The sequence below is a fragment of the Photobacterium obscurum genome, assembly GCF_026191635.1.
In the GTDB taxonomy this organism is placed as follows: domain Bacteria; phylum Pseudomonadota; class Gammaproteobacteria; order Enterobacterales; family Vibrionaceae; genus Photobacterium; species Photobacterium obscurum.
This window is the reverse complement of record NZ_JAKRRW010000016.1, coordinates 1-57,671: the sequence shown is the minus strand read 5'-3', so window position 1 is coordinate 57,671 and position 57,671 is coordinate 1. Positions and strand designations below refer to the sequence as shown.

The following is a 57,671-nucleotide window of genomic DNA, read 5'->3' as shown; positions in this document are numbered from 1 at the left end:
CGGCACTCACTCCCAAGGCTTCTAGGTATTCACATCGGCGCTGTGCATGCTCTCCGAGTTGCTGCATTAGCTGCTGGAGCTGGGCGTTATGAGACAGCAGTGCCTGGCTATCGCGGTTGACCAAGAGAGACTCCTGGTGCTGCAGCTGTCGTTCTAACTGTTGATAGCTCTTCACATCCTGGGCCAGTTCACTAAACAGGTTTTTAATCAGCTGGGCTTGAGAGGCCATCAGTTCTGTCCCTGATAGAAGTCGAGCATGCTGTCTGCCAGCGAATCCAGGTTGACCGAAACCTTGCCTGATTTCAGCATTGCCTTCATCTCAGCGACTTTATCCATATCGACATCGCTGGTTGTCTCCATAGCTTGCTTGGCAGATTGCAGCGATTTCATCTCATGGCTGAGTTCAACTTGTGCCACAGAGGCGGTTTTTGGCTCTGCAGTTTTGCTTGCGGCCTCAGTCGGTAATGCGACGGGCTGCGAGTGAGATATTTTTCCAATCATAGTCTTCACATAAAAACAGATGTGCGGTTACTGATCTAAAGCGACCGATCAGCGGAATGCTTAAATCATTTTATCATTAAAAGGTGGTTTGCACCCGTTGCCGCCCGGTAACCGTCGCGAAAATCTCTTTGTTGGACGACAGATTCCGGACTCTGATTGAATCCCCCATCGCGCCTGATTCAAGCGCAACCCCTTTCATTTTTGCGGTCATACTGCCCATCCGGGCTTCGATGATCACTTCTTCATTGCGCTGCACCAGTTGCGGCGCCTCGACCATTCGCGGGCTGATCACTTTGCCGGCGGTGATTTTTCGGCGGCTTTTCAGGCCGGCTACGGCATTGATATCGGTGAAATAACCATGACGTAGATAGGCCAAATTACTGCGCTTGAGGCTGAGATCGGCCTGGGTGATAGTTTGCTTCCGGCTTAGCGGATGCTTGGCAACAACAAGCGGAAGAAAAATGGCCACCTCGGCCTTGACCCGGGCTTTCCAGTAGTTGGGCTGATGACATTCAAGCGTGACGGAAAGTCGACCGACAGGTTGCGTCGGTTCACTCAGCGCCTGGTGAAGCGGTTGATCACAACGGGGAAGTTTTGCAAGTGGCTGCAGGCTGATCTGATAGTCTTGGCTGCCGATGCTAGTGGCGTAGCGTCGGACTTGCTGCTCCAGGTAGCGGGAGACTTCCTGTTGGGCGGAAGCCTTGCCAGGTGAGGCTGTCGGTACATTTTTCGCCAGGCTGGTATTTGGGAGGACGCCCATAAGTAAGCTGGTGATTAAGATAATTTCCGCTCGGAAGTGGCACTTCCGCATTTGCTTGAAACACACGTTGATACAACCGTAACTAATTGAGTCTAAAGGGGTATAACTATTGGCACGCTTCATGCTTGTTGTCGGTTTGGTTTGACCATCACAACGGTGTGCATCTAGGCACGATTGCGACAACAACGGCGACGAACAATGGCAATTAACTTTGAACAAGCTCTGGGGGTACACCCTAATACATTGGCGTTTCGAACACAACGCGCAAAAGTATTGGCCGGTAACTTGGCCAATGTCGATACCCCGAATTTCAAGGCGCGCGATATCAGTTTCGAAGATGCGATGAGTCAGGTAGCCAATGAGGCAAGAGCCCGGCACCAGGCCCGCCGTCGGCCTCAGAACTACGAGCTGCTCTATCGTAACCCGCAGCAGCCAGCCCAGGATGGTAATACCGTTGAACTGGGGGTTGAGCAGGCTAAGTTTGCCTCCAATGCGATGGCCTTTCAGACCAGCACGACTTTTTTGAATATGAAACTCAGCGGCTTGAAAAAAGCCATTAACGGACAGTAACAGCTATGGCTTTTTCTACGATTTATGACATTGCCGGTTCCGCAATGTCGGCACAGACGGTACGTCTGAACACGGTGGCCAGTAACCTGGCCAATGCGGACGTGGTCTCTGGTTCTGAGCAGGACGGGTACCGCGCCAAGCGACCGGTGTTTTCCACGGTAATGATTGATCTTGATAGCCCGGCGGCGGGAGCCAAAGTGCAGATTGACGATGTGATTGAAAGTGACGAGCCGCTGCGTCGACGTTATGAACCTAACCACCCGAAGGCGAATAAAGACGGTTATGTATTTCATTCAACGGTGAACGCGGTGGAAGAAATGGCAGACATGATGGCGGCATCCCGAAGTTTTGAAACCAGTGTTGATGTTATGAGCCGGGCTCGCAGCATGCAGCAAAGTATTTTGCGTTTGGGTAAGACAAGTTAGGAGCCTTAAGTGAGTTTGCCACAAATTACGACCACCAGTCAGTACAGCCCAAAGGCGGCATCCCAGGAGCCTCAGGTATCCGGTAACGGAATGAGCCCGTCCAGCAATGATTTCCTGACCATGATGGTGGCTCAGATCCAGAATCAGGATCCGCTCAATCCGACCGATGGTACCGAGTACCTGACCCAGCTGGGCATGATGTCAGCTGTCGAAAGCCTGGAAGGGGTCAAGAGCGGCATGATGAACATGAACATCGGCATCACCAACCTTGAAATGCTTCAGTCCACTAACTTGGTCGGCAAGAAAGTATTGATGGAAGTTAACCAGGGGCTGGATGTATCTGAAGGTCAGATGATCGATGGTCGAGTTCAGTTCGATCAGCCCGTCGATAGTGCCAAGGTAATGGTCTATGACGAAGAAGGCAAAGTGGTTGATGAAATCAAGATTGGCCCGCAAGGCGCCGGTATGGCTGAGTTTGAAATCAACGGCGATGAGCTGGGCACTGGTACCTATACCTTTGAGGTGGTAGCTGAGCACGGTAACGATGCCTGGAGCCAAAAGATGATGATCGCGGCAGAGGTTGAGTCGGTCAACATTCCGTCCGATGGCGGAACGACCCTGCTAAGCCTCAAAGGGCTGGGCAAGATGTCTATGTACGATATGCGTGAAATTACGGCGTAAGCCAGCGAACAAGAATTAGAGTAGGAAAGGTAATGTCAATTAACATTGGTATGAGTGGCCTGAAGTCCACCACTGAACAAATGAACACCATCAGCCACAATATCGCTAACGTCGGCACTATTGGCTACAAGTCATCGCGTACCGAATTTCAGGATATCTATGCACCTGAGTTTGGCGGTGGTCAGATGAACGGTGTTGAGGTGGCGGCAACCCGCCAGAGCTTCACGGGCGGTACAACCACGCCAACGGGTCGCAACAGCGATTTGGCGATCAATGGTGAAGGCTTCTTCATGGTACAGAGCAATGGCCAGCAGATGTTTACCCGTAACGGGGTAATGAACCTGGATGCCGAAGGCTACCTGGTGACTGCAGATGGTTATCGCCTGCAAGGCTATGATGCGACAGATACTGGCCAGATCCAGAACGGTACGATGAAGGACTTGACTGTTGAAACCGGTGATATGCCAGCGAAGACTTCGACCAAAGTGGACCTCGGCCTGAACCTGGATGCTAATTCTTCAGCGATTGATCCGGTAGCTAAGCCGTTTGATAAAGAAGACCCAACCACGTTTACCTCAAGTGCCACGACCACCGTGTTTGATTCTATTGGTGGTGAGCACGAAGTGACCCAGTATTTCGTCAAAACTGGCGATAACCAATGGAAAGTGCATTACATGCTGGATGATGCGACGGCACCGACAAAATCTGTTGATGTCGCGTTTGATGCTGCCGGTAAGCTTGCTGCTATTGATGGTAACTCTAACGCGAATAGTGTTGATTTAAATCTTCAGCTGACTAATGGCGCGAATGACCTGAACTTGGCCTTTAATATTTCTGAAGTCAGCCAGTACGGCAGCGAGTTCTCGATCAATAAAAATGCTCAGGATGGTTATGCGCCAGGCAAGCTGGCCGGTTGGTATTTTGAAACCGACGGTACGGTGTATGCGCGTTACTCCAACGGCCAGACCAAGGCTCAAGGACAGATTGTATTGGCTCGCTTCCCTAACCAGGAAGGCCTGCAGCAGGCTGGCGGTACCCGCTGGACCCAGAGCTTTGCATCCGGCGCCCCTCTGACTGGTGTTGCTGGTACTGGCCAGTTAGGCGCACTGCGTACCGGAATGTACGAGGGTTCGAACGTGGATCTGACCAGTGAGATGGTCGGTCTGATGTCGGCGCAGAGCAACTACCAGGCCAACGCAAAGACAATTCAGACTGCTCAGGAAATGACCCAGATCCTGTTCCAGAATCTGTAATAGGAGCAGGTCATGGATAAGTTGTTATATACCGCAATGTCTGGTGCCAGCCGCGTCATGATGGCACAGCAGGTACACGCTAATAACCTGGCCAACGTCAATACGACAGGTTTTCGTGCCGATATCGAGCAGGCGGAAAGCATCGCGGTAAAAGGCGAGGGCTATGACAGCCGGACCCTGGTTGCGGCGCGGGCAGGTGGAACCGACTTTTCCAGTGGCGCCCTGCAAAATACCGACAATCCGTTTGATATTGCCATCCGTGGCGAGGGCTTTTTCGCGGTTGAGGCCGGGGATAATGACGAAGCCTATACCCGCGCTGGCAACTTTCACCTTGATGCCGATGGCGGTCTGATGCTTGGTGACAGACCGGTGATGGGCGAGGGTGGCCCAGTGGTGATCCCACAATATCAGCAGCTAGATGTTGGCACTGACGGCACGATTTCGATTGTGCCGCAGGGCGGTGGTCTGGTGCAGGAAGTGGGGCGACTGAAACTGGTGAAGCCGGACTTGGCCACCCTGCACAAGAGTGAAGATGGACTGTTCCGTGTCAAGGGAGGCGCTGGACAGGCCGAGATGGATGAAACCGTTTCGGTGGCGTCGGGTTACCTTGAAAGCAGCAACGTCAGCGCCATCGACTCGCTGATCAATAACATGTCACTGTCCCGGAATTTTGAGTTTCAGGTCAAGATGATGAAAACCGCAGAAGACCTGGCCACCGCCGGCAACCGAATTGTACGCGGTTCTTAAACCAGCTTATCAGAACAATAGTCGCTCCTGTTGAATAGGGGTCGCATATTACTTAGGAGCAACGCAACATGCACGCAGCACTTTGGGTCAGTAAAACCGGTCTGGCGGCTCAAGATACCCAGATGCAGGTTATTTCGAACAACCTTGCTAACGTCAACACGGTCGGTTTTAAGCAAGACCGCGCGGTATTTGAAGATCTGTTTTACCAGATGAAAAAACAGCCGGGTTCCATGGCTGATCAGCAAAATGAAACCCCGGGCGGTTTGCAGCTGGGTAACGGTGTCCGCACTATCGGAACCCAAAAGTTGATGAAAACTGGTGCCTACCAGAATACTGAGCAGGCAACGGATTTGGCGATCCTCGGTTCGGGCTTTTTCCAGGTTGAACTGGCCGATGGTAATACCGCGTATACCCGTAACGGTCAGTTTCATCGTAATTCGGAAGGGGCACTGGTAACCGCGTCGGGCCTACCGTTGATGCCGAATATCGAGATCCCTGAAAATGCGACCAACTTCAGTGTAGGCTCTGATGGCGTGGTAACAATTTCGACTGCGGATGATCCACAGCCGCAGGAAATTGGTCAGCTCACCCTGGCAAACTTTACCAACCCGGCTGGCCTTGAGGCGCTGGGTGGCAACCTGTTTAAAGAGTCGGGTGCATCCGGTGCACCGATCGAAGGGGTGGGCGGTGAAGATGGCTTAGGCCAGATCAGTCAGTTCAGTCTCGAAGGCTCTAACGTCAACGTGGTAGAAGAGATGGTGAATATGATCACCACCCAGCGCGCTTACGAAATGAATGCCAAGGTAGTATCGAGCGCCGATCAGATGCTGAAATTCGTTAGCCAGTCAATGTGAGTCTTTAGGCATGTTACGCATTATTTATTTACTCGGTGCTCTGTTGCTGACTGGATGCGCGCCCGTGTCGAGCATTGTCGATGTGCAGCCTCAGGAAAATGTGCCCAATATGGAATTTCCGGAGTATAGCGTTGATCCTGATGGCAGCTTGTTCAGTGCCAACTATGGGATGGCGCTGTTCCAGGACCGCCGGGCGTTTCGTATCGGTGATATCTTGACGGTGGAGCTCGACGAGCAGACCCGTTCTAGCAAAAAAGCCGGCACCAGTTATGGTAAAGACAGTAATGTCGGTATTGCCGCTCCAATGATAGCCGGGAAACTACAGCCGAAAGGGCAGTTTACCCTTGAGGGCGAGCGCGACTTTAAAGGCTCGTCGTCGAGCTCGCAGCAAAACTCGCTGTCGGGCAATATTACCGTGATGGTGGCCGAGGTGCTGCCGAATGGGGTGCTGCGGATCCGAGGGGAAAAGTGGCTCAAGCTCAACCAGGGCGATGAATATATTCGCCTGTCCGGTTTGGTGCGGGTGGATGACATCGACGGCTCCAACCGGGTTTCTTCGCAACGCCTGGGTGATGCCCGTATCACCTATTCCGGCCGTGGTGCACTGGCGGATGCCAATGAAGCCGGCTGGCTATCCCGATTCTTTAACAGCTCCTGGTTCCCAATCTGATGGCGATGAAAAAATTACTTGTGGGCCTGCTTTTGCTGGCCACCCCTTTGCTAGTTCAAGCCCGTCCGTTGTTAAGCCTGGTGGATATCCAGGGCGTGCGTGACAACCAATTGGTTGGTTATGGTCTGGTGGTTGGCCTGAGTGGTACCGGTGACAAAAGTCAGACCAAGTTTACCTCCCAGTCAGTCAAGAACATGTTGAGCCAGTTTGGGGTTCAGTTGCCCGCCAATGCCGATCCTAAGCTTAAGAATGTCGCGGCGGTGGCTATTCACGCCACCATTCCTCCGCTGGCCAGTAAGGGACAGTTGCTGGATATTACGGTTTCATCCATTGGTGATGCCAAAAGCCTGCGTGGCGGTACGCTGTTGATGACACCGCTGAAAGGGCTCGATGGCCAGATTTATGCGGTGGCCCAGGGTAACCTTGTTGTGGGTGGTGTTCAGGCCGCGGGCAGCAGCGGCAGCGGGATCACCATCAATATACCGACGGCCGGTTTGATCCCCAACGGCGGGATCATCGAGCGTGAAATTCCGTCTTCGTTCCTGACTGCGACCGATGTGGTACTGAATCTAAAACGGCCGGGGTTTAATACCGCCCGTAATATCGAGAAGGCGATTAACCAGGTGTTTGGTCCGGAAGTTGCGGTGGCTCAGAGCCATGCCCGAATCACCGTGCGCGCCCCGCATGAGCAAAGCCAGCGGGTGACCTTCCTTGCTATGTTGGAAAACCTTGAGGTTGAGCCCGGCCCGCGCAAGGCCAAAGTGGTCTTCAATGCCCGCACCGGTACTATCGTGGTTGGCAAAGACGTTAGGGTACATACCGCGGCCGTCAGCCACGGCAACCTCACGGTCAGCGTGGTGGAAAACTTCAACGTCAGCCAGCCGAATGCGTTTGGCCGCGGCAATACAACTGTTACGCCGGAGTCTGACGTGTCGATTGACCAAGAGCGCGGCAAGGTCTTTATCTGGCCGGAAAGCGAAGAGGGAACCTCGCTGCAAACCATCGTGGATGCGGTGAACAGTTTGGGGGCTTCCCCCAATGATCTGATGGCAATTTTGATCGCGCTGGATGAAGCTGGTGCCTTAGATGGTGAACTGGTGGTGCTGTAATGAAAATCCTCGACAACGACACTAATCCGGCGATGTATAACGACCTGACCAGCCTGCAGAATATCAAGGCTAACGGCGATAAGACCGAGGCTCTCAAGCAGGCTGCGGGTCAGTTTGAAGCGGTATTTTTACAGAGTGTGCTCAAGCATATGCGTCAGGCCTCTGATGCATTGAATGATGAGGAAGACTCGTTGTTTAACAGCCGTCAGCAGAAGTTTTACCGCTCGATGCATGACAGCCAGATCGCGATGGAAATGAGTCAGCAGCAAAGTTTGGGTATTGCCGATATGCTGGTAAGGCAACTTGGACAGCATGAAGCATTTAAGCCGCAGCACCAAGTGGTCGCTGTTAATCAACAGGAGCTGAAAAATGCACCTGTGGCAGCCAGTCCGCTGATCAGTGATGTCGAACTGACTTATAGCAAAGTTCAACGGCCCCACTGGTGGGGAAATACCACACCCTTGTCGCAGCAACTGAATATCCATCTTGATGACGAAGAATTATGAGCATAATTAATATCGGTTTATCCGGCATGAGTGCCGCTAATGCTGGGCTGTCAGTCACAGCACACAATACATCCAATGCGATGACACCCGGCTATAGCCGTCAGCGTGTTGGTTTTGGTGCCCAGACCGATGGTCAGGGTGGCGCGGGTGTCGGGGTAAGCAGTGTCGAGCGGATGGCCGATAATTACCTCAACCAGCAAATCTACAAGCAGAAAGGCTCTTGGGGTTATAACGCGATTCGCTCTCAGTACATGGCGAAAACCGAAACCTTGCTCAATAATGACAGCACCAGTATCAACACTGGGCTGGATCGTTTTAATGCCGCGCTCAGCGAGGCATCAACCAACCCGCAGGATATTGCTTACCGCCAGACGATTATCAGCCAGAGCCAGTCGATGGTGCAGCGTTTCAATAACCTGAATGCTCAGCTCGACAGTCAGGCTAAACAAGTCGGCGGGCAGCTTGATGCGGCTGTGTCTGAAGCCAACGCTCTGGTGGCCAGCATTGCCAGTATGAACGACAGCCTGCGCGATAGCGGGGGGAGCGGAAAGGAAATGACCGACCTGCTCGATGCCCGTGATGAAGCGATCCGTCAGTTGTCATCGCAGATGGACATCAATACTACCTACAACGATGACGGTACAGTGACGATCACTCTTGACCAGGGACAGCCCCTGGTGAGTGGTTCCCAGGCCAGCGCCCTGAAGCAAACTCAGGACGGCGGGCTGGAACTGCAGCGCGGTAATGGCCGTTTTGTCCTGGATGACAAAGTGGGTGGAACCATTGGCGGCCTGATTAACTACCGTGATGTCGAGCTGAAAGATCTGCAGAAAGAGCTTGATGTGATGGCTTACAGCTTTGCCACTCAGTTTAACGACACTCATAGTCAGGGCTTTGATCTGAATGGCGACCCTGGTCAGGCAGTATTTGGTGGAGTCGATCAGATTGACGGCGCGGCTAAGAACCTGACGCTGATGATCGATGATCCTAAGCAGCTGGCATTTGCCTCCAAGCCAGGAGAGCCGGGCAATAGCGAGAACTTGCAGCAGCTAATTGACCTGAAAAATGCCCCGGTAGCGATTGATACCACCAAGCTGACTCCCTCAGAGGCGGAACAATTTAAAAACGCGATTGCGACCCTCGACGGTAAAACTATCTACAGCAGCTATACCGGTATGACGGGCGACTGGGCGATCAAAACCGCCCAGCTTGAGGCTGATACCAGCGCAGCAAAATCGCTGGTTGAGCAGGCCGAGGGCGAACGTGGCAGTGTCAGCGGGGTTAACCTCGATGAAGAAGCGGCCAATATCATGACCTATACCCAGATGTATCAGGCCAATGCCCAGGTTATTTCAACGGCGCAGCAGCTGTTTGATATTACCTTGTCGATGTTTCGCTAATTGGTCATAAACAAGAGGAAAGTGACATGCGTTTAAGTACGGCTCAGCTCAATAGTGTCATGCTCACCAGCATGCAAACCTCGACCACCGGGGTCAACAAATCGTTTATGCAGCTGAGCTCGGGTGAGCGAATGCTCAAGCCGTCGGATGATCCGCTAGGCTCGGTTCAGCTGATGATGCTCGATCGCGAGCAGGCCAACATTAACCAGTTTCAGAAAAATATTTCTAACCTGGAAGCGCAGCTGGGCCAGACCGAATCCCACCTGGATTCGTCGAACAATGCCGTGTTGCGGGCGCAGGAGCTGGTGACCAGCGTAATGAATGCCAGCAACAGCACTACAGCGGGCCGTGAGGCCATTGCAACAGAATTAGATTCGATTCTGGAGCAGCTGGCCGATACCGCTAACAGCAAGAACCCTAACGGCGACTATATTTTTGCCGGTACCAAAACCGATACCCAGCCAGTGGTAAAAGACCCTACGACAGGTAAGTACACTTATATGGGCAATGGTGACCAGCGGATGGTACAGGTGGCCGAATCGATGACAATTCCTGCCAATCAGACCGCAGATTCGATTTTTTTCAGCGGCGGAAGTGATATATTCAACACCCTGGATCAGCTAGTGACGGATTTGCGTGATCCGTCGATTGAGCAAGGCACGCTAACCGCCAGTGTAACCAATGCTCAAAGTGATCTCGATGCCACGATGAGCACTATTAACAAGGTGTGGACGGACGTTGGCGGACAGCGTAATGCACTGACCATGGTCGACGGTTCTCATGAAGACAATAAATTGCTCAATGATAAGCTGATCGGCGAAGTGAAGGATCTGGATTACAGTGAGGCGATTCTAGAGATGAACTCTCAGATGGCGGCACTGCAGGCAACCCAGATGACTTACAGTAAAATCCAGAATTTATCCCTGTTTAAATTGATGTAATCGGGGCAACCCGAGTGGGGTCGGTAACAGTTTATCGGCCCTGTCTGACTGATAGATGAGGCCACATTGGTTAATCAAATTACCTCCAGCCACAGTACTCTGCGTAGCAGTGACAGTACACAACCTGATCGTATAGCGAAGCAGCAGCCTGTTGTCGCGGTGGCAAAGGTTAGTGAGAAACAACCGAAACAGCAGCAACAGCATTCGAGCCTGGGTGGCAAGAATCGCAGCCTGCTGGTAAAGACTAGCGAGGCGCATCGTCAGGCCGCCCAGGCGCAAAGTGCGCAGAAAGCGTTGCAAGAAGCGGGCGAGCTACTGGGACAGCTACGCCAGATGGCACGCCGTTCGCTCAATACCCAGGAAAATAAGAAAGACCAGTTGCAGCAGTCATTGCATCAGATGAAAAACAAGCTGGTTAAGTTAACCCGTGAAGCCAAGTATGAAGGCGAGCCGGTGCTGCATCATGATCTGACTCCGCGCATTAGCGAGCAGCCGCAGCAGGAAGGCTTTTCGATGAAGGGCCTGCGCCTGAATACCCTGCGCCAACAAGATGAGATTTTGCGTTTCCAGTTTGACTCCGGAGCGCCGAACTCGGTGCGGGCGAGGATTGATAACGATGAAAGTATTGATGAAATCGCCGACAAGCTGAATCAGGCGTTTGCCCCGCGCAATATTCAGGTTGAGGTCGACAAGTATGGCGATCTGGCGTTTTCGGTGCCGAAAGAACAGTGGCCGGAAATTAAAAAAGGGATCTGGATGTCGGGTGGCGGACAGATCCTACCGGCGGGCAATCCGGTAAAAGCCAAGCTGGAGCCGAAAGACAAGAATGCGGTTGAGCCGCAGGAACTGGAGTTCGGCAAACCGCAGTCTACCCGCAAGGCATTGGCTGATATTGAACGCATGATGCAGAAAATTCAGCAGGCCCTGACCCAGATGAATAAAGTGCAGCGTCAGGTGAGCCTGGATCTGGAGCAATTGATGAGCACCAATATGATGAAGTCCGGCGTGGTTAGTAGCGACGGAGTGATTGAAGCCAGCTGGTTGGAGGCCCCTGGTAACGTATCGCTGCAGCTGATTGATAATGCAGTACCGACCCTGCTGGCCCAGGCGAATGCCTCGCGCCATAACGTGGTGGCGTTACTTGAGCCATAATCATTCTTTTGATTTAGATAGTTAAAAATAGAGCGAGCTTCGGCTCGCTTTTTTATTGCCTGTTGTTTGGCTCTTTTCTTATTGCCGCTTGTTCCCTTTTCTGACAACAAGTCATCACAAAACACGGCCACTAGCATTGGAAGCGGTATCACGCTATATCAGAATTATTCGTAAAAAAGTCCTAAAAAAGGTTTAAGCATTCCTCAGCCAGGTCGCATTAAAAAAGTAACAAGACAAGAAGCACTGTCATTCGAACCTCGACCCAAGCAATTCGACGCTGGTTTTGACATCCGTTATGACATTGACCGTTTAATACTGAACTGAGGAATTTTCCCATGGCAATGAGCCTAAACACCAACTTCGCATCAATGAATGCACAGCGTAACATGATGGGTACGCAAACTTCGCTAAACAACTCTCTGAACCGTCTGTCTACCGGTCTTCGTATCAATAGCGCGAAAGATGATGCTGCGGGCCTACAAATTGCTAACCGCATGGATTCTCAGATCAACGGTCTGGGTGTGGCTCAGCGTAATGCTAACGACGGCATCTCAATGTCTCAGACGGCAGAAGGCTCACTGCAAGAATTTACCAACATCCTACAACGTCAGCGTGACCTGGCGGTTCAGTCTAAAAACGGCACTAACTCAGATTCTGACCGTGCAGCACTGAACAAAGAATTCCAGGCGCTGAGCAAAGAGCTGGATCGTATCGTAGAAACAACGACGTTCGGTAAGGGCGAGAAACTGTTTGACAAACTATCTACCGGTGTTGATTTCCAGGTAGGTGCTGATGTTGAGCCAAAAGATGCAACGGTTACCTCTAAGGCTGATGGTACCAAAGCATTGGCAGATGTTCAGAGTGCCCTTGGTGGTATCAGTGATGCTGACTTAGCCACTTTCAAAACGCTTGAGGCAAAGGTAGGTGCAGGTTCTGGTACAGCAAAAACTCTAACGGCTGGTGAAGCGACTCTATTGAACAACACTCTTGGTACCGATCGATTCACCACTGGTTTAGATGTTGATGCTGCTGGTGAAGCTTTCACTGCTGAAGAGCAAAAGCTGGTAGACCTAGCTAATGCTGTAACTGTGAACTTTGACGGTAGCACTTTGACTGCAGATGCAGCTGATGGTACTGGTACAAACGACTTGAGTGCGCTTAAAACGGCAATGGATACGGCAGGCGTAACCTCGACTGCATTTGCTGATCCAAACGTAATCAACGTAAAAGTAGACAGTGCATCACTAGATACAGCTTCACTAGGTAAAGTTGATACGATTGCTGATTCTGAAACAGCGATCCAAGAAATCGATGCAATGATTGATAACGTAGGTTCTATCCGTGCTGACCTGGGTGCGACGCAGAACCGTTTCCAGTCAACTATCAACAACCTGGGCAACATCAAAGAGAACATGTCTGTGGCGAAAGGCCGCATCATGGATGCAGACATCGCGGCAGAATCTGCCAACATGACTAAGCAGAACACAATGATGCAAGCGGGTATCACCGTACTTTCTCAAGCAAACCAGATGCCAAGCATGGTTTCTCAGCTACTACGTTAATTGTTGTAGTTGCATAACTGTAGGCGGCTATTTTATGTCGCCATATTTATTCAGAGCGGAAGTTTTACTTCCGCTTTCTTTTTATCTGGCCCTTTAAAATCACCATTTTAAAAATGGTATGGATTTTGCTTTTAGTGTCATTTCGGGTTGTTTCAGATCGTTTTAAGTTGCTCTGGGACGTGTTGCTTGGCTGAACCTGAGTAAAGGCACTCTTGGCGGAGATTAGAATATGTTAATGACAGGATTAGGCTCAGGCATTGATTATGAAAGCATGATCAGTGCAATCGTTGCTGCCGAACGCGCGCCAAAAGATAACCAGCTCGATCGCACCGAGGGCATGAATAGTGCCGAGATGGATGCGCTGAAAGAGATTCAGAGCACCATCAACAGCTTCCGCGACAAAGTTGAGGATTTGAACTCCAGCAGCGATCTCGAAAAACTAAAATCGGTGTTAAGCAACGAAGACGTATTGTCGGCAACCGTCGATAGCAATGCGGTCGCCGGGGAATACAGTTTTGAAGTAACCCAGCTGGCACAGGCCCAGCGCGATCAGCTTTTCAAGGTCTCGGAAGGCAGTACGTTCACCAAAGGCAGCATCAGTTTTGACTCGGTTAACATTGATATTGCAACCGTACAAACGGATCTGATCACCGAGCAAAACGACAAGAAACAAGCCCATACCGATCAGGTTTACCAGGATATTGCTGACAAGCATGGCCTGGATGTCACCACCGATCAGGCTGCAATCAAAGATATTCTGGAAAACTCAGCTAACCCGGATTTTGACCAGAGTCGGTTGGACAGTTACAACACCCGTCAGCAAGCTTACGACGATGAAGTTACCCGTTTGACCAATGACGGGGTGACGATTGAAGAGCTGCAGTCGGCGATCAATAACCATCCTGACAATGACGGGGTGAAAGCGACACTGGTTCGTTCCGGTGACGGGATCAGCATGGTACTGAACGGTAAAGATACCGGGGTAGCGAATGCCGTCAGTGCCATCAGCGTAACGATCAATCCTGCAGATATTAAAGGCAACACGCTGGATATCACTCAGCCTGAAAATAGCCAGAAGAACCTGCAGACAGCCGAAGATGCCATTGTGAAATATGGCTCGATGGAGCTGACTTCGGCCACCAACAAGATGGAAAACGTGATCGACGGTATCAGCCTGAACCTGAAAGATACCGGCACGGTTAACGTCAAGGTCGAGCGTGACGAGGCGGCGGTCAACACCAATATTAAGGCGTTTGTCGAAGCCTATAACTCAGTCATCGAGACGGTCAATACCTACACCAAATCGAGCGAAGACGGCGCCGCGGCACTATCTGGCGATTCGGCTACGCGTAGCATGATCAGCCGAATGCGTGGGGTGATTGGTGACGAGTACACCGCATCTACCTATCAGACGCTGTCTCAACTGGGTATTACCACCACCCGTGAAGGGACGCTGGAAATCGACCAGAAGAAGCTCGACAAGGCGCTGGAAGATGACTTTGAAGCGGTCTCGACCCTGTTTTTGGGCGATGGTACCCAAACCGGCATGATGGATGAGATGCTGGTTATTATGGATGATTACCATAAAAATGGCGGTACCTATGATCGCCGGATTGACCAGCTGGAATACAGCAATAAGCAGATTGCGGAAGACCGCGAAAAGCTGGACGAGCGAATGGAAGCCAAGACTATCTACCTGCGTAACTACTACGCCAAGATGGACAGCCAGATTGCCCAAATGAACCAAACTCAGAGCATGTTGTATAGCATGTTGATGTAATTAGAGCGAAAAGTGATGAATAACGAAGGTCTAGGTGCTTACCAACATTCACAGAACCATGCCCAGGCGGCGTCGGCCAGTCCGCACCGCCTGATCCAGATGTTGCTGGAAGGGCTACTGGAAAACCTCGGGCGTGCCCGCGGCTTTATGGAGCGCGGTCAGATTGCCGACAAGGGCATGATGATTTCCAAGTGTCTCGATATCTTGAACGGTTTGAGCACCGTATTGGATGAAGAGAAAGGCGGCGAAGTGACTCAGGAGCTGTTTCGCCTTTACGACTACTGCGGTCGCCGTTTGTTCGAGGCCAACATTGGCAACGATGTGGCAGCCATTGATGAGGTGAGCCACCTGATCAGCGAAATTCTCGAAGGCTGGGTTGTGCTGAAACCAAATCGCGTGCAGGTCGGCAGTGAAGATTGAGCTGCAGTTGAAGAGACTGCACGACAGTTTTGAGCAGGCTCTGGCGGCTCAGGACTGGGATGCGCTCGCGCAGCTGGATGGCAAACTTCAACGAGCTATCCCGACAATCAGGCAGCAGCGATTGACCGTAGCCGAGAAGCAACAGCTTCAGCGACTTAACGGGTTTTATAGCACCATGATTGCTGAGGGCGAGCGAGAAAAAGCGCGCACCCAGCAGCAAATCCAGCAGCAGGCGTGTAATCAAGAAGGAATGCACGCCTACCTGCAACATCAAGAATAAAGAGTGACATGCAAGTTTCAGCCAATGTAGCCGTAAAAAACGCTACTCAAACAAGCTCCTCATCTGTGGGCTCCCCAAGCATTCAACCTAACGGCTCCAATAACAGTGAGCCGGTAAGTTTTGCTGAGTTCGAGCAGAAGCTGGATCAATCAGCGGTCTCGGAAGAAGAACACGCTGAAGTTGCAGAGAACGGTGACCAACCGTTGCAGTCTGCCGAATCTTCACAACAGCCATCGCAACCGCAGTCGCAACAGCTATCGGCCGAAGCGCTGAGGTTACAGGGCGGAACACCGGAATCTGCAGCAATGAGTCTGGCGCAGCAGAATGCTTTGGCTGGTTCGGCGGCTGCTTTGCCGGTTTCCTCGTCGGCAGCCACAGTGACACCGCAGCTTCAAGGCTTGCAGGCAGGCAATCCGCTTTCCGGGTTGGAAGCTGGGCAGCAGGAGCAGTTGCTAGCGCAGCTAGCCGGACAGGTTACTGGACAGCAAGCAGGGCAGAGCAAGGGCCAGGATGCGGTTCAGCAGATGAACCAGTTTTTGGCTCGGTTAACCGGACAGGCGGCGCAAACCGACCCGGCCAACGCCGAGTTGCTTGAACAAGTGCAACAGTTGGTCAAACAGCAAAAGGCGGTTGCAGGTGATGCGTTGCCACTTGCCAAGGAGATGATGATACCTGTCGATGGCGGCACCCTGATGGATAAGCTGGCGGCGACCTCGCTATCGGTACCGGCAATGAATATGCACAGCAATATCAGTAGCCAGATCAACAGTGGTACCAATATGACTATGCCATCATCGTCTGCAACGACCAGTGCTACGCAGCAGTTTCATGCCAGTGTGGATGTGACTGAGCCGGAATGGGGCCGTGATCTGGTTGAGCAGTTACGCTCGCGTATGCAGCTGAGTAAAACCGATCAGATCCAGCAGGCCCATGTACGGTTGGACCCGCCTGAATTGGGAAGACTGGAAGTGAACCTGCGCCTGGAGGGAGACAAGGTTTCAGTGCACTTTACCGCTGCTCATCCGCAGCTGCGTGAGGCACTCGCGGCCAATGCCGAGCGGCTAAGGTTTGATCTCGATGGCAGCCAGATGCAGCTGGCAGACGTTTCTGTTTCTAGCGGGCAGTATCAGCAGTCGCACCAGCAGTCAGGGGCGGAAGATGAAACTGGCATCATGGCAAACCAAGTGATGATGCAGCCTGAAGATACTTCGGCGACGGCGCTATCGGGCCTGGAAGGTCGTTACGAAGCCATGGTTTGATGGCGCGGTTTGACGATGCGGTTTGATGATAAGTAAGAAATTGATATGACAGATGAAACAACAGAAAAGAAAAGCAAACTCCCGCTGATCATTGCGGCGGTTGTGCTGGTTGTTGCCCTGGCCGGAGGCGGGGGCTGGTGGTATTTCCAGCAGCAGGCTAAACAGCAGGTTGTGGCTGAAGTGGCAGAAAGTGTGCCCGTGGCTGCGTTGGTAAAGAAACCGGTTTTTTTGCCGCTGACCAAATTTGTGGTAAGCGTGCCTGGCGATGATCGCCTGCATTACCTGATGTTGGAAGCATCCTTAATGAGTTACGACCAGGACCAGCTCGACACGGTACAGGAATACATGCCGGTCGTGCGTAATGCGGTGATTACGCTATTAAGTGAACTGCATTATAGCGACCTGACTCAGTCAGGTGTGATGAAGCCACTGCAGGCGGCGCTACGCGATGCGATTCAAAGTGTTATGAATGACATGGCGAGCAGCAAAGGGATCGATCAGGTACTGATCACCAAGATGGTGATCCAGTAAGGAGTCTGATGTGCACAGTGCAGCAATGTCTTATGAATCTCAGGGGCTTCATGCCTACCAGCAGAACCGCCAACCGGTCCAGAAGGCGCGGGAAACGCGTTTGGTTAATCATTTTGCCGGTCTTGTAAAGCGTGTGGTGAGGCACCTGGCTGGCCAGGTGACGACTGTGATGTCGTCGGAAGATATGGAGCAAATTGGCCTGGTGGCCCTGCTTGATATTATTCGCCGTTACCCGGATGAAGATGATGCAGCACTTGAACGTCTGGCTGCGCAGCGTGTTCGTGGCGCCATTCTTGATGAACTGCGTCGGATGGACTGGCGTTCTCGCCGCTCTCGCCAAAACGGCCATGAGCTCAGAGATACTGAGCGTCAGCTTAGCCGCCAGTTGGGGCGGGTGCCGACGGATCAGGAGCTGGCAGTAGAGATGGGGATCGATCTGGGGGATGTACAACGTCGCCGGCTTGATTCCCAGGCTGAAAACCTTGGTAGCCTGGAAGCCTTGCAGGACGATGGTGAGCAATTTTTTGGCCTGAGCTTCCAATGCAATACCTATGAACGTGCGCAATTAAAACAAGCAATGGCCAAGGCTTTGTCTCGTTTGCCCGAGCGGGAGCAGGTCATTTTGAGTTTTTACTATGAGCATGAAATGAATCTTAAAGAAATCGCCTTGGTATTTGAGCTGACCGAAGCCCGTGTTAGCCAGATCCATAAAAAGGCTCTGAAAAGCCTGAACAGTATGTTAACTGACTGGCGTGCGTCAGTGTAACGGAGTAACAAGATGCAAATTATTATCGGCTTTGTCATTGTTTTCGGGTGCATTGTATATGGTTACACCCATGCCTCGGGGCGCTTGTTGGCGCTTTGGCAACCAGCTGAATTTATTATTATTCTCGGGGCCGGTTTTGGTGCAATGGTGATTTCGAATCCGACCTATGTGCTGAAAAATACCCTGACTCGCCTCAAAATGGCGTTTGGCAAGGGCTATGGTGCCGATTTTTATAAATCGACGTTAGAGTTGATGTTTGAGCTGCTGGAAACCATCCGTAAGGACGGGATCAAGAAGCTTGATGACCACATTGAAAATCCGCAAAGCAGTGCGATTTTTAATAAATATCCGGCAGTGGCTAAATCCAATGTGCTGGTGAGTTTCATTACCGACAACCTGCGTATGATGGCGATGGGCAAAATGAACCACCATGACCTGGAGGCAGTGCTGGAACTCGAGCTGCATACCCTGGAAGAAGACTTGATGCGACCGTCGAAAGCGTTGGGCAAAGTCGGTGAAGCGATGCCGGGCTTTGGTATCGTGGCTGCGGTACTGGGGATTGTGGTGACGATGCAGAGCATTGGCGGCGACCTGGCTCTGATCGGGGTAAAAGTTGCCGCAGCTTTGGTGGGTACCTTCTTCGGGATCCTGATGTGTTATGCGGTGTTTGAACCGTTGGCGGCGACAATTGCCAATCAGGTGAAAAAAGAGATGATGGCACTGCATATGATCTCGGCCATTCTGGTCTCCCAGGCTCAGGGGAAACCGACCTTGCTGGCGCTGGATGCCGGTCGAAAAGTTTTGCATACCGAGTACAAGCCGACCTTTGCCGCAATGGAAAACTGGATGACAGGGCAGTAGTAAACCATGAGCAAAGATCACCATATTATTATTGTTAAGAAAAAAGCCCGCGGTCATCACGACGAGCATCATGGTGGTGCCTGGAAAGTCGCGTTTGCCGATTTTGCGGTGGCGATGATGGCTTTTTTCATGGTGCTGTGGCTGATGGGGATCACCACCCAGGAAGAGCGGATCGAAATTGAAAAGCGTCTACAGACGGCGACAGTATTCGATAATATTTTTGAAATTACTAACAGTCCTTTTCCGATTGATTTTGATGGCAATATGTCGCCATTTGAGAAACCAATGAGTGAAGTCAATCCGGGAACTGAGCGTTTTGGTTCGTCGATGTCTGCTCCGTCATCGGACAGTCAGAAAAAAGGCGGACGAGATCGCAAGCTGAACTCGGCCCTGGCTGGTAAGAACCTGTCGATCCCGGAGCTCGGGGTGTTGGCCAAGGCTCTGAATCAAATCGCAGAAGAACTTTCGGCATCAAACAATATTGTGCTGGAAATTGTCCCGCAAGGTTTGCGGATCCTGATCCAGGATGATGACGATCATTATATGTACGAGCGTGGCAGTATTCAGATCACGCCGTTTTTTGAAGATATGCTGTTTAATATCGCCCCTGTCTTGGGACAGATCAAAAACCGTATCGTGATCAGTGGTCACACCGATAGTACTCAGTTCCAGCGTCGTGATTACAGCAACTGGGATTTGTCCGGCTCTCGTGCGTTGAAGGCCCGTCAGGTGCTGGTCGATTCCGGCTTGCCCGGTGGTAACGTGTTGCAGGTGGCTGCGATGGCAGAGCGGATGCCGGTAAACGAACAGAATACCCGAAGCGGTAAAAACCGCCGGATTGAAATGATGGTACTCACCAAGCAAGCCGACGAACAATTGGCATTGCTGTTTGGTAAGGGGCAGCCGGAAAGCAATGAAGGTAAGGCTGTTAATAAGGCGAGAAACTATGCCGAAGCCAACCGTCCGGTTTCACGGCTTGATATGTTAGTGAATTAATATCTTCGCTGATTTTTGAAAATATTGGCGGCTATTGTGAATTTTGTTTTGGATTAAAAGTTGCGACGGATTTTGTTCCGAAAAATTTAAATAGCCACCCACTATTGGTAACCAATTCTTATTGTTGTGATTTTTGAAATTCATAATATTTGGTGAGAATTTCAGTCATGAGTGGGTGGGTGTTTTAATCGAAACTTATAGCAGGTAGCGCGTAGATAACCATTGTTTCTCGGTGCTAGCTGCAAGATAATGCTGCGCTCTGGCGTACTCTCAGCGGTCCTTTGGGAAAGCGCTAAAGGGAACTGAGTTATACATAGTGATGTATATTTGCTGCAGTTAAAAATGAAAGATATTTATATCTTATGGCTGGCTTGCGACGTTTTATAATATTTGTTTTGTTTTTCAGTAAATAAAACAGGTTGCATTGCTTTTTAGTTGGTTGTTTTTATTTGATTGTTTTAGTTCGATATTTTTTGAGGCTACTTTAATAAATATCGTTGCTAATTCTTAATAGTTATTGTGAGTGAAAGTTATGACGGTATCTGCGTTTAAAATTGCGGTTGATGATGGTTCAACGAATGTAAAGGTTAGCTGGATTGAGAACAACCAGTTGAAAACGATTGTATCACCGAACTCTTTCCGTAAAGACTGGAAGAGTGCTGCACTACGACGCGATAAGAAGGTATATAACTACACCATTGGTACCACCAAGTACACGTACGATGCGACATCGGATAAAGCACTGGAAACGACGCATGTCGATTATCAGTATGATGATCTGAACTTGTTGGCTGTTCACCATGCACTGCTACAGACTGGGCTGAAACCATGTCCGGTTACCCTAGTGGTTACTCTGCCAATTACTGAGTTCTATAACTCTGAAGACTGTCAGCGCAACGAAGAGAAAATTGCCAAAAAGCGTCAGAACCTAATGCGCGAAATCAGCCTGAACAAAGGTGAAGTGTTCGAGATTGCTGATGTTGAAGTGATGCCTGAAAGTCTGCCGGCCGTGATGTCGACGCTAATCAATTCAAACTGCAATGAATTCACCCGCTCGCTGGTGGTTGACTGTGGCGGTACGACCCTGGATATGGGGATCGTGGTTGGTGAGTTTGATGACGTGTCAGCGATCTATGGTAACAATGAAATCGGCGTGTCAATGGTGACGGATGCCGCGCGCAAGGCACTGGCTTCTGCCGACAGTGACTCTAGCTACCTGGTTGCCAACGAGCTGATCAAACGTCGTAATGATCTGGAGTTCGTTAAAGATGTTGTCAATGATGAATCTAAGCTCGACAGCATCTTGGAAAAGATTGATATCAAGATTGAAGAGCTGGGTAATGCGGTTGCCTATGAAGCGAAGAAATTTGCCAAAAACCCGAACCGTGTTTACCTGGTCGGTGGCGGCGCTCCGTTAGTCTATCCGGCAATCATGGCGGCCTATGAAACGTTGGGTGATCGCGTGGTGCTGATCAAGGATGCCCAGTCGGCGCTGGCACGTGAATTGTGCCTGTACAATACCGAAGAAGACGATGTTCATATCGAGCGCGAAACTCTCATTGAGGTAGAAGATGAGTAGTAGCCAGTTAAAGCGAGTTAACTACTCGATTTATCTAAATCCTGTCAACTCATTGTCCGACCGCTATGCGGTCGGCATTATGCAGAAATGGGTTAACGAGCGAAAAGATATGCTCGATAACCCGGATGCAGGGCTCGACCTGCATAACAGCCTGCACATGCATAAAAACATCTACCTGTCAGGGATGTTCCTGCATTTGCTTAGTCCGGCACTGAGTGCCGGGCTGGCAACGTCTCTTGGTGATGACTCCATCAAAATGGCGACGCTGAAACAGCATTTTGATGCGTGTGGCCTAGCGATCCCGATGGCTTCTGGTCAGGCGCCGGATATTTCCCGCCAGGATATTGATGCGATCAAGGCCGCGGTTGATATGACGCCGCTATTTAATGAGATCCAGTCGTTGCGTGATGATTTGCGCCAAGCGAGCGAGGATAATTTGCGTCATGTCAGTCAATCATCTCAGCGTGAAAACGAGCTGCTACTAAGCCAGCAGAAAACCCAGCAGGAGCTGGCTGAAACACGACAGACATTGGTGAATTTATGCACCGAGTCATCAGAGCGTGAAAATGAGTTGCTACAGAGACAGCAGAATATTCAGCAGGAGCTGGTCGAAACCCGCCAAACACTGATTAGTCTTTGCTCTGAACTGGCCGAATCAGTATCGGCTAATGCAGTTCAGCCTGCCGAGGTCACCGCTTCTGAAGGTACAACTCCTGAGGTTACCGCTCCCGAGGTGACAGAGCCTAGCAGTGAGCCAGTAATTCCTGATATGACCGAGCTGCAGCAGACCCTGACCGAAGAGATTCGAGCCAATAATCACAAGCGCGAGATTGCGGAACTAAAAGCCCTGATCAAGGCGCAAAGCCAGCTTATCAAAAACCTGTCGCTGACTTCCGCAGCCGATTCGACGGGTTCGACTCCTGTTGAGGAGGTGCCAGATCTGACGACGACCATTGCCAATATGCAGAAGGTCAAAAAGAAAGGTTTATGGTAATACCAAACCGAACAAGAAAAACGGAGCATGATGCTCCGTTTTTGTTTTCTAGCCACTGACTTTTCAGGCAGTATTAGTGATCGTGTGCGGCACCGGCGCCTTTTGGATAACGGATAGATTCAACCATATCCTGTACTTCTGTCGGTACTTCGGCGGTGAACTTGTTCACAACAATCGAGACAACAAAGTTCAGACACATACCCAGCGTACCGATCCCTTCAGGGCTGATACCGAAGAACCAGTTGTCAGGCGTACTTGCCGCCGGGTTGATGAACTTGAAGTAGATGATGTAAGACGCGGTAAATACGATACCTGCCAGCATCCCTGCAATGGCTCCTTCCTTGTTCATCTTCTTGTAGAAGATACCCAGGATAATGGCCGGGAAGAAGGAGGCCGCTGCCAGTCCGAAGGCAAAGGCAACAACCTGGGCGACAAAGCCTGGAGGGTTGATACCCAGGTAACCGGCACCGACAATCGCCACAGCAGCACCCACTCGGGCGGCAAGCAGTTCTTGTTTGTCGGTCATATTCGGCTTGAAGCCTTTCTTCAGCAAGTCATGGGAAATCGAAGTCGAGATCACTAGTAGCAGACCTGCTGCGGTTGATAGTGCGGCAGCCAATCCACCAGCAGCCAGCAGGGCAACCACCCAGTTCGGTAGTTTCGCCAGCTCAGGACTTGCCAGTACAATGATGTCACGGTTGATCTTCATCTCGTTGCGGTCATCGCCCGAGTAGAACATCTTGCCATCGCCGTTCTTGTCTTCCCACTTAACCAGACCAGTTTTTTCCCAGTTGGTAACCCAGCTTGGTGCTTCTGCAGCCGCGACACCTTGGTTTTCCGGACCATTGATGGTTTCAATCATGTTGACACGGGCAAAGGCGGCAACGGCAGGTGCTGTAGTGTATAGCATAGAAATGAACAGTAGCGCCCAACCCGCAGAGATACGTGCATCTTTAACACGCGGTACGGTGAAGAAGCGGATGATTACGTGTGGCAGACCAGCCGTGCCCACCATGAGTGCGGCACAGATGAAGAATACGTCAACCATACTCTTCGAACCGTCGGTGTAGGCGGTAAAGCCTAATTCTGTGGTTAACCCGTCGAGTTTATCCAGCACATAGGTTTCCGAACCTGTTAGCGTCGAGCCCATACCGATTTGCGGCAGCGGGTTGCCCGTCATCATGATAGAGGTAAAGATAGCCGGTACCAGGAAGGCGAAGATCAGGACGCAGAACTGGGCAACCTGAGTGTAGGTGATCCCCTTCATACCGCCTAAGACCGCATAGAAGAACACAATTCCCATACCAATGATGATACCCATATTGATATCAACTTCGAGGAAGCGGGCGAAGACGACGCCAACCCCACGCATCTGACCTGCAACGTAGGTAAACGAAACGAAGATGGCACAAAAGACGGCAACCATACGTGCAGTTTTGGAGTAGTAACGCTCACCGATGAAATCCGGCACGGTGAACTGGCCAAATTTACGCAGGTAAGGAGCAAGACAGAGGGCAAGCAGGACATAGCCGCCGGTCCAGCCCATCAGGTAAACCCCGCCGTCATAACCGACGAACGAGATAATACCGGCCATGGAGATGAAAGATGCAGCTGACATCCAGTCAGCGGCGGTTGCCATACCATTTGCTACCGGGTGGACACCGCCGCCAGCTACATAGAATTCACTGGTTGAGCCGGCACGGGCCCAGATTGCGATGCCGATATAAACCGCAAAGGTTATACCTACTAAAATAAACGTCCAGGTTTGGATATCCATGAATAACCTCTTAGTCTTCTTGTACGTTGAACTTACGGTCGAGCGCGTTCATACGCACTACATAGACAAAAATCAGGGCAACAAAGGTATAAATTGAGCCCTGTTGCGAGAACCAGAATCCCAATTTAAAGCCGCCCAGTTGGAAGCTGTTGAGGGCATCGACAAATAATATGCCAGCGCCATAAGATACGAGGAACCAGATGGCCAGTAGGGAGCCCATCGTTGCAAGGTTCTCTTTCCAGTACGCCTGAGCGTGCTCCTTGGATTCAAACGCCATTATCATCTCCTTTCACGTCGTTATAATTCGCGTTAATGAAATGTTACGTAATGACAATAGCAACGTTCTGGCAAGGAAACAGTGCAACTTTAGTCGAGACAGAAACGACAAAATCGCCGCTAAAACGGCGATTTTGTGAGCTGGGCTGAGAATTGAGTGTGTTACACAAGTGTTAAGTTAGCCGAAAGTCTAACTTGATGTTCCAACTTTTTTGGAAGGTTGGGAAACGGTTACGGAGTAAGATCCATTTGCTGTAGCAGGATCACAGCCTGGGTACGGTTTTTGACGCCAAGCTTGCGGAAAATCGCGGTCATATGGGCTTTGATAGTGGCTTCCGACACATTGAGCTCATAGGCAATCTGTTTGTTGAGCAACCCATCTGACAGCATACACAGAACCTTGTATTGCTGTGGGGTAAGGGTGGCAATACGTTCGGCCAGTTCGTTGATTTCGTCGTCATCGTCACCGAGCCCTTCGGGAAAGAACGGTTCGCCGTCGAGTACCTGGTTAAGGGCACTGATCAGCGCCCGCATGTCACTGGATTTTGGGATAAAACCAAATGCGCCGTGACTACGGACCTGACGAATGATATTGGGTTCTTCACTGGCTGAAATCACCACCACCGGGAGGTCGGGATATTGGTTGCGCAGCTGGATCAGACCGGACATGCCATTGGCTCCGGGCATCTTCAGATCCAGCAGTAGCAGGTCAACATCCGGCTCTTTTTCCAGCAGGGCGAGTAGGGTATCTAGCGAATCTGCTTCCAGCAAATTGGCACCGCTAATTGCCATATGCACCGACTGAAACAGGGCATTGCGGAATAGCGGGTGATCATCGGCAATAACAATAGTGTACTGAGCGTCCATGGCAGCCATTTCTGATTGTTTTTAATAACGCTATCACTGCTTATAGAGTAGATCAATTTGTTAACACTCAAGATCTGAACTGGATCGGCTCTTGTGATACAAGTCGGACAATGGCAGATCGTTTATTAAGGGATTGATTAACATGGTCGCTTTTAGGCTATGGAATATATCAATGATGGGATAGGGAATGATTCGGCGCATCGAGACATGGGCTACTGGGCAAGACTATTTTGAACTGCAGCAATTTATGCGTCAGGAGCAAGGCTGGAAGCTGATCATTGTAACCTCTGTGTTGCTGTTGGGCTTGGTTATCGCTGAGCTGTTCTGGTTAGAGCCTACGGTGTCCAGTTATGTGAAATCCCTTTTTAGTGGAGGGATTGCGGTACTGGGGCTTGTGGCATTCGTCTTGTGGCTGGTGGTGCAAGTTATACCAATTAAAGTCAGATGGCAGACAGCCTCTTTGGTACTGGCCGGTTTGCTGGGAAGTTGCTGGGCGGTCTTGTTTCCGCTACTCATTCATTACTCTCACTTTTCCTCTTTTTACGTTTACAGCGATCTGTTTATTTTTCTCTCGGTAGTGGCATTTTTCAGCTATCGTCCCGCGATGTATCTGGCGATCGGACCAGTGTTCTGCTCGTTCTTATTCTCCGGCATGTATTTGGATCTCACTCATGAGGCGATCACTGTGTTGAGTGTCGCAAGTCGATTAGTGATTGTGATTGTGGTTCGTGAATGTCTATATCATTGGTTTCATGCTTCGGTATGTCATGAGTTTGAAGAGCAGCGTTTGCGCCTTGAACTTGCCTCTGTGGCCTTGGTGGATCCGGTTACCGGACTGCAAAACAACAAGCATTTTGAGTTGATGCTCGATCGGGAGATCATGGCGGCTCGTCGTCATCACAGCGAGCTAACTTTGGTAATCGTGAGCGTCGAACCATTACGCTTATACACCATGACATGTGGTCATCAAGCATATGAACTGTTGTTAAATCGTGTGACCAAGGGACTTCGGCGTAGTGTGTATCGTCCCCGTGACTTTATTGCCCGGGTAGGCAGTGAAGAGTTTGCTATTTTGCTACCTGATACCGACTTGAGTGGTGCTGACGTTGTGGCGAAGCGGGTGCAAAGGCATGTGCACCGTTGCTGTGACAATCTGGTGAAGGCCGATCTTGATCAGCCGATCAGTGTGATGATTTCAGTCATGGAGTGGGCGCCGAACTATAGTGTCAATAAAATGCGTAAGTGCATGCACGATGCTATTAATGAATTACGACAAGAGTATGAGCAGGACGAGGATTGCGAACAGGCCGATGTTATTGCCCGCTATGAGCCGCAAAATAGCCATCGATAATGGCCTGGTTGCTATCGGTCGGAATGAAAAAGAGCACCCTTGGGTGCTCTTTTTCATAGGGAATAATCAATTATCTGAGTAGCTGGTGGTTATCCAGATGATTGAGAAAAGGCGTCGCCTCCATAAAGCCTGTCAGTCGCGCACTGTTGTTGCGGTTGCCCTGACTATCCCAGAAGTCCAGGGTCGGCAATCCGAGCACATCCATTTCCTTCAGCAATTCGATGTCTGCCGGTGAGCTTTTGGTGACATCAGCTTGCAGCAGGACGAACTGCTGTAGCTTCGGTGCTACCGCCGGATCGTGGAAGGTGTATTTTTCAAACTCCTTACAGGCCACACACCAGTCGGCATAGAAATCCAGCATGACCGGCTTGCCCTGGGCTTTGGCTTCAGCCAGTGCCAGGTTTAGATCATCAATGGTGCTTACGCGCTCAAACTCTACCGTGACTTGTTCCTGGACTTTTGCCGGTGAACTGCCACTCAGAGACTGGTACAGCGGCTGAGCGGAGACAAACAGGCCGATAATCGCAATGACAGCCAGCGTACTGCTGCGCCACGATACGACGAGGGTGTTTTTTACGTGGTACAACCAACCAAATGCGGCGAGCCCCAGTAGCGACCATAGGTATGGAATCAGGTCGTGCGGCAGGATACGTTCAAGCAGGAACACCGGCACGGCCAGCAGGATAAAGCCAAAGAAGACTTTGACATGGTTCATCCAGTTACCGGCTTTAGGCAGCAGCTTATTACCGAACATTGCCGCCAGGATAAGCGGGATCCCCATACCAATCGCCAGCGCATACAAGGCAACGGCTCCGGTTAGCAAGTCACCGCTCTGCGCCACATAGATCAGGGCACCGGAGAGCGGTGCGGTGGTGCAAGGAGAGCAAACCAGACCGGAAATAGCCCCCATCGCAAATACACCGCCGGTATTGCCGCCCTCCTGTTTGTTGCTCAGTTTACTGAGCCAGGTCTGGGCACTACTTGGTAGTTGCAGGGTATAGGCACCAAACATCGACAGTGCCAACAGCGCAAACATGACGCTGAGGCCGATCAACACATACGGGTGCTGCAAGGCGGCCTGAAACTGCATTCCGGCGGAAGCCACAATCAGCCCCAGTAGGGTATAGGTCAGTGCCATCCCCTGTACATAGGTAAACGACAGGCGGAATGTTCGGCCATGGCTGAGTTGGCCGTTGCCCAGCACAATCCCGGTAAGGATAGGGTACATCGGCAGTACGCACGGAGTGAATGCCAGTCCGATACCGAGTGCCAGGAAGACCAGTGGCGTCCACCATTGGTCGGCGAGATCACTGGCCAGCTGATCCTGCTGAGAAGCCGGCGAGGTGCTAGTCAGTGAGGTTTGTATGTTAGTGCTTACTTGCGAGTTTTCACCGTTTATTTCTTGGCTATTACTACTCTCAGTCGCAGCTGGTGGCGTTGTGCTCGAGGCTGCAACAACGGCTGATAGCGGTACCTGACGGATTTCCGGCGGATAACAGAACCCGGCTTTGGCACAGCCCTGGTAACGGACGGTTAGCATCGAGTTCTCTGTGGCCTCGACCACCGGTACACTGACGGTCAGCGGATCGGTATAGATATAGACGTCACCGAAGAATTCATCCTTGTAAGGCTGGCCCGCGGGAATATTGATCGGCCCTAAACTGGCATTGTCGGAGGTAACAGACAGTTGGTGCTGATAGAGGTAGTAGCCGGGTTTGACTTGCCAGTCGAGGTAAACCACATCACCCTGCTGGCTGAAGTTAAACGGGAAGGCTTCATCGACGGTGACAAATTGGTTGGTGCTGTTGCTGGAAAATCCCGGTAGGGAGAACTCGGCCCGGACAGGCTGGCTGACTATGCTGGTCAGTAACATACCGCTTAGCGCAACAAGGGCGAGAAAACGGGAAATCCCGTGGCTTAGTTGTAATTTTATCATTCTGATCTGGCTCGTCCGCAGGGAATCCCTGTAAATGCAGAAAGGGTTTAGCCCAAACGGAAGATTGTCTGCTCCTTGGAACCACCAAAAAGCCAGATAGCTATTCCGTTTGGAATGATTACTATACTCCCTCAGACCGTGTTATTCAGCGTTTGGTTTCATTTGCTACCCAATCTCCCTTCATTACTGAGAAGAGTATCAAAACGAATGATAGCTTTTGGTGTTCTATCGGTTTGAATTATAAGTCGAAGTTTGAAATGTTAGCACGCGCTCGCGAGGGCGTTACGCATAAAATCAGTGAAACAGTGGATATGGGCCGGGACATAGCCAAGGCGCTGATACAACATGTAGATTGGTCGTGGCGGCGAGTACCAGTTGTCCATCATGGTAGTAAGCTGCCCCTGCTGGCAGGCATCGGCCACGACATAGTTGGGCAGGCTGGCAATACCCAGTCCGTTGATAGCCGCTTGCTTGATACTGTTGAGATCGGCGATCGCCATTCTGACCGGTGAGTTGATCCAGATAGTCTCCGGCTGTGTAGGGCAGCATTTGTCGGTAAGTGCCCACTCAAACTCTGGTACGCTGGCCAGGCGGGCATGATGATTCAGATCTTGCGGGTGTTCCGGGGTGCCGTGGCTGGCCAGATAGTGCGGGGAGGCAACCAGTATTCGCTGCGATTCCCCGATTTTGGCGGCGGCGAAGCTGGAATCCGGCTGCTGTCCGACCCGAAACACCACATCGTATTGTTCCGGGCTATAGTCGTGGTGCTGGTTTGACAGATGGTTCAGCGATAGCGTGACTTCCGGATACTGGGCCAGAAACTGGTTAAACAGCGGCATCAGCTGGTAGGTGAGCAGGCCGACCGGTGCAGAAACCCTCAGGGCGCCGCGTGGATTACTGTGGCTACTGTCCTGGAGCTCGGTGGTTGTGGTTTCGAGCTCCGCAATCAGAGGCTGACAACGCTCAAAATAACTTTGTCCCAAGGGTGTCAGTGATACATTGCGGCTGTCGCGGATCACCAGTTGGCTGCCAAGGGTATCCTCCAGCCGTTGTAACCGGCGGCTCAGGGTCGCCGGGGGAATATCTAGCGCACTGGCTGCGGCTCTGAAACTTCCTTGTTGAGCAATCGCAATCAGAGTGCGTAGGTCGTCTAACTTCATACCATTTTTGCATCGCTGCATAACGCTTTTACCTCTATCGCCTAGCTCGCTCAATCACTACTATAGTTGGACAGGCTTTCCTGTCTTAAGCCTGATCTGTAGCAAATTGAGACATGATTCCGGATAGATCGTTGGGATTGACGATGTAGCCGGGCTGAACAAATACGTTGGAATCCGTATCTGTTCACTGTCTTCGCCTCGGGATGAGGCGGAGACAATAAATTCTTCATTTTACCTTTCTTAATGCTCCAATTCTTTCACTCTTTCCTGAAAAAAAGTAACCAGATTTATCGTTATAACTCTTAGTGCATAAGCTTTGTTAGTGATTGCTCACTTGGTTTATAAGTAGAGCATGGCCTAGGCCCTTGGAAGAACAGGTTCTAGGGAAGAGCAGAGCTTTACATCCACATTTTGACTGTTACAAACTGCCTGCAGTACCCAGTACCCAGTACCCAGTACCCAGTACCCATAAAACAAAAGGCCACCCGAAGGTAGCCTTTGTAATTTAGTGTCTAGCTAGTGCTGTTACAGGAAGATACCGCCAACAAGGAAGCCCAGAGCAACAGAGGTTGTGATAGTTACAACACCCGGAATGAAGAATGGGTGGTTGAACACTAGGTTACCAATACGGGTAGAGCCTGTGTCATCCATCTCAACCGCAGCAAGCAGCGTTGGGTAAGTTGGTAGTACGAACAGTGCACTTACGGCTGCGAAAGAAGCGACAGCTGTTAGTGGTGCTACGCCAATTGCTAGTGCTGCAGGCATTAGGGCTGTTGTTGTTGCCCCCTGAGAGTAAAGCAGCATAGAAGCAAAGAATAGAGTTACTGCAAGCATCCAAGGGTACTGCTCAAGTACTTCACCGGCAAACTCTTTGATTTCAGTGATGTGGCCAGATACGAATGTATCACCTAGCCATGCTACACCCAGTACGCAGACACACGCACTCATACCAGACTTGAACGTTGCCGCGTTGGCAATCTTAGATGCATCGATTTTAGTGAAAGTGACAATAGCCATTGCTGCTGTCAGCATGAACACCATGATGGCATCGTTACGGCCAAGAGCAGGATCTTCGATTAGGCCTACGGCGCTAGAAATCATGGTTGCGTAAGCAACTACTGCGATGATTGCAATAATAAAGATATAAGTTGCTGTTTTCGCTGTAGGTAAGATTTCACGCTTGGTTGCGCCTTGGATCTTGATAAGACCTTTAGCCAGACGGTCTTGGTAAACAGCGTCGTCTTTTAGCTCACAGCCTAGGAAGTTAGAAGCAAAGGCACCTACCATACAAGCCACAAACGTGGTTGGGATACAGATTGCCAGTAGGGTTAGGTAGCCCACTCCGAGCGGTTCAAGAATGCCAGAGAAGAATACAACCGCTGCGGAGATAGGCGATGCGGTAATTGCAATTTGTGATGCCACAACTGCAATAGAAAGTGGGCGAGAAGGACGAACGCCTTGCTCTTTGGCTACTTCAGCGATAACTGGCAGAGTAGAGAACGCGGTATGACCGGTACCAGCAAGTAGTGTCATGAAGTAAGTTACCACCGGCGCATAGAAGGTGATGCGCTTAGGGTTTTTACGCAGAAACTTTTCTGCCAAGTCAACAAGCCAGTCCATACCGCCGGCAACCTGCATGGCTGCGATAGCAGTAATTACTGACATGATAATCAGGATTACATCTACAGGAATATTACCTGCATCCATACCTAGAATAAGGGAAAGTACCAATACGCCGGCACCGCCAGCAAAACCAATACCAATACCGCCGATACGTGCGCCTAAATAGATAAACGCGAGAACGACAAAGAGTTCTACACCAATCATTAGATTGTCCTGTCTTTAAAGTTAAAAAAATAAAAGGGGGAATCTGTAGCAAAAAGTGGCGGATCCTCATCCTGAAAATCCGCCGGGTTTTATCGCTTTGCGTTTATTAGTTGTAACGCTTCGCTTTATATTCTGGGTGCATCAAGTTCTGAACTGAGAAGATGTCATCTAGCTGCTCTTCAGTCAGAAGACCACGCTCTAGCACTACGTCACGTACGCTCTTGCCTGTTTCAGCACAGATCTTACCGACGATGTCACCTTCGTGGTGGCCAATGAACGGGTTCAGATAGGTCACGATACCGATAGAGTTGAACACGAAGTGTTCACATACTTCTTTGTTTACCGTGATGCCTTCAATACACTTGTCGCGTAGGTTGATAGACGCATTTTTCAGCAGGTCGATAGATTCGAACAGTGCCTGGCCGATAACTGGTTCCATTACGTTTAGCTGAAGCTGACCCGCTTCTGCTGCAAAAGTAATAGTTGTGTCGTTACCGATCACTTTGAAGCAAACCTGGTTTACCACTTCTGGGATTACTGGGTTTACTTTAGCTGGCATGATAGAAGAACCAGCCTGCATTTCAGGTAGGTTAAGTTCGTTAAGACCAGCACGAGGACCTGAAGATAGTAGACGTAGGTCGTTACAAATCTTAGATAGCTTAACGGCTGTACGCTTAAGAGCACCGTGGATCATAACGTATGCACCACAGTCAGACGTTGCTTCAATCAAGTCTTCTGCAGGAACACATGGAAGACCTGTTACTTCAGCAAGACGCTGAACGGCTAGCTCCTGGTAACCCGTTGCCGCGTTCAGACCAGTACCGATCGCCGTTGCACCCAGGTTAACTTCAAGAAGAAGCTGAGCTGTGTGGCGAAGGTTCTTGATCTCTTCTTTGATTAGTACGCCGAATGCGTGGAATTCTTGACCTACAGTCATTGGAACTGCGTCTTGCAGCTGAGTACGACCCATTTTTAGCACGTCTGCGAATTCTTTGTCCTTCGCGTCGAATGCACCTTTAAGGTACTCAAGCGCTTCAACCATGTTCATGATGCTGTTGTATACAGCAACACGGAAGCCTGTTGGGTAAGCACAGTTTGTTGACTGGCTCTTGTTTACGTGGTCGTTAGGGTTAACGATGTCATACTCACCTTTTTCTTTGCCCATAAGCTCAAGAGCAAGGTTTGCAATTACTTCGTTGGTGTTCATGTTAACTGAAGTACCGGCACCACCCTGGTAAACGTCTGATGGGAACTGATCCATGCACTTACCTGTTTCAAGGATCTCATCACACGCTTTAATAATGTATTCGCCAACATCAGATGGGATTACACCCAGCTCTTTGTTCGCCATTGCAGCAGCTTTCTTGGTGAAAACCATACCGCGAACAAACTCTGGTACGTCAGAAATAGTGGTTTGGGAAATGTTGAAGTTTTCAACAGCACGAAGAGTGTGAATACCCCAGTATGCGTCAGCTGGGACGTGGCGATCGCCAAGAAGATCTTCTTCGATACGGGTTGCAACGTTTAGAGTTGCTTCATTTTTTTCTAGATCAATCATCTGAGACATGATGTAGCCTTAGTGGAATCTGCTAATAAAATTCAAATGTTGAGCCAATTCTGAAATTTAGAATCCGTTCTGCAGAGATTTTGGCTAGATGATCGTACCTGACACCTATTGTCTGAAGCTGATAATACTCCCCTTTAGTGGTAAAAACATATCCCAGATCACTTTTTTAATTTGACTGAAAACATTTGCACAAAAACGCGATCCAGCTCACACTTACTGTTAATAATCACCGCTCAGTTTGTGTTGAGAAATGATCAAATATGACAAAATGTGAAGGTTGTGTATGGGTTGTCATTATGGGTTGTTGTAATCAATTCTTACAGGTTATCGTACGCCCTGGTGGTTGAAAAATACCGCTTCGTTCCCAATATATAGACTATAGAAAGAATGGTGACGACTTCTGCTGAAGTTTTAATTATGAAGTACTGAACTGTTCATGCCAGATAACAACCACAAAGGGGTGAGTCGTGTTTTCTGTTTTACTGTTTCTGTTTATTGTTGTGCCGATTGTAGAGATCGCCCTGTTTGTTCAGGTAGGGGGCTTTCTTGGCATGTGGCCAACAATTGCATTGGTTCTTGTAACCGCCATAGTCGGAGCGTCGTTAGTTCGTAGCCAGGGGATTGCGACCTTGATGTCGGTGCAAAGCCGCTTGCAGAAAGGCGAACTGCCGGCACAACAGATTGTGGAAGGGGTGATGTTAGCTGTTTCCGGCGTGTTACTACTAACACCTGGTTTTATGACGGATGCGCTGGGCATGTTGGTACTGCTTCCGGCACCGCGGGCGATGCTGGCCAAGCAGCTGATGAGCCGAGTCAAGGTTCAGGGAATGGCTTCCGGCTCCGGCTTCAGTGCTGGTTTTGGTGGTGGACAGGGCTTCAATGGTCAAAGTCCGTTTGAGCATCATGACTCAGATTCGTTTAGTCAGCGACCTTCCAATGGTGACGTGTTTGATGGTGAGTTTGAGCGTAAGGACGAAGATAAAGACAACGATAATAATCCCCGTCTTCATTAAGTGATGCTCTCAATAAAACGCAACAAGTTGAATAGCAAAAAGGCAGCCTGAGGCTGCCTTTTTTGTTCATGCTGTTCATATTTTCCGAGTGGAAAAAACGGGTATCTGTTTAATGATGTTTGGCCAAATTACCATACACATTGCGGCGCATTCTGACGGCATATAAGTACGCGCCGATCCCGCTCAGAATATTGGCCGCGGCAATACCGATAAACAGCCCCTCGGTACCATTGATCCAACTGCCTAACCAAGCGGCTGGCAGCAAGAAGGCAAATAAACGCAGCAGGTTCCATATCAAGGCATGCATGGATTTATGCATGGCATTGAGCGCGCTGATCAGCAACATGCACACGGCCTGCATCCCGTAACTGACGGGTACGACAATCAAATAGTGCCATAGCTGTTCCTGCACGGCACTGTCTTGGCTAAACAGCGAGGACAGCGGCCAGCTGAGCGGCACCATCATAATAAAAATCAGTAGTTGGAACACAATGGCAAAGCGCATGGCGGTAAACAAAGCCTGAAATGCCCGGTGCGGCTTGTTGGCACCGAGGTTTTGAGCCATAAACGGCATCAGTGCCGAGCCCAGCGCCATCATCACTATTACCAGCAGCGACTCAATTCGCATGGCCGCGCCATAGGCGGCGACAGAAGCGGTACCCTGGGCGGCGAGCAGTGACATCAGCAGTGCGCCGGATAACGGGTTCAGTGCATTTGATAAACCTGCCGGGGTACCGATTTGCATGATTTGTTGCCAATCTTTTCTTAGCCGTGACATGTCTGGACGGGCGAGCAGTTTTTCTCTTTTGGTTAATATATAGAGGGAGTTGACGAGCGCAAAGGCCCAGCTGATCCCACTGGCAATCGCTGCGCCGCGGACACCCAGTTCGGGAAACGGACCGTACCCGAAGATCAGTAAAGGATCGAGTACACCGTTGATCACTCCCGCAAGCATCATGATCTTGGCTGGGGTTTTGGCATCGCCGGTGGCCCGGATCGCACTGTTGCCCGCCATCGGGATCACCAACAAGGGGATCGCCAGATACCAAATCGTCATATACTGGTTGATGATCGGCAGTAACTCGGGCGAGGCGCCGATGAGGGTAAACAGCGGCTCAATGGTGAGCAGGCCAAGGCCGGAGGCCATAATCACCAATATGACAGCCAGCAATAGCCCGTGGCTGGCGAAACGGGCAGCAGTATGGCTGTTGCCACCACCAAGCAGGCGACCAATGCTGGTCGAGATCCCGACACTGACTCCCATGGTGATGCAGTTGAGGGCAAACGTAACCGGAAAAGTGAAGCTGACTGCGGCCAGCGCCTCGGTTCCCAATAGCGAAATAAAGAAAGTATCGACCAGGTTAAACATCAAGATCGCCACCATCCCGAATACCATTGGAACGGTTAATTGGCGCAGGACTGTAGGGATGGGCTCTGACAACAACCCATGTTTGTCGGTCTTTCTCGCAATTGACATAGTGGTCTCGGTATTGGGATGCCTGCTTACCCTAAAGCAAAGAGTGTGATCGGGCAAAAATTCTCAGAGATATTTTTGAAAAAAATGGTATCGGGGACTTGGGATCCAGAAAAACGACCCAACATGTTTATGTATCAGAAAAAGTTAGCGCGAAATCGCCCTGACTTTATTAATTGTATGGATATTACCAAATTCAGGAGAGACGACCGATGAATATTCGTCCTTTACATGACCGAGTTATCGTTGAGCGCCAAGAAGTTGAATCAAAATCTGCTGGCGGCATCGTTCTGACTGGTTCTGCAGCCGAAAAATCTACGCGCGGTAAAGTACTAGCCGTAGGTAAGGGCCGCATTCTGGAAAACGGCACTGTTCAGCCGCTGGACGTTAAAGTTGGTGATACTGTGATTTTTGCAGAAGGCTACGGCACTAAATCTGAAAAAATCGACGGTAAAGAAGTCCTGATCATGTCTGAAAATGACATCATGGCAATCGTTGAATAATCCGATCACTTCAAATTAAAAATTAAGAAAGGAAGACTGACATGGCTGCTAAAGACGTTAAATTTGGTAACGATGCACGAGTTAAAATGCTGGAAGGTGTTAACGTTCTGGCTGACGCAGTGAAAGTAACACTGGGTCCTAAAGGTCGTAACGTCGTACTAGACAAATCTTTCGGTGCACCAACAATCACTAAAGATGGTGTATCTGTAGCGCGTGAAATTGAGCTGGAAGACAAGTTCCAGAACATGGGCGCGCAAATGGTTAAAGAAGTTGCTTCTCAAGCGAACGATGCTGCAGGTGACGGTACAACAACTGCGACTGTTCTTGCACAGTCTATCGTGAACGAAGGCCTGAAAGCTGTTGCTGCTGGCATGAACCCAATGGATCTTAAGCGTGGTATCGACAAAGCTGTAGCTGCTGCTGTTGAGTCACTAAAAGAGCTATCTGTTCCATGTGCAGACACCAAAGCGATTGCACAGGTTGGTACTATCTCTGCGAACTCTGATGCGACTGTGGGTAACATCATTGCAGAAGCAATGGAAAAAGTAGGTCGTGATGGCGTTATCACGGTTGAAGAAGGTCAGGCTCTACACGATGAGCTAGACGTGGTTGAAGGCATGCAGTTCGACCGTGGTTACCTGTCTCCTTACTTCATCAACAACCAGGAAGCGGGCAGCGTTGATCTAGAAAGCCCATTTATCCTGCTTGTAGACAAGAAAGTATCTAACATCCGTGAGCTACTGCCGACTCTAGAAGCGGTTGCGAAGGCATCTCGTCCTCTGCTTATCATTGCTGAAGACGTAGAAGGCGAAGCACTGGCAACACTAGTTGTGAACAACATGCGTGGTATCGTGAAAGTTGCAGCGGTTAAGGCTCCTGGCTTTGGTGACCGTCGTAAAGCGATGCTACAAGATATCGCGGTACTGACAGCGGGTACTGTGATTTCTGAAGAAATCGGTCTAGAGCTAGAGAAAGTTCAGCTTGAAGACCTGGGTCAGGCGAAGCGCATTACAATCACCAAAGAAACTACGACTATCATCGATGGTATGGGTGAAGAAGCGATGATCGAGGGCCGTGTGGCTCAGATTCGTCAGCAGATCGAAGAAGCAACCTCTGACTACGACAAAGAAAAACTTCAAGAGCGTGTCGCTAAGCTAGCTGGCGGTGTTGCCGTTATCAAAGTCGGCGCAGCAACTGAAGTTGAAATGAAAGAGAAGAAAGACCGCGTTGAAGATGCACTACACGCAACGCGTGCAGCTGTAGAAGAAGGCGTGGTTGCTGGTGGTGGTGTTGCCCTAATCCGTGCAGCTTCTAAAGTTGTAGACCTTGAAGGTGACAACGAAGAGCAAAACGTAGGTATCCGTGTTGCACTACGTGCAATGGAATCACCAATCCGTCAAATCACCAAGAACGCAGGCGACGAAGAATCTGTGGTTGCTAACAACGTTCGCGCAGGCGAAGGTAACTACGGTTACAATGCGGCAACTGGCGAATACGGCGACATGATCGAGATGGGTATCCTGGACCCAACTAAAGTAACGCGTTCAGCTCTTCAGTTCGCAGCATCTGTTGCAGGCCTGATGATCACAACTGAAGCAATGGTTACAGACCTACCACAGAAAGATGCGCCAGCAATGCCTGATATGGGCGGCATGGGTGGTATGGGTGGTATGGGCGGCATGATGTAATTGCCGTAATAGCTCATCTCTTTGCGGTATTGGAACAATGCTGCTTTGAGCTGAACCATTACTCCCTTCTGCACTAGCAGATTGATTGGAAGCTGGAGCTCTGTCTCCAGCTTTTTTGTGTCTGTCGTATATCGCAAAGAAACGGCGGCTTCCTGGCAAAATGTTTTCGTACCGACTATCTTCCTTGACGGTTTAGGCTACTTTTTTCTCGAACAGTTCATCCGTAAATTTCCTTAAAAAGCTGTACGCTTATTATTGTTGTTTTAAAACAATAGCTTATTGTCAACTTTGGAGTCTCTATCTCACGGCGTTACTTTTACTCAGCTTTTTGTTGAACAAAGCTCTGTTTGCTGATCATGTGCGACATTATGAGAAGGGAAAAGCCATAAAAAGACTGTGCAGGGTTCTCCGGAGAAAAAGCTGGAAAAGCTGTACTACACTTTTGTTGTTTAAATTCAGATATTTACGTCCGAAGGTGGGGTTGTTAGATCTAGGTGCTCTATTGGCTCACATAAAAGCTGTCTCAGAAAAGAAAAGCTGTACATGATCCAGAGTAATGTCGCATTTTAATCACGGCAAGCTTTGAAGGGAAAAAGCTCAAAAAGCTGAACAATATATTTACCATTAAAAACAATAGCTTATTAGTAATTAGAGCATATCTTTATTTATGGTTGATTTTGTTCAGCTCTTTGCTGTACACCGACGATAAAGGTGTGTGGGTTATTCCTCGGGGTGTATTTGAGGCGGGTTACCCTTTTTTAGCTTACGCTGGCGGCGGTCAGACCAATGGGCGTGGACTCCTTTTCGCAAAAAACGCAGGCTGTTTTCTAGCTTGTCGACGCCCAACAACACGGCAATCATTACCCCGGTCATGATCACCGCACTTTGGCCGTAATCGAGGCCAATGGTGACGCCGAGAGCCGCCAGCATCCATACCACAGCAGCTGACGTCACACCGTGAATTTGGCCGTCGCGGTTCATCATCACCCCGGCGCCGAGAAAACCGATGCCGGTGATCACCTGCGCCATGACACGGGCAATATCGGCATTGCTGTCAGACAGCGTGCGGCCGAGGGTGATAAAACAATAGGTGCCGACGATGATTAGGGTCGAGGTACGGATCCCCACCGGCTTGCCGCGTAATTGGCGCTCGAGTCCGATCAGTGCGCCGCAGATCCCGCACTTTAATAGTGCCGACCATGCAAAAGGGGCAATGTCAGGCCACATTGCATTTTTCTCCTGGTTAAATGATAAAAGCAGCCAACAGGCTGCTTTAAGTTTTATATGGCAACACATGGAGGTTAGGTTGCCAATCTGAGCGAGTTCAGTGCTGGTCTATTGAAATGGCAAGCGGCGGCGTCCTTTTTTGGCTGCATGTTTTTCAATGTATTCGACAATCAGGCCGGCAATGTCTTTTCCTGTCGCGCTTTCGATTCCTTCCAAGCCCGGAGAGGAGTTCACTTCCATGACCAAGGGGCCACGCTTGGAGCGTAGCAGATCGACTCCAGCGACACTGAGTCCCATCGCCTTTGCCGCCGCAACGGCTGTCTTGCGCTCTTCCGGGCTGATCCGGATGAGCGTGGCGCTGCCACCGCGGTGCAGGTTTGAGCGGAACTCGCCGTCAGCAGCCTGGCGTTTCATGGCGGCGATAACCTTGTCGCCAATCACAAAACAGCGGATATCGGCACCACCGGCCTCTTCAATAAATTCTTGCACCATGATGTTGGCCTTGAGCCCCATGAACGCTTCGATCACGCTTTCTGCTGCCTTCTGGGTTTCTGCCAGCACGACACCAATACCCTGGGTACCTTCCAGCAGTTTAATCACCAGTGGCGCACCGCCGACCATCTTGATCAGGTCGGGAACATCATCAGGCTTGCTGGCAAAGCCGGTGATCGGCATGCCGACCCCTTTGCGGCTAAGAAGCTGCAGCGAGCGCAGTTTGTCGCGTGAACGGGAAATCGCAATGGACTGGTTGACCGAAAACACATCCATCATTTCAAACTGACGTAGTACCGAACAGCCATAGAAAGTAATGTCCGAGCCTATACGGGGAATGATGGCATCAAAGCCAGTTAAATCACTCCCTTCAAAATGGATAGAAGGCTGTACCGAGTTGATATTCATATAGCAACGCAGGGCATTGATAATTACCGCTTCGTGGCCTCGCTCTTCACAGGCCTGGCGTAAACGGCGGGTGGAATACAGGTTCTCGTTCTGGGATAGAATGCCAATTTTCATTGCGTTACTCGTCATCAATAAGTAAAGGATTAACCAGCAAGGCAAGGTTGGCAGCCTTATGGACTTGCTGAATGGAGCGCGACTATGCGCTCAAAGTGGCTGAAAAGCGAGCGAAATGGCGATGATATATTTTTATCATCAGCAGAAAGAAATTTGATTGGTTGTGAAGGCCTATTTGCAGACTTTTTGATCAATCATAACCTCAAAAGTAACGCGTTAGCTTGTCAGGAAAAAAGCTAGAAAAGCTGTACGTTTTTATTCTTATTTAAATCAGTAACTTAAGTGTGATATTTGTATTTTTACCATGAATGGCCAAGAGGTTCATAATTTTGCTGTTTTAAAGGCAAAAAGCTGTACGTGAGCCAGGCGAAATGACACTGGTAGGATTGATGGGTTTATCGTGGAAAAACCTTAAAAAGCTGTACGATATTTAATGTGTTTATAAACAGTTAGTTAGGTTTGTTTTACATGATTTTGATTCGGGTTTTAATTTCGTTCTGCTTTAAGGTGTGTTTGCCGTTAAAAGCTGTACGTGCTTTGTGTTTTAATGCTGTGGAAAAAGCCAGCTCGAGGCTGGCTTTGAAGAGAGGTAAGCGGTGAATTAGCGGTAGATACGAGGGTTGGTTGCTCCCCAAACCGTGTAATGTTCAGGCAGAATACGGCCGCTCTTTTCTTCGGTTTCTTCGCCGGTGATTTGTTCAAAGCCCTGGCGGCCAAAAATAACCACTTCGTCGTTGGCCTGTACGTCAACGATGTCTGTTACATCGACCATAGTGGTATTCATCGATGCCATGCCCATAACGCGAGCACGCTGGCCGTTGATCAGTACGTCAGCCTTGTTACTTAGGGAGCGGGCAAAGCCGTCTGAGTAGCCGATAGGCAGGTTAGCTAGAACAGAGTCTCGCTCTAGTACTTTCGTGCTGCCGTAGCCGATGGTGCTGCCTGCAGGGAAGTGGTGCAGCGATGCTACGCGAGTTTTGAAAGATACGATACGCTGGTACGGTGCAGTTGCCGGGTAATCACCGTAAAGCATGCCGCCCGGACGAACCATGTCCAGGTGAGCTTCAGGCAGGTTCAGCGTAATGTAAGAGTTGGCAACGTGTAGGGTAATGTCCTCACGTTTCAGATCGGCGCTGTCCATCAGCCATTTTGTTTCTACCTTGAAGCGTTCTACCTTGCGTTTGATTTCGTCAAGGCCTTCGTTCGGGAAGTGGGTCATCATGCCGACGATTTCCAGGTTAGGATCGCCAGCGATTTCCACGCCTTCTACTTGGCCTTCATAGGTGGTCAGATCCAGGCCGTTGCGTCCCATGCCAGAGGTGTTCAGAGCAAGGTGAACCGGAATTGTAGTACCGTGTTCCCGGGCGATGTCGATGATTTGATCGGCTTGTGCCTTGGTGCCGATTAATTCTTCCATCTGGTATTCTAGGCCGCCTTCAATTTCGTTTTTGCTTGCGGCACGCACCCGCATGATTTTGCCGGTGAAGCCGTGCTTACGCACCACGCGAGCTTCTTCGTTGCTGGTGATCCCTACGCATGGCACCTGGTTGGCGATGATGCTTGGCATCAAGCCTGCGATACCATTACCGTAAGCGTCAGCTTTCATGATTGCGCAGATCTTTGTATCAGCTTCGAGTTGGTTCTGGAGTAACTGAATATTGCCAGAAAAAGCCTGGGTATCAATTTCCAGCCATGCATTGCTAGACTGCACGCGCTCTTCGCGTTCGCTGTTATCGAAATCGACCAGCAGAGGGGCAGCATTGGCGGCTGTTTGACCCATCAGGGCGAGTGCTACTAGGCTAAGTTTCAGTTTCAAAATATATTTCCTGTTGTTAATGGTGAAAGGGTAGTGAAGCTACAGTGTGAATAGATGCACGACATCACGAAGCGCAGTTGCCCTGCGCTTGAGCTCTTCTACCCCTTGCTGTGCATCTTGAGTTGATAAGCGGTTTTCGTCAGCGCTGTTGCTGAGGGCGGCAACATTGGAAGACAGGTGCTCAGCGGCAAAAGCCTGCTCTTTGACGGATTCGGCGATTTCTTCCATTCCTTCAGTCACCGAGGTGATTTCAGTGCGGAAGCCATTGAGGGAGTCGTTGGCCTGATCGGCGTGCTGCACGCAGCTGTCGACCTGGCCGACGGCAAGTTGCATGGTGTCGGTGGTTCCGCTGGTGTCGCATTGAATGGTATTGATCATTGAACCAATCTCAATTGTTGCCTTGGCGGTTCGCTCAGACAGTTGACGGACTTCGTCGGCAACCACGGCAAATCCTCGCCCTTGTTCCCCGGCGCGGGCTGCTTCGATGGCAGCATTGAGCGCCAGCAGGTTCGTTTGGTCGGCAATATCTTTGATCACCTCGACAATGGAGTTGATATCGTTGGCGCGGCTGTCAAGCTGATGGAGCTTTTCGGCAACGGTATTGGTTTCTTGCTGGACACTTTGCATACCGGTGACGGCATGGTTGATTGCTCTCACTGTATTCTGGGTGTGCTCTTCAAAGCGGGTCATCTTCTGGTTGGCGACGCTGACCACTTCCGAGATACTCTGCGAGCTGGTGGCCAGCTCTTCGATTGCCGCTGCGCTGTTGCTGACATTTTCTGCTTGCTCGACCGAGCGCTTGGTGACAGCCTGTACTAAGTGATCTAGCTGGATGGTGATTGTCGCAACGCTTTCAGTACTTTGACTCACTTCCGTTAGGCGCTGGCGCAATGCCGCCATAAAAGTATTGAACGAGTGCGACATGGCACCAATTTCGTCCCTGCTGGTCACTGGCACTTGCTGGGCGAGATTCCAGTCACCATTGACAATGTTGAGCAGCACGCCATTGAGCGTGTTGATTGGGGCTACAAGCTGGTTAGCGAGCAGACGGGCGACGATGAGTACCATTACGAGAACGAGCAGTGCTGTGACGCATACTTGCTTGAGCTCGCTGCTTAACAGCGCATCAATCTCGCTCATCGAGATATCCACGCCTATGACATAGAGATCGCCACGATGGTTACGAAACGGCACAAAAATAGAACGGTATCTGCCGTATTCGCCTTGGTACTCTTCAAATTGGATTTGTTGAGTTGTGAATGCTCTGCGCAGCATTTTCGGAACGATTTTATATTCTTCTAAGTACCAGTTCTGATAGTTTCCAGAGCGAGCTTCATCTTCTGTTTGATTGATATAGGTGTAATACACCCGGTTATTTTTCATTACGGTGGCATAAGCCCAGTCGAGATCCGAAGCTTGGGTAAAGCTGGTCAAATCCCGGGAAATTTCTTCATAATGACTATTGGCCTTGTCGAGATGATCATGGCGTTCGTCGCCGATGATTTTTTTGGTCGCATTGGCTGCGGTGAGCAGCTCCGTGTTCAGTCTGTCAATCGTTGCGTTTTGTAACGCTTGGTAGGAAAAGGTGGATAACAACAAAATGATGAGGAGTGAGAGACCAGCAAAGCACACTGATAATTTGGTTTTAAGGCTCATAGTTAATTTGCTTCTTGAAGGTGTGATTTTCGTTCCATAATTGTGTTTCATATGGAATAGGCGACATAAAAACCAGAGACTTAAGATTGTGAACGGTGTTAGCGGTTTCTTTCCAAGAACTTGGGGACGGAGTCGATTGCGGAGGAGCTGGTGGGGGTGGTTTTGCGTCATTGTTGACGCAAAACCAGGTTTGAGGGGGTGGTTATTCCATATGCAGGTCGAGCGGGGTCTTGCTGCTGCGTCCCCCGATCTCCCTTGTTAGCTTGGGCACGAGATAGCCAGAGACACTTTCTAGCAGCCCTGCCATCAATCGGCGCGCTTGTTCGTCATCCACCATGAAGTGGGCGGCACCCTGTACCTTGTCCAGCACATGGAGGTAGTAGGGCAGAATACCGGCGTCAAACAAGGCCTCGCTGAGCTGAGCCAGCGCCCCGACTGAGTCGTTGACCCCCTTTAGCAGCACACCTTGGTTAAGCAGTGTGACATTGGCATGCTTTAACTTGGTCATTGCCTGCCGAAACTCATCATTGATTTCGTTGGCATGGTTAATATGGGTGACCAAAATCGTCTGCAGGCGACTTTGCTGCAACAGTTCACACAGGTTTAACGTGATACGAGCCGGGAGTACCACAGGTAGACGAGAGTGAATTCGAAGGCGCTTGATATGCGGGATCTGGCTGATCCCCTCAAGTAGCCACTGTAATTCGTGGTCTTTCGCCATCAAGGGATCGCCGCCTGAAAGGATAACCTCGTTTACTTCTGGTTGGGTGGCTATGTAGTCAAGTGCAGCCTGCCAGTGGCGCTTGCCGCCTTTGTTGTCTTCATATGGGAAGTGCCGGCGGAAGCAGTAACGGCAGTTCACCGCACAGCCACCTTTAACAATCATCAGAACGCGATTTTTGTACTTGTGCAGCAGGCCGGGAATGGCGTTGTCCTGCTCTTCCAGCGGGTCGAGAGAATAGCCCTCATGAACCTCGAATTCCTGCTCGAGCGGGAGCACTTGGCGCAACAATGGATCGTAAGGGTTGCCAACTTCCATTCTTTCGACAAAGCTCATAGGGACACGCAGCGCAAATAGTTTCCGGGCAGCGAGGCCTTTTTCCCACGGGGTGGGATCAATTTTCAGGGTTTTTAGCAGCTGAAAGGGATCGGAAATCGCATTAGCTAGATCATTAAGCCAGTTTTGCTCAACAGTTGATGCGTTTCGGGTTATTATGTGCGGCATTAAATACAACTCGAAGATGTTAAGAGGATAGAAATGGCGTCTTTCAGCACCAATGAATTCCGCGGCGGAATGAAAATTATGCTAGATAATGAACCATGTGTCATTATCGAAAACGAATTTGTTAAGCCAGGTAAAGGCCAGGCGTTCAACCGCGTTAAGATCCGTAAGCTACTTTCAGGCAAGGTTCTTGAAAAGACTTTCAAATCTGGTGAGTCGGTTGAAGCTGCAGACGTAATCGACATCGATCTTGATTACCTATACAACGACGGCGAATTCTACCACTTCATGAACAACGAAACATTCGAGCAGCTTGCTGCAGATGTTAAAGCTGTTGGTGATAACGCGAAGTGGCTGGTAGAAAACAACACTTGTACGCTGACGCTTTGGAACGGTAACCCAATCACGGTTACGCCACCAAACTTTGTTGAGCTGGAAGTAGTTGAAACTGATCCAGGCCTGAAAGGTGATACTCAAGGTACGGGCGGCAAGCCTGCGACACTGAACACTGGTGCAGTTGTTCGTGTTCCGCTATTCATTCAGATTGGCGAAGTGATCAAAGTTGATACGCGTAGCGCTGAATATGTAGGTCGTGTGAAGTAATCACTGCCTGCTGCTGTAAAAAAGGTCGCTGAGGCGGCCTTTTTTGTTGCCTCGATACCAGCAATAAAAAAGCACCGCCGAAGCGGTGCTTTTTAACATGACAGCTATCTTGATGATTAGATCATGAAAACAAAGATAACAGCTAGTGCAGACACTAGGAAAGCCGTCGCGTAACACGCGATTTTACCTGCCACGCCAGTGTGGAATTTCAGGTCGTGCATACCGTGGTGTAGACGGTGCATTGCATGCCACATTGGCAGGGCAAGCGTTGCAATCGTGAATAGTGCACCGATGATGCTGGTTACGAAGCCTGTTACACGCTCGTAGCTCATCGCTTCGGCATCAAGCATACCTAGCGGAACCATGATACCCAGTACCAGTACAGTCACAGGTGTCAGCATTGCAAACCAAGTACCGCCAGCACCAAACAGACCCCACCATACTGGCTCGTCAGAACGTTTAGGATTTAGATTAACCACGTGGCTCTCCTTAAACTAGTACTAGAACGAACAGTGAAATTGCAGCAACTGCAGCCCACTGAGCCAGAACAACAACTTTCTTATCAAGTGCTTTGCCTTTGATTTTAATCGGCATTACCTGAGGCATCATGCTGAAGAAAGTTTGTGCGTGGAACAAGCTGCCTGCTAGAGCCAGAATGTTCAGAACCACAACGATTGGGTTAGACATAAACTCTAGCCAACCTGCCCAAGCTTCAGGGCCTTTCACCAGGCTACCAAGACCGAAAGTCAGGCAGATAGTGAAGAAAATCAGTGGTAAAATTGTTGCTTCACGAACCATGTAGAAGCGGTAGAAAGGATGATCCTTCCACCAGGTACGCTTCATTTCGCGAACGTAAGGTTTACGATTGCTCATCCTTATGCCTCCTGAGGTTTCATCATGGCAATAACGAAATCTTTAGATGATTCCACTTTGCCTTGGTTAACCGCTGCTGCCGGATCTACGCTCTTCGGACAAACTTCAGAACAGTAGCCCACGAAAGTACAGCCCCATGCGCCGTTTTCACCGTTGATCAGCTTCATACGCTCATCAGCACCGTTGTCACGGCTATCAAGGTTGTAGCGGTGAGCCAAGGTTAGAGCAGCTGGACCGATGAACTCAGGGTTCAGGCCGAACTGAGGACAAGCTGCATAGCAAAGACCACAGTTGATACAACCAGAGAACTGCTTGTATTTCGCCATTTGCTCAGGTGTTTGGTTGTTCGGGCCATCTTCAGGCTTACGATCGTTACCGATGATGTACGGTTTGATGGCTTCCAGACGCTCGATGAACGGCGTCATGTCAACAACCAAGTCTTTTTCGATAGCAAAGTTAGACAGTGCCTCGATTTTCAGGCCGTTCGGGTAGTCACGTAGGAAAGTCTTACAGGCCAGTTTTGGCACCTTGTTGACCATCATGCCGCAAGAACCACAGATCGCCATACGGCAAGACCAACGGTAAGCCAGATCTTTGTCTAGGTTATCTTTGATGTAACCCAGTGCATCAAGCACAGACATGGTTTCGTTAAACGGTACTTCGAACATTTCGAAGTACGGTTCTGCGTCTTTCTCTGGGTCATAACGCAGAATTTCAACTTTTTGGATACGGTTGCCTGACATTATGCCTGCTCCTCTTTGTTCGCTGCCGCTTCAGCTGCTTCTTTCGCTGCTGCTTCTTCTGCCGCTGCACCGTATAGGCGAGCTTTAGGCTGTGACTTAGTGATGGTTACATCGCTGTATTCGATGCGAGGTGCATCATCACCGTTGAAGAAAGCAAGTGTATGCTTCAGGAAGTTTACGTCATCACGTTCTGTGCAACCTTCGTCAAGACGCTGGTGTGCACCACGAGATTCTTTACGCTGAATCGCTGAGTGAGCCATGGCTTCAGCAACTTCTAGGCCGTAACCCACTTCGATTGCGTATAGCAGATCGGTGTTGAATACTTTGCCTTTGTCTTTGATGCTGATGTTTTTGTAGCGCTTACGAAGTTCTGCTAGCTTGTCGATAGTCGCTTGCATTAGATCTTCTTGACGGTAGATGCCACAGCCCGCTTCCATGGTGTGACCCATTTCAGTACGGATGTCAGCCCAGTTTTCGTCACCTTCTTGCGCCATTAGGGTGTCAATACGGTCTTGAACAGCTTTCACTTGCTTAGTGATAGACTCTTCGTTCCAGCCCTTGAATTCTTCAGCGCGTTTTGCCGCACCTTCACCCGCCAGGCGGCCAAAGACCACAAGCTCAGCCAGTGAGTTAGAACCCAAGCGGTTTGCACCGTGCAGACCAACAGATGAACATTCACCAACCGCGTATAGGCCTTTGATGCGTGTTTCGTTGTTCTTGTCGGTTTCGATACCACCCATGGTGTAGTGTACGGTAGGGCGGATTGGCACTGGCTCTTCTGCTGGGTCAACATTCACGTATGCTTTTGCAAGCTCACAGATGAACGGTAGACGCTCATGCAGGTACTCTTTACCTAGATGGCGAAGATCAAGGTGGACTACATCACCCAGAGGGTGCTTGATAGTGTTACCTTTTTGCATCTCGTGCCAGAATGCTTGAGAAACTTTGTCACGTGGACCCAGTTCCATGTATTTGTTCTTAGGCTGGCCGATTGGCGTCTCAGGACCCATACCGTAATCTTGCAGGTAACGGTAGCCATTCTTGTTTAGCATGATACCGCCTTCACCACGACAACCTTCGGTCATCAGGATACCGGTACCTGGTAGGCCTGTTGGGTGATACTGAACAAATTCCATATCACGTAGTGGTACACCGTGGCGGAAAGCCATTGCCATACCGTCGCCTGTTACGATACCACCGTTAGTGTTGCAGTTGTAAACACGACCTGCACCACCAGTTGCCAGTACAACAGACTTAGCTTTAATACAAATCAATTCGCCTTCAGACATGTGAATCGCGATAAGGCCTTGTACTTCGCCTTCTTCTACCAGTAGGTCAACCACGAAGTACTCGTCGAAGCGGTTGATTTGTGTGTATTTGATAGAAGTCTGGAATAGTGTGTGTAGCATGTGGAAGCCGGTTTTATCCGCAGCGAACCAAGTACGCTCAACCTTCATACCACCGAAACGACGAACGTTAACGTCACCGTTTTCTTTACGGCTCCAAGGACAGCCCCACTGTTCAAGCTGGGTCATCTCGCGAGTCGCGTTTTCTACAAAATATTCAACAACGTCCTGTTCACATAGCCAGTCACCACCGCCAACGGTGTCGTTGAAGTGGTTGTCCAAGCTATCCTCATCCTTGATGACGGCAGCGGAGCCACCCTCTGCAGCTACGGTATGAGAGCGCATTGGGTAAACTTTTGAAATTAGAGCAATTTCTAAGTCTGGGTTTGCTTCTGCAGCAGCGATGGCAGCACGTAGGCCTGCACCACCTGCGCCGATTACAGCGATATCTGTGGTAATAGTCTTCACAGCTATCCTCCGAAGGTAAGACGATAAAATTTAAAAAAGTACGCATAGCGTACTTTCCCTTGAAATCCTGTCCTCATTTTATGAAACAATATCGATAGAAAATTTGATTTAGACGCAGCTTTTTCACTGAAATAGCCCAAAAGTATAAGGTGATTACAGAAAGTGTGATTATTGTCACAAGTTGTAATGTTTTGTGGTTGTTAATTCACCGTTTTATTTTGTGTTAATTGTTTCTGGCTCATTAATGATGTGTTTCGTGTTTGAGGTGCAACTCATTCATTTAAAAAAGAAACTAAATCGTTAGTGGTATCTGTATGTAACTAAATGTTGGCTTTATGTCGGTCTGGTGGTTCTTTTGTTGCCCACTTGTGTTGTTTTGGTGTCGGGTTTGATGCGCGGTTATAAAGTGAGTAGGATGCAATTATTCATAACTTTTAATAATTAGCTGTGAAATATTCCACAGGGCTTTGGATCGGGTTCAACAGCTGCTGCCGGAAGTTTGGTAAACTGGTCGATTAATTGATCACCTAATAGATAAGAAGTGATGCTATGACTTTGCACTGGCAACCAACCGCCTCGATCGCACAGCTGAAACAGCGTGCTGCTACTATTGCCTCCATTCGTGATTTTTTTGCCCGCCGACAAGTCCTGGAAGTCGATACACCAGCGATGAGCCAGGCGACAGTAACGGATATTCATCTTCATACTTTCCAAACCGAGTTCGTTGGGCCAGGCTATGCAAAGGGGCAGACTTTGTATCTGATGACCAGCCCTGAATTTCACATGAAGCGGTTATTATCGGCCGGAAGTGGCCCTATCTATCAGATCTGTAAGTCATTTCGTAACGAGGAGTCGGGTCGGTTCCATAACCCCGAGTTTACGATGCTGGAATGGTACCGTCCGGACTTTGATCACCATGATCTAATGGATGAGATGGATGAACTGCTGCAGCTGGTTCTGGGCTCTGGTCAAGCTGAGCGTATGACTTACCAGCAAGCCTTTATTGCAGTGCTTGGAGTATGTCCGCTGGAAGGTAGCATGGTGCAATTGAAACAAGCTGCTGACAGCTTGGGGCTGGCTGATATCGCAGATCCTGAAGAAGATCGTGATACCTTGTTGCAGTTATTGTTTAGTGTTGGTGTGGAGCCGAAAATTGGCCAGCACGTTCCGGCCTTTGTTTATGACTTTCCGGCATCACAAGCGGCGCTGGCACAGATTAACCCCAAAGATCCACGAGTGGCAGAGCGGTTTGAGGTGTATTTCAAAGGTATTGAACTGGCCAATGGTTTCCACGAGCTGGCCGACGGTAACGAACAGCTGGCACGCTTTGAGGAAGATAACCAGAAACGGCTTAAAATGGGCTTGCAGCCTCAGCCGATTGACATGCATTTGGTAGAGTCGCTACGAGCAGGTTTTCCGGATTGTGCAGGTGTAGCATTAGGGATTGATCGTTTGATCATGTTGGCGCAGGGGCTGGATCATATTGATCAGGTAACGGCATTTCCGATCCATATTGCCTAGTTTTATCGACATGGATCTTCCCGAGAGGTGATCAATACGAACAGCGCGGCAAATGCCGCGCTGTTTGTATCTGGCAGTTACCAGTACGTCTGCACTGGTGCGAGGGTGGCCAATAATACCTGTTGGTATTGCCGTCTCTAGCCAGTTGAGACGGACTTTAACTCCCGGCAATAAGCCGGAAGTCGGGGGAACAGCGAGTACTCCGTTGCAAGGCGGCAAGTTAGGATTCCAAGGCGTCTTATCGAAGTGCGTAAACTATAAGCAATTTACACCCCAAATGCAAATGGTTATCACTTGCGTCGTGTTGGTTGTGGAGTGATTCCAAGCTCAAATACGCATTGAGTGACTTTCAGATAGTCAGCTATAAAAAAGCCGCCAGAGCTGGCGGCTGTCGTAAGGGCTTGGGAGATTATACTTTGAAGCGTGAAACGTCTTGGCGCATTGCCTCGGCAGAGTCGCTCATTTCCCGCGCGCTCTGGCTGACTTCCGTTGTCTGATCGGCAAGATGATCAGATACGTCCTTGATAGCCTGAGTATTACGGCTAATGTCTTCACTGACGGCGCGTTGTTCCTCGGCGGCGCTGGCAATATGGGTCGCCATGTCGGAAATTTCGGTGATGGCTTGGGTAATTTTGGTCAGGCTGTCATTCGCGGCCTCAGCATAGCCGACACTTTGATCGGCTAATTCCGTACTGGCCTGCATGCTATCAACAGCCTGATGGGTATTTTGCTGCAGGGTTTCAATCATGCTCCGAATTTCTTCCGTTGAATCATGGGTGCGCTGGCTCAATACCCGGACTTCGTCTGCAACCACGGCAAATCCTCGTCCTTGTTCGCCGGCACGTGCCGCTTCAATGGCGGCATTGAGAGCCAGTAGGTTGGTCTGCTCGGCAATGCCTTGGATCGTTGATAGGATCTGGTTGATGCCCTGAGCATTATTTTCTAGCTCATGAATCACCGTTGCCGCCTCTTGTACCTGATTGGCAAGAGAGGTAATGGCATCACGGTTCTGGCCAATAACATGCTGACCCTCATCGCAGGCATTGGTTGAGGCCTGCGCGGCGGCGGCAGTCATTTCGGCATGGCTGGCAACTTCACCTGATGTGGCTGACATCTCATGAATAGCGGTAGCAATTTGGTTTACGTCATTTTGCTGGTCCGCGACTTTCTGAGAAGCCATCGCCGTTTGTCTGGAAGACATGTCAGCATGCTCACCTAGTGTATGGGAGTGTGCCACGATGCCTTTGATCATTCCTTGTAGCTGTGCGAGGAAGCGGTTCATATTATCGGCCAGTTCGCCGATTTCATCCATCCGCTCAATCTCAATACGTTGGGTTAAGTCACCGCTACCCTGTGCCAGCTGGCTGACTGATTCATTCAGGTTATTCAGCGGGCGAAGTAGGCTGTTGATAACCATTGTGGCAATAACGGAAATAACGAGATACAGCAAGGCAGATGCCATAAGAACAAATTTGATTTGCTCACCGATTGAGGCAAATGCCAGTGATTTATCTTCAACTAGCCCTAGTGTCCAGTCGGTGCCGGCGATTGGTGTGGCGTAGATCAGCTTTTCCTGGCCGTCGCTATCTAGAGTGAAAGTCTGGATGGCCTGCTCGGTTTGTAGCTGACGGATTAGGGTCGTGGTGAGCTCACTATCGAGCTGGGTGATAGGCTTCTGGCTTAGTGCTTCATCTTGGTAGGCAACGATATTGTTGTTACCGTCGATAAGGAAAGCGAAGCCGTTATGTTCCAACTTGAGGTTTAGTACCTGATCAATGATATGGCTTACCGTGAGGTCGGCGGCCAGTACGCCGCGATGCTGGCCTTGGAAAGCTTTGGCAAAGCTCACTACGATACTACCGTCAAAGTCTTGATACGGTTCGGTCAGCACCAGGTTACCGGCATTCATTGCGTCTTTGTACCAAGGGCGGGAGCGGGGATCGTAATCGGCAGGCCAGTCTTCCGTTTTATCGCCATAGGCAATGGTCCCGTCGCTGAAGCCGGCATACACCGAGAGGAAGTGGCCGGCGCGCTTGGTCAGCAACAGTTCGCGATCCACATTATCCTGACTGGCAATAATGGACTCATTGGCCAGCATCATATCACTGCGGGTGCTGAGCCAGTCGGCAATATAGCGGCTGGTGGCCTGGCCGATATCTCGCATTTGATTGCTAACTTCCGCCGTGGTTTCTTGTTTAAGCTGGTTGATGGATATCCAGGCCTGTACGGCACTGACAGATGCAATAATTACGGCTATTGCGATCTGTATTTTCAATTTGATCGTATATTTCATCTCTGGAATTCTCGCGGTTGGCCTGGTTGTTGTAATTATCGGCACAATGATTATGTGAGGAACTTGTTGCTTAATATATCGGCGTCGAAGCGGCTAACATTAGTGATTCATAGTAAAAAGAGTGTGACTTTAGTACCAAAGTGTTGCAGAAAAATGACATGGCAGAAATTCTGTAGACGAAGGTAAGCTGGCTTACCTTCGTCAATTGTGGTCGTGTGCTTACCTATTGCTTAGGTCAGGACCATAGCACCGGCATAAACGACGGCAAGGCCGACTAGGCCGATGATCAATCCGGTCTTGGCCATGTCTTTGCTTTCAATTAAGCCTGTGGAATAGGCCAGTGAGTTCGGCGGTGTCGATACCGGCAGGATCATCCCGAGTGATGCCGAGAAGGCGACGACAACCAGAACACCCTGTAATCCGCCGATTGAGGCCAGGCTTTCCATTGATGCTGCAACAGCGGCGGCAATCGGCATCAGCAGGTTTGCTGTCGCTGTGTTGGACATGAAGTTCGCCATGAGCCAACAGATAAGTGATAGGGTCAGTACTACTGCTACCGGTGAAAGAGCATCGTAATCAATGGCGTGGGCCAATGCCGCAGCCAGACCGGTTTTGTCTAGGCCGAGACCGATGGCGATCCCCCCCGCAACCAGCCATAGCACATCCCAGTTAATCAGCTTTAGCTCTTCTTTGCCCATTATCCCGGTCAGGGTAAAGACCGCCAATGGAATGATGGATACCACATAGGTGTTCATGCCGTGCAGCGAGGTGGTCATCCACATGATAATGGTTAGGGCAAAGGTGATGTAGACTACGATAGCCTGCCAGCTTTTCTGAAAGCTGCCTTCGAGTTTGAGCTCCATCTGCTGCTGGGTTGATGGGAATAACTTCTGCAGCAACCACCAGGCAAAAGCCAGCTGTAGGGTCACAAAGGGCAGGCCGATCATCATCCAGCCAAGGAAACTGATGCTGTGTTCCCCGGTTAGGTACTGCAGCGCAATGGCGTTGGGCGGAGTACCGATAGGCGTTGCAATACCCCCGGTGTTAGCGGCGATAGGAATACAGAGTACCAAGGCTTTGATTCCGATATCGCCTTTAGGTACGGAGGCAACGATCGGAGCCAGTAGGGCCAGCATCATTACAGTGGTGGCGGTGTTCGACATGAACATCGAAAACACGGCGGTGATCAGCATTAGGCCGAGCATGATGAATTTCGGCTGTGTACCGAAGGGTTTGAGTAGGACTCGGGCCAGGTTGTTATCCAGTTCATATTTGGAGGCGGCGATTGCCAGGGCGAAACCACCCATGAACAGGATGATAATCGGTGATGAGAAGGCGCCAAAAATATCCGTGTATTTCATCATATCCCCCATTTCGTGCCCGCTAGGCGGGGTGCGGAACAGGTGTAGCCCCTTGTCGGAGATCATGATGAGCTCTAGGGCGATGATGAGGATGGAAGTGGCGAAGACGGGAACCGGTTCTAACACCCAGAGAAGGGCGGCAAGGGCAAAAATGGCCAGCAGTCGGTGTTGGATGAGGGTCAGGCCTTCTATCGGGATAGCATCGATGGGGAGCATCAAAATACCAAGCGGTATCCCGAAGGCAATCAACAGCTTGACCAGCTGTGCGATGGATATCTTCTTCATAGTATGTTGGTTTGCTTATAGTTTATAGATTACAAATCAGCATACTATTTGAGCGCTGGAAATTTCCACGATATGGTCAATTTTTTATACTAAAAAAGGGGCTGCAGAAGCCCCTTTTGTTTGAAAATGTTACCTACACCAAACTGTTAAGATCATTATGTAGTTTGATATTGGTTATGCTTCAGCCCTTTCTTGGCGGGTCAATTCCGCATAAGGCTGGCCCATACGTGTTGGCTGCTCAGGTTGCATGTCTTCGACAAAATGGATCATGTCTTTCGGGAACAAGTTGATCACTGTCGAGCCTAGCTTGAAGCGGCCCATTTCATCGCCTTTTTTCAGGATCACGGCTTGGTCGCCGGTGGCAGGGTAATCCCATCGACGGACATCCGGACCCGTTGGTGGTGTGACTGTACCAGCCCAAACTGTTTCAATGCTGCCAACGATAGTCGCACCGACCAGAACTTGCGCGACAGGACCATGGTCGGTGTCAAAGATACAAACGACTCGTTCGTTGCGAGCAAACAGGTTTGGTACGTTCTGCGCAGTCAGTGGGTTGACCGAGAACAGATCGCCAGGAATGTAAACCATCTGGCGTAGGGTGCCATCACATGGCATGTGAACACGGTGGTAGTCGCGTGGCGAAAGATAAAGAGTGGCGAAGTCGCCTTCTTTAAATTCTTCAGCCAGTGCCGCGTCACCGCCTAGCAGCTCAACGGCATCAAAGTAATGGCCTTTGGCCTGGAATAGGCGGCCTTCTTTGATTGGACCAAGCTGGCTGACACACGCATCAGCCGGATGCGAGATGATGTTGGCGTCGTCATTGATCGGACGTACACCTTCTTTTAGTTCACGGACAAAGAAGTCATTGAAGGTTGCGTAAGCCGCAGGATCTGGGTTGCGCGCTTCAGACATATCAACCTTGTAGCGGCCGATGAACCAGCGAATGACAGCAGTGGTCAGCATGCCAGCTTTTAAAGAAGCCAGCTTACCCGCTAAACGGGTCAGAGCATGTTTTGGCGCGCAATACTGCAGGCCGATTTTGAGATTATCGTGCACGGTATGTTTTCCAGAAAGTGTCAACTAATCAACAACCTGGTTACCCTTATAACATTTTAAGAATAACTCGAACCGTTAATAATACCTAAAATGCCGAACAAAGTCAGTTTGATATTAATTGCGGTGCGTTGCTAGGAGAGGGAGGGAGAATCCCCTGTTGCCAGGGGATCGGTCATTAGTCGGGTTTATTGCGAGAAAACTGGCGGTTGGCGATGTTCTCCGACATGCTATCAATGATTTTGTGATAGCTGTCGTAGCGTTCGCGACTGATCTTACCTTCTTCCATCGCTTCACGAATAATGCAGCCAGGATCGTTACCGTGTTTACAATCACGGAACTTACATCCGCCGAGGTATTCCCGGAATTCGATAAAGGCCTCTGTTACCTGCTCAGGCTCTAAGTGCCACAAACCAAATTCACGTACCCCCGGTGAGTCAATCAAGTCCCCGCCTCCAGGGAAATGATACAGCCGAGCCGCAGTGGTGGTGTGCGTGCCCAAGCCGGAGTTTTCAGAGACATCGCCGATCTCGGCATCGACCTCAGGCATCAGTGCATTGACCATGCTCGACTTGCCTACGCCGGATTGGCCCGCAAAAATGCTAATATGATCTTTCAGATCATCTTTCAAAGCTTCCATACCTTCACCGGTATCGGTGCTGACATAGCGAAGCTGATAGCCAATGTCTTGATACAGAGAAAGCGTCTTTTCAACCTGCTGGCGGCTTTCCGCATCCAGTAAATCAACCTTGTTGAGGACGATCAGCGGTTCGATACCGACAGTTTCAGCTGCAATCAGATAACGGTCGATAATGTTCAGAGAAAGCTCTGGCAGTACCGCCGATACGATGATAATTCGGTTTACGTTGGCCGCAACGGCTTTGACCCCATCATAGTAATCGGGGCGCGTTAGCATTGATTTACGATCGTGAACAGCCTCGACGACACCGGCGATCCCTTGCAGGGCTTCAACCCCCGGACGCCAGACGACACGATCGCCTGAAACCAGGCTTTGGATGCTCCGGCGCAGGTTGCAGCGATGGATTGTTCCTGTTTCCGGGTCTTCGATATCGGCATGTTGACCAAAGCGAGTGATCACTAGGCCTTCACGAGCGGTTTCCAGCAGGGTTTCATCCCACTGTACGTCATCTTTTTCACGACGTAGTCGTTTGTTTTGGTTCGAGCGTACACGACGACTCTGACCTTTAGTCAGCTTTTTCTTTTTTGCCACAAGAATATCGTTCAGTTTGGTTGGCTTACGGTAATATACCCATTGGATTGATTATCTGGCTCGGTTTGGATTCAGATAATGGCTCCGTCTGGTATCATCATACATGGTTTACTCATAAAATAGGCAATATCCGATGACAATCAGCGATCAGAACCTAATTTGGATCGATCTGGAAATGACGGGCTTGGACCCAGAGACACACCAAATCATTGAAATCGCAACCATAGTGACAGATGCTCAACTTAATGTATTAGCGGAAGGTCCGGTGTTGGCAATTCATCAGCCAGAAGCCGAATTGGCAAAAATGGACGATTGGTGTACGACCACGCATACCAACAGCGGTTTGGTCGAACGTATTCGACAGAGCAAGGTTGATGAGCAAGAAGCCGTCCGTCAGACAATTGCATTCCTAGAAAAATGGGTACCGAAAGGCGCATCTCCGATTTGTGGCAACAGTATTGGCCAAGATCGCCGCTTCCTATATAAGCATATGCCGGAGCTGGAGCAGTATTTCCATTACCGCTATCTAGATGTCAGTACCCTAAAAGAGCTAACCCGACGCTGGAAGCCAGAGCTGTTAAATGGCTTTTCGAAGAAAGGTAGCCACCTGGCTCTTGATGATATTCGTGATTCGATTGCTGAACTGCGCTACTATCGTGAGCACATTTTCAATATTTGATGGTAAAATAAGCGCTTGGAGGGAAATCTACGGATTTTTTTTGAGAACTGTTGCATCCGTAAATTTTCCTCGTATAATGCGCAGCCTCGAAAGGCAAATATCAAATTGTTTGTTTTTCGGTAGTACGGACGCGGGGTGGAGCAGCTTGGTAGCTCGTCGGGCTCATAACCCGAAGGTCGTCGGTTCAAATCCGGCCCCCGCAACCACTTTCTCATTTTTGAGAATTATGCGACACTAGCTCAGC

At 50.0% G+C, this 57,671-nt stretch carries 55 protein-coding genes and 1 tRNA gene (1 of these 56 running past the window's edge); 32 read left to right on the top strand and 24 right to left on the bottom strand.

Annotated features, from left to right (window positions below):
* The 3 genes from MD588_RS18125 to flgA form a co-directional block, all read right to left on the bottom strand.
* On the bottom strand, nt 1–229 hold the 5' portion of the coding sequence (locus tag MD588_RS18125) for a flagellar protein FlgN (RefSeq protein WP_265698973.1). It extends 206 nt beyond the left edge of the window; 229 of the gene's 435 nt are visible here — the first part of the coding sequence; the start codon lies at nt 227–229; its stop codon lies beyond the left edge, outside the window.
* On the bottom strand, nt 229–501 hold the full coding sequence (gene flgM, locus MD588_RS18120) for a flagellar biosynthesis anti-sigma factor FlgM (protein ID WP_265698971.1): 273 nt from the start codon (nt 499–501) through the stop codon (nt 229–231). The genes MD588_RS18125 and flgM overlap by 1 nt, the downstream gene beginning before the upstream one ends.
* Before the next feature lie 76 nt (nt 502–577).
* Nucleotides 578–1,261 (bottom strand): flagellar basal body P-ring formation chaperone FlgA, encoded by a 684-nt coding sequence (flgA, locus tag MD588_RS18115; protein ID WP_265698969.1) that lies wholly within the window; start codon nt 1,259–1,261, stop codon nt 578–580.
* Nucleotides 1,262–1,459: 198 nt separating this feature from the next.
* Here flgA and flgB point away from each other — a divergent pair, with 198 nt between their 5' ends.
* The 23 genes from flgB to MD588_RS17995 all read left to right on the top strand — a co-directional run bounded on the left by flgB (nt 1,460) and on the right by MD588_RS17995 (nt 22,597).
* Complete coding sequence (gene flgB / locus MD588_RS18110) at nt 1,460–1,831, top strand: flagellar basal body rod protein FlgB (protein ID WP_265698968.1); 372 nt, start codon at nt 1,460–1,462, stop codon at nt 1,829–1,831.
* Nucleotides 1,832–1,836: 5 nt separating this feature from the next.
* Nucleotides 1,837–2,256 (top strand): flagellar basal body rod protein FlgC, encoded by a 420-nt coding sequence (flgC, locus tag MD588_RS18105; protein ID WP_265698967.1) that lies wholly within the window; start codon nt 1,837–1,839, stop codon nt 2,254–2,256.
* A 9-nt stretch (nt 2,257–2,265) separates the two neighbouring features.
* Entirely contained in the window at nt 2,266–2,937 is a 672-nt protein-coding gene (locus MD588_RS18100) for a flagellar hook assembly protein FlgD (protein WP_265698965.1), read from the top strand.
* 32 nt (nt 2,938–2,969) lie between these two features.
* Entirely contained in the window at nt 2,970–4,190 is a 1,221-nt protein-coding gene (gene flgE, locus MD588_RS18095) for a flagellar hook protein FlgE (protein WP_265698964.1), read from the top strand.
* 12 nt (nt 4,191–4,202) lie between these two features.
* A complete protein-coding gene (gene flgF / locus MD588_RS18090; RefSeq protein WP_265698962.1) occupies nt 4,203–4,937 on the top strand; it encodes a flagellar basal-body rod protein FlgF in 735 nt (244 codons plus the stop codon).
* A gap of 68 nt (nt 4,938–5,005) precedes the next feature.
* Nucleotides 5,006–5,791: a flagellar basal-body rod protein FlgG gene (gene flgG / locus MD588_RS18085; RefSeq protein WP_265698961.1), complete on the top strand. Its 786-nt coding sequence runs from the start codon at nt 5,006–5,008 to the stop codon at nt 5,789–5,791.
* 10 nt (nt 5,792–5,801) lie between these two features.
* On the top strand, nt 5,802–6,461 hold the full coding sequence (flgH, locus tag MD588_RS18080; RefSeq protein ID WP_265698960.1) for a flagellar basal body L-ring protein FlgH: 660 nt from the start codon (nt 5,802–5,804) through the stop codon (nt 6,459–6,461).
* Nucleotides 6,461–7,570, top strand: coding sequence for a flagellar basal body P-ring protein FlgI (locus MD588_RS18075; RefSeq protein ID WP_407676594.1), 1,110 nt, complete (start codon nt 6,461–6,463; stop codon nt 7,568–7,570). The genes flgH and MD588_RS18075 overlap by 1 nt, the downstream gene beginning before the upstream one ends.
* Nucleotides 7,570–8,076, top strand: a complete 507-nt coding sequence (locus MD588_RS18070; RefSeq protein ID WP_265698956.1) for a rod-binding protein — start codon at nt 7,570–7,572, stop codon at nt 8,074–8,076. Before MD588_RS18075 ends, MD588_RS18070 begins: the two co-directional genes overlap by 1 nt.
* Nucleotides 8,073–9,476 (top strand): flagellar hook-associated protein FlgK, encoded by a 1,404-nt coding sequence (gene flgK, locus MD588_RS18065; protein ID WP_265698954.1) that lies wholly within the window; start codon nt 8,073–8,075, stop codon nt 9,474–9,476. The genes MD588_RS18070 and flgK overlap by 4 nt, the downstream gene beginning before the upstream one ends.
* A 26-nt stretch (nt 9,477–9,502) precedes the next feature.
* On the top strand, nt 9,503–10,417 hold the full coding sequence (gene flgL, locus MD588_RS18060) for a flagellar hook-associated protein FlgL (protein ID WP_265698951.1): 915 nt from the start codon (nt 9,503–9,505) through the stop codon (nt 10,415–10,417).
* Between the two features lie 66 nt (nt 10,418–10,483).
* Nucleotides 10,484–11,569 carry a hypothetical protein gene (locus tag MD588_RS18055; RefSeq protein ID WP_265698950.1) on the top strand — a complete coding sequence of 362 codons (1,086 nt, stop codon included), beginning with the start codon at nt 10,484–10,486 and terminating at the stop codon, nt 11,567–11,569.
* A gap of 335 nt (nt 11,570–11,904) precedes the next feature.
* Nucleotides 11,905–13,131: a flagellin N-terminal helical domain-containing protein gene (locus tag MD588_RS26065; protein WP_322784260.1), complete on the top strand. Its 1,227-nt coding sequence runs from the start codon at nt 11,905–11,907 to the stop codon at nt 13,129–13,131.
* Nucleotides 13,132–13,360: 229 nt separating this feature from the next.
* Complete coding sequence (gene fliD / locus MD588_RS18040) at nt 13,361–14,911, top strand: flagellar filament capping protein FliD (protein ID WP_265698949.1); 1,551 nt, start codon at nt 13,361–13,363, stop codon at nt 14,909–14,911.
* 15 nt (nt 14,912–14,926) lie between these two features.
* The gene (fliS, locus tag MD588_RS18035; RefSeq protein ID WP_265698948.1) at nt 14,927–15,331 is read left to right on the top strand and encodes a flagellar export chaperone FliS; all 405 of its coding nucleotides are present in this window, start codon (nt 14,927–14,929) and stop codon (nt 15,329–15,331) included.
* A gap of 7 nt (nt 15,332–15,338) precedes the next feature.
* Nucleotides 15,339–15,611 carry a hypothetical protein gene (locus MD588_RS18030; RefSeq protein ID WP_265698947.1) on the top strand — a complete coding sequence of 91 codons (273 nt, stop codon included), beginning with the start codon at nt 15,339–15,341 and terminating at the stop codon, nt 15,609–15,611.
* Nucleotides 15,612–15,619: 8 nt separating this feature from the next.
* Nucleotides 15,620–16,870, top strand: a complete 1,251-nt coding sequence (locus MD588_RS18025; RefSeq protein ID WP_265698945.1) for a flagellar hook-length control protein FliK — start codon at nt 15,620–15,622, stop codon at nt 16,868–16,870.
* 45 nt (nt 16,871–16,915) lie between these two features.
* On the top strand, nt 16,916–17,401 hold the full coding sequence (locus MD588_RS18020) for a flagellar basal body-associated FliL family protein (RefSeq protein WP_265698944.1): 486 nt from the start codon (nt 16,916–16,918) through the stop codon (nt 17,399–17,401).
* 10 nt (nt 17,402–17,411) lie between these two features.
* Nucleotides 17,412–18,167 carry a FliA/WhiG family RNA polymerase sigma factor gene (locus MD588_RS18015; protein ID WP_265698943.1) on the top strand — a complete coding sequence of 252 codons (756 nt, stop codon included), beginning with the start codon at nt 17,412–17,414 and terminating at the stop codon, nt 18,165–18,167.
* A 12-nt stretch (nt 18,168–18,179) separates the two neighbouring features.
* Nucleotides 18,180–19,028, top strand: a complete 849-nt coding sequence (motA, locus tag MD588_RS18010) for a flagellar motor stator protein MotA (protein WP_265698941.1) — start codon at nt 18,180–18,182, stop codon at nt 19,026–19,028.
* A 6-nt stretch (nt 19,029–19,034) separates the two neighbouring features.
* Nucleotides 19,035–20,024 carry a flagellar motor protein MotB gene (locus MD588_RS18005; RefSeq protein WP_265698940.1) on the top strand — a complete coding sequence of 330 codons (990 nt, stop codon included), beginning with the start codon at nt 19,035–19,037 and terminating at the stop codon, nt 20,022–20,024.
* Between the two features lie 532 nt (nt 20,025–20,556).
* The gene (gene parM, locus MD588_RS18000) at nt 20,557–21,603 is read left to right on the top strand and encodes a plasmid segregation protein ParM domain-containing protein (protein WP_265698938.1); all 1,047 of its coding nucleotides are present in this window, start codon (nt 20,557–20,559) and stop codon (nt 21,601–21,603) included.
* A complete protein-coding gene (locus tag MD588_RS17995; protein WP_265698937.1) occupies nt 21,596–22,597 on the top strand; it encodes a hypothetical protein in 1,002 nt (333 codons plus the stop codon). The genes parM and MD588_RS17995 overlap by 8 nt, the downstream gene beginning before the upstream one ends.
* A gap of 73 nt (nt 22,598–22,670) precedes the next feature.
* On the opposite strand, the gene MD588_RS17990 is transcribed toward MD588_RS17995, so the two are convergent.
* From MD588_RS17990 to MD588_RS17980, 3 genes are all read right to left on the bottom strand, one after another.
* Nucleotides 22,671–24,374, bottom strand: coding sequence for a sodium:solute symporter family protein (locus tag MD588_RS17990; protein WP_265698936.1), 1,704 nt, complete (start codon nt 24,372–24,374; stop codon nt 22,671–22,673).
* Between the two features lie 10 nt (nt 24,375–24,384).
* Complete coding sequence (locus tag MD588_RS17985; RefSeq protein ID WP_265698935.1) at nt 24,385–24,651, bottom strand: DUF4212 domain-containing protein; 267 nt, start codon at nt 24,649–24,651, stop codon at nt 24,385–24,387.
* A 230-nt stretch (nt 24,652–24,881) separates the two neighbouring features.
* Nucleotides 24,882–25,517, bottom strand: a complete 636-nt coding sequence (locus tag MD588_RS17980) for a response regulator transcription factor (RefSeq protein WP_265699049.1) — start codon at nt 25,515–25,517, stop codon at nt 24,882–24,884.
* A 187-nt stretch (nt 25,518–25,704) separates the two neighbouring features.
* Here MD588_RS17980 and MD588_RS17975 point away from each other — a divergent pair, with 187 nt between their 5' ends.
* A complete protein-coding gene (locus MD588_RS17975) occupies nt 25,705–26,868 on the top strand; it encodes a membrane-associated sensor domain-containing protein (protein WP_265698934.1) in 1,164 nt (387 codons plus the stop codon).
* A gap of 70 nt (nt 26,869–26,938) precedes the next feature.
* Here MD588_RS17975 and MD588_RS17970 read toward each other — a convergent pair whose 3' ends face one another.
* The 4 genes from MD588_RS17970 to aspA all read right to left on the bottom strand — a co-directional run bounded on the left by MD588_RS17970 (nt 26,939) and on the right by aspA (nt 33,358).
* Nucleotides 26,939–28,804 carry a protein-disulfide reductase DsbD gene (locus MD588_RS17970; RefSeq protein WP_265698933.1) on the bottom strand — a complete coding sequence of 622 codons (1,866 nt, stop codon included), beginning with the start codon at nt 28,802–28,804 and terminating at the stop codon, nt 26,939–26,941.
* 260 nt (nt 28,805–29,064) lie between these two features.
* Complete coding sequence (locus MD588_RS17965) at nt 29,065–29,985, bottom strand: LysR family transcriptional regulator (RefSeq protein WP_265698931.1); 921 nt, start codon at nt 29,983–29,985, stop codon at nt 29,065–29,067.
* Nucleotides 29,986–30,489: 504 nt separating this feature from the next.
* Entirely contained in the window at nt 30,490–31,791 is a 1,302-nt protein-coding gene (locus tag MD588_RS17960; RefSeq protein ID WP_265698929.1) for an anaerobic C4-dicarboxylate transporter, read from the bottom strand.
* A gap of 106 nt (nt 31,792–31,897) precedes the next feature.
* Entirely contained in the window at nt 31,898–33,358 is a 1,461-nt protein-coding gene (aspA, locus tag MD588_RS17955) for an aspartate ammonia-lyase (RefSeq protein WP_265698928.1), read from the bottom strand.
* A 467-nt stretch (nt 33,359–33,825) separates the two neighbouring features.
* Between aspA and MD588_RS17950 the strand changes: the two genes are divergently transcribed.
* Nucleotides 33,826–34,371 carry an FxsA family protein gene (locus MD588_RS17950; RefSeq protein ID WP_265698927.1) on the top strand — a complete coding sequence of 182 codons (546 nt, stop codon included), beginning with the start codon at nt 33,826–33,828 and terminating at the stop codon, nt 34,369–34,371.
* A gap of 109 nt (nt 34,372–34,480) precedes the next feature.
* Here the strand turns inward: MD588_RS17950 and MD588_RS17945 are convergent, their stop codons facing one another.
* Nucleotides 34,481–35,848: an MATE family efflux transporter gene (locus MD588_RS17945; RefSeq protein ID WP_265698926.1), complete on the bottom strand. Its 1,368-nt coding sequence runs from the start codon at nt 35,846–35,848 to the stop codon at nt 34,481–34,483.
* Between the two features lie 209 nt (nt 35,849–36,057).
* Between MD588_RS17945 and MD588_RS17940 the strand changes: the two genes are divergently transcribed.
* Nucleotides 36,058–36,348 carry a co-chaperone GroES gene (locus tag MD588_RS17940; RefSeq protein WP_265698925.1) on the top strand — a complete coding sequence of 97 codons (291 nt, stop codon included), beginning with the start codon at nt 36,058–36,060 and terminating at the stop codon, nt 36,346–36,348.
* 41 nt (nt 36,349–36,389) lie between these two features.
* On the top strand, nt 36,390–38,036 hold the full coding sequence (groL, locus tag MD588_RS17935; protein ID WP_265698924.1) for a chaperonin GroEL: 1,647 nt from the start codon (nt 36,390–36,392) through the stop codon (nt 38,034–38,036).
* 720 nt (nt 38,037–38,756) lie between these two features.
* Here the strand turns inward: groL and MD588_RS17930 are convergent.
* Entirely contained in the window at nt 38,757–39,263 is a 507-nt protein-coding gene (locus MD588_RS17930) for an MgtC/SapB family protein (RefSeq protein ID WP_265698922.1), read from the bottom strand.
* Between the two features lie 108 nt (nt 39,264–39,371).
* Complete coding sequence (rimK, locus tag MD588_RS17925; protein WP_265698921.1) at nt 39,372–40,277, bottom strand: 30S ribosomal protein S6--L-glutamate ligase; 906 nt, start codon at nt 40,275–40,277, stop codon at nt 39,372–39,374.
* Nucleotides 40,278–40,361: 84 nt separating this feature from the next.
* On the opposite strand from rimK, the gene MD588_RS17920 reads away from it, so the two are divergent.
* Complete coding sequence (locus tag MD588_RS17920) at nt 40,362–40,517, top strand: hypothetical protein (RefSeq protein WP_265698919.1); 156 nt, start codon at nt 40,362–40,364, stop codon at nt 40,515–40,517.
* A 361-nt stretch (nt 40,518–40,878) separates the two neighbouring features.
* On the opposite strand, the gene alr is transcribed toward MD588_RS17920, so the two are convergent.
* The 3 genes from alr to epmB form a co-directional block, all read right to left on the bottom strand.
* Nucleotides 40,879–42,093 (bottom strand): alanine racemase, encoded by a 1,215-nt coding sequence (alr, locus tag MD588_RS17915; protein ID WP_265698918.1) that lies wholly within the window; start codon nt 42,091–42,093, stop codon nt 40,879–40,881.
* Nucleotides 42,094–42,132: 39 nt separating this feature from the next.
* The gene (locus MD588_RS17910) at nt 42,133–43,749 is read right to left on the bottom strand and encodes a methyl-accepting chemotaxis protein (protein WP_265698917.1); all 1,617 of its coding nucleotides are present in this window, start codon (nt 43,747–43,749) and stop codon (nt 42,133–42,135) included.
* A gap of 202 nt (nt 43,750–43,951) precedes the next feature.
* Nucleotides 43,952–44,974: an EF-P beta-lysylation protein EpmB gene (gene epmB / locus MD588_RS17905; RefSeq protein ID WP_265698916.1), complete on the bottom strand. Its 1,023-nt coding sequence runs from the start codon at nt 44,972–44,974 to the stop codon at nt 43,952–43,954.
* A 33-nt stretch (nt 44,975–45,007) separates the two neighbouring features.
* Between epmB and efp the strand changes: the two genes are divergently transcribed.
* Complete coding sequence (efp, locus tag MD588_RS17900; protein WP_265698914.1) at nt 45,008–45,574, top strand: elongation factor P; 567 nt, start codon at nt 45,008–45,010, stop codon at nt 45,572–45,574.
* 116 nt (nt 45,575–45,690) lie between these two features.
* Here efp and frdD read toward each other — a convergent pair whose 3' ends face one another.
* From frdD to frdA, 4 genes are read right to left on the bottom strand one after another with little or no spacing between them, the layout of a single operon-like run.
* Nucleotides 45,691–46,053, bottom strand: a complete 363-nt coding sequence (frdD, locus tag MD588_RS17895; RefSeq protein ID WP_265698912.1) for a fumarate reductase subunit FrdD — start codon at nt 46,051–46,053, stop codon at nt 45,691–45,693.
* Nucleotides 46,054–46,063: 10 nt separating this feature from the next.
* Nucleotides 46,064–46,447 (bottom strand): fumarate reductase subunit FrdC, encoded by a 384-nt coding sequence (gene frdC, locus MD588_RS17890; RefSeq protein ID WP_265698910.1) that lies wholly within the window; start codon nt 46,445–46,447, stop codon nt 46,064–46,066.
* Nucleotides 46,448–46,449: 2 nt separating this feature from the next.
* Nucleotides 46,450–47,190: a succinate dehydrogenase/fumarate reductase iron-sulfur subunit gene (locus MD588_RS17885; protein WP_265698909.1), complete on the bottom strand. Its 741-nt coding sequence runs from the start codon at nt 47,188–47,190 to the stop codon at nt 46,450–46,452.
* Nucleotides 47,190–49,004 carry a fumarate reductase (quinol) flavoprotein subunit gene (frdA, locus tag MD588_RS17880; RefSeq protein ID WP_265698907.1) on the bottom strand — a complete coding sequence of 605 codons (1,815 nt, stop codon included), beginning with the start codon at nt 49,002–49,004 and terminating at the stop codon, nt 47,190–47,192. Before frdA ends, MD588_RS17885 begins: the two co-directional genes overlap by 1 nt.
* Before the next feature lie 549 nt (nt 49,005–49,553).
* Here frdA and epmA point away from each other — a divergent pair.
* Nucleotides 49,554–50,525, top strand: coding sequence for an elongation factor P--(R)-beta-lysine ligase (gene epmA, locus MD588_RS17875; protein WP_265698905.1), 972 nt, complete (start codon nt 49,554–49,556; stop codon nt 50,523–50,525).
* A gap of 409 nt (nt 50,526–50,934) precedes the next feature.
* Here the strand turns inward: epmA and MD588_RS17870 are convergent, their stop codons facing one another.
* The 4 genes from MD588_RS17870 to rsgA form a co-directional block, all read right to left on the bottom strand.
* Nucleotides 50,935–52,818, bottom strand: coding sequence for a methyl-accepting chemotaxis protein (locus MD588_RS17870; RefSeq protein ID WP_265698904.1), 1,884 nt, complete (start codon nt 52,816–52,818; stop codon nt 50,935–50,937).
* 230 nt (nt 52,819–53,048) lie between these two features.
* Entirely contained in the window at nt 53,049–54,464 is a 1,416-nt protein-coding gene (locus tag MD588_RS17865; protein WP_265698903.1) for an SLC13 family permease, read from the bottom strand.
* A 174-nt stretch (nt 54,465–54,638) separates the two neighbouring features.
* Nucleotides 54,639–55,520 (bottom strand): archaetidylserine decarboxylase, encoded by an 882-nt coding sequence (gene asd, locus MD588_RS17860; RefSeq protein ID WP_265698902.1) that lies wholly within the window; start codon nt 55,518–55,520, stop codon nt 54,639–54,641.
* A 175-nt stretch (nt 55,521–55,695) separates the two neighbouring features.
* Nucleotides 55,696–56,748: a small ribosomal subunit biogenesis GTPase RsgA gene (gene rsgA, locus MD588_RS17855; RefSeq protein WP_265698900.1), complete on the bottom strand. Its 1,053-nt coding sequence runs from the start codon at nt 56,746–56,748 to the stop codon at nt 55,696–55,698.
* Nucleotides 56,749–56,881: 133 nt separating this feature from the next.
* Between rsgA and orn the strand changes: the two genes are divergently transcribed.
* Together orn and MD588_RS17845 are read left to right on the top strand one after the other, a co-directional pair.
* Nucleotides 56,882–57,427, top strand: a complete 546-nt coding sequence (gene orn / locus MD588_RS17850) for an oligoribonuclease (protein ID WP_265698898.1) — start codon at nt 56,882–56,884, stop codon at nt 57,425–57,427.
* 129 nt (nt 57,428–57,556) lie between these two features.
* Nucleotides 57,557–57,633: transfer RNA gene (locus MD588_RS17845), tRNA-Met, on the top strand.
* The last annotated feature ends 38 nt before the right edge of the window (nt 57,634–57,671 follow it).

Bases quoted from the DNA above. Each gene is read 5' to 3' on its own strand.
- MD588_RS17990 (WP_265698936.1), bottom strand. From the start codon at position 24,374: ATGGATATCCAAACCTGGACGTTTATTTTAGTAGGTATAACCTTTGCG.
- MD588_RS17865 (WP_265698903.1), bottom strand. From the start codon at position 54,464: ATGAAGAAGATATCCATCGCACAGCTGGTCAAGCTGTTGATTGCCTTC.
- flgF (WP_265698962.1), top strand. From the start codon at position 4,203: ATGGATAAGTTGTTATATACCGCAATGTCTGGTGCCAGCCGCGTCATG.
- MD588_RS17965 (WP_265698931.1), bottom strand. From the start codon at position 29,985: ATGCAGCGATGCAAAAATGGTATGAAGTTAGACGACCTACGCACTCTG.
- flgC (WP_265698967.1), top strand. From the start codon at position 1,837: ATGGCTTTTTCTACGATTTATGACATTGCCGGTTCCGCAATGTCGGCA.
- flgH (WP_265698960.1), top strand. From the start codon at position 5,802: ATGTTACGCATTATTTATTTACTCGGTGCTCTGTTGCTGACTGGATGC.
- MD588_RS18070 (WP_265698956.1), top strand. From the start codon at position 7,570: ATGAAAATCCTCGACAACGACACTAATCCGGCGATGTATAACGACCTG.
- MD588_RS18025 (WP_265698945.1), top strand. From the start codon at position 15,620: ATGCAAGTTTCAGCCAATGTAGCCGTAAAAAACGCTACTCAAACAAGC.
- fliD (WP_265698949.1), top strand. From the start codon at position 13,361: ATGTTAATGACAGGATTAGGCTCAGGCATTGATTATGAAAGCATGATC.
- MD588_RS17910 (WP_265698917.1), bottom strand. From the start codon at position 43,749: ATGAGCCTTAAAACCAAATTATCAGTGTGCTTTGCTGGTCTCTCACTC.
- MD588_RS17945 (WP_265698926.1), bottom strand. From the start codon at position 35,848: ATGTCAATTGCGAGAAAGACCGACAAACATGGGTTGTTGTCAGAGCCC.
- MD588_RS17930 (WP_265698922.1), bottom strand. From the start codon at position 39,263: ATGTGGCCTGACATTGCCCCTTTTGCATGGTCGGCACTATTAAAGTGC.
- MD588_RS17970 (WP_265698933.1), bottom strand. From the start codon at position 28,804: ATGATAAAATTACAACTAAGCCACGGGATTTCCCGTTTTCTCGCCCTT.
- motA (WP_265698941.1), top strand. From the start codon at position 18,180: ATGCAAATTATTATCGGCTTTGTCATTGTTTTCGGGTGCATTGTATAT.
- parM (WP_265698938.1), top strand. From the start codon at position 20,557: ATGACGGTATCTGCGTTTAAAATTGCGGTTGATGATGGTTCAACGAAT.
- MD588_RS17940 (WP_265698925.1), top strand. From the start codon at position 36,058: ATGAATATTCGTCCTTTACATGACCGAGTTATCGTTGAGCGCCAAGAA.
- flgB (WP_265698968.1), top strand. From the start codon at position 1,460: ATGGCAATTAACTTTGAACAAGCTCTGGGGGTACACCCTAATACATTG.
- groL (WP_265698924.1), top strand. From the start codon at position 36,390: ATGGCTGCTAAAGACGTTAAATTTGGTAACGATGCACGAGTTAAAATG.
- fliS (WP_265698948.1), top strand. From the start codon at position 14,927: ATGAATAACGAAGGTCTAGGTGCTTACCAACATTCACAGAACCATGCC.
- epmA (WP_265698905.1), top strand. From the start codon at position 49,554: ATGACTTTGCACTGGCAACCAACCGCCTCGATCGCACAGCTGAAACAG.
- MD588_RS17985 (WP_265698935.1), bottom strand. From the start codon at position 24,651: ATGGCGTTTGAATCCAAGGAGCACGCTCAGGCGTACTGGAAAGAGAAC.
- aspA (WP_265698928.1), bottom strand. From the start codon at position 33,358: ATGTCTCAGATGATTGATCTAGAAAAAAATGAAGCAACTCTAAACGTT.
- MD588_RS17920 (WP_265698919.1), top strand. From the start codon at position 40,362: ATGCGCTCAAAGTGGCTGAAAAGCGAGCGAAATGGCGATGATATATTT.
- flgE (WP_265698964.1), top strand. From the start codon at position 2,970: ATGTCAATTAACATTGGTATGAGTGGCCTGAAGTCCACCACTGAACAA.
- MD588_RS17885 (WP_265698909.1), bottom strand. From the start codon at position 47,190: ATGTCAGGCAACCGTATCCAAAAAGTTGAAATTCTGCGTTATGACCCA.
- flgG (WP_265698961.1), top strand. From the start codon at position 5,006: ATGCACGCAGCACTTTGGGTCAGTAAAACCGGTCTGGCGGCTCAAGAT.
- MD588_RS18020 (WP_265698944.1), top strand. From the start codon at position 16,916: ATGACAGATGAAACAACAGAAAAGAAAAGCAAACTCCCGCTGATCATT.
- MD588_RS17975 (WP_265698934.1), top strand. From the start codon at position 25,705: ATGATTCGGCGCATCGAGACATGGGCTACTGGGCAAGACTATTTTGAA.
- MD588_RS17960 (WP_265698929.1), bottom strand. From the start codon at position 31,791: ATGATTGGTGTAGAACTCTTTGTCGTTCTCGCGTTTATCTATTTAGGC.
- MD588_RS18075 (WP_407676594.1), top strand. From the start codon at position 6,461: ATGGCGATGAAAAAATTACTTGTGGGCCTGCTTTTGCTGGCCACCCCT.
- flgK (WP_265698954.1), top strand. From the start codon at position 8,073: ATGAGCATAATTAATATCGGTTTATCCGGCATGAGTGCCGCTAATGCT.
- orn (WP_265698898.1), top strand. From the start codon at position 56,882: ATGACAATCAGCGATCAGAACCTAATTTGGATCGATCTGGAAATGACG.
- MD588_RS17995 (WP_265698937.1), top strand. From the start codon at position 21,596: ATGAGTAGTAGCCAGTTAAAGCGAGTTAACTACTCGATTTATCTAAAT.
- epmB (WP_265698916.1), bottom strand. From the start codon at position 44,974: ATGCCGCACATAATAACCCGAAACGCATCAACTGTTGAGCAAAACTGG.
- flgA (WP_265698969.1), bottom strand. From the start codon at position 1,261: ATGGGCGTCCTCCCAAATACCAGCCTGGCGAAAAATGTACCGACAGCC.
- frdC (WP_265698910.1), bottom strand. From the start codon at position 46,447: ATGAGCAATCGTAAACCTTACGTTCGCGAAATGAAGCGTACCTGGTGG.
- MD588_RS17980 (WP_265699049.1), bottom strand. From the start codon at position 25,517: ATGGACGCTCAGTACACTATTGTTATTGCCGATGATCACCCGCTATTC.
- flgM (WP_265698971.1), bottom strand. From the start codon at position 501: ATGATTGGAAAAATATCTCACTCGCAGCCCGTCGCATTACCGACTGAG.
- MD588_RS17870 (WP_265698904.1), bottom strand. From the start codon at position 52,818: ATGAAATATACGATCAAATTGAAAATACAGATCGCAATAGCCGTAATT.
- rimK (WP_265698921.1), bottom strand. From the start codon at position 40,277: ATGAAAATTGGCATTCTATCCCAGAACGAGAACCTGTATTCCACCCGC.
- MD588_RS18005 (WP_265698940.1), top strand. From the start codon at position 19,035: ATGAGCAAAGATCACCATATTATTATTGTTAAGAAAAAAGCCCGCGGT.
- MD588_RS26065 (WP_322784260.1), top strand. From the start codon at position 11,905: ATGGCAATGAGCCTAAACACCAACTTCGCATCAATGAATGCACAGCGT.
- flgL (WP_265698951.1), top strand. From the start codon at position 9,503: ATGCGTTTAAGTACGGCTCAGCTCAATAGTGTCATGCTCACCAGCATG.
- efp (WP_265698914.1), top strand. From the start codon at position 45,008: ATGGCGTCTTTCAGCACCAATGAATTCCGCGGCGGAATGAAAATTATG.